This window comes from Enterococcus sp. AZ091, assembly GCF_051714805.1.
Lineage (GTDB): Bacteria > Bacillota > Bacilli > Lactobacillales > Enterococcaceae > Enterococcus_D > Enterococcus_D gallinarum.
In genome coordinates, this window is sequence record NZ_JBIOSO010000001.1 from 2172672 (window position 1) to 2230342 (window position 57671).

Here is a 57671-nt window from a genome sequence, read left to right on the forward strand (position 1 = left end):
CCACTAGCGATTCGTTTGACGTCTAAAAAATTCAATTTGCGCAGTGAGTCATCTTCCCGTTTCGAAAAAGGCATCAATCAGGCTGCGATCGCGGAGGCTTGTGATGCAGCCGCTGCTATGATTGCGGAGCTAGCTGGCGGTACAGTTCTACAAGGTGCTGTCAAAGGCGCTGAAGTGACCCCTAAGGATGTTCAAGTCACGATCACATTAGATCGGATCAATCGCTACTTAGGAACACAAATCACGATTGGCGAAGCCAATGAGATTTTTGACGCCTTAGGTTTTGGCTACCAAGAAAATGAAGGTACCTATCAAGTTGTGGTCCCACCTAGACGTTGGGATATTCAGATCGAAGCTGACATCATTGAAGAAGTCGCCCGTATCTATGGCTATGACCGTCTGCCATCGACACTTCCAAGTGGTGAGACAGTTGCGGGGAGCTTAACCAAAGAACAACGCTTGACTCGCAAAGTACGAACACTCCTAGAAGGAAATGGTGTGAGTGAAGCTATCAGCTATGCATTGACAACCGAAGAAAAAGCCCGTCAATTTTGTTGGTTAGAGAGTCAGGTTACCCGTCTGGATTGGCCAATGACAGAAGAGCGTGGTGTCTTAAGAATGAATCTACTTTCAGGACTGCTGGACGACATTGCCTATAACTTGGCCCGCAAAAATGCCAATGTTGCGTTGTACGAAGTGGGGCGCGTCTTTTACAAAACAAGTGATGACCCTCGGGAGCTACCAACAGAAAATAATCATCTAGGACTAGCCATCACTGGCGCCATCACCGAAAAAGATTGGCAAGAAGCTGAACAAAAAGTCGATTTCTATCATATTAAAGGGATCTTGGAAAACTTGTTTGCAAGTCTTTCTCTTACGGATCAGATTACTTATGAAAAGACAACAGCAATCAAAGAACTTCATCCAGGCAGAGCCGCTGCTATCCTCTTACAGGATGAAGTGATCGGTTACCTAGGGCAAGTCCATCCAAGTACAGCAAAAGCTTATGATCTGACTGAGACATATGTTGCTGAATTGGACTTGGATCGTTTGTTAGCAACTGAAAATGCAGCGCTCATTTATCAAGCAGTTTCGAAATTCCCATCAGTTAACCGGGATATTGCACTGTTGGTGGATGAGAAGACGTCGAACCAAACAATCCTGCAAACCATTGAACAAGCAGCAGGCCGTTTCTTGACGGACATTCATCTATTTGATGTGTACCAAGGAAAGAACATCGATAGCAATAAAAAATCAATGGCCTATCGATTGACTTTTGCTAATCCTGAAGCGACATTGACAGATGAAGAAATCAATCAAGCAATGTCGAAGATCACACGTGTGCTAGAAGAATCACTACAAGTAGAAATTCGTTAGTCCCATTGCTGTGATAGGAAACAGTGACATAAAAAAAGAGTGATCTTGAGGAATCAGCAAGATTGTAGCATTTGCAGGGGAAGGTGTTCTCCCTTGCTATGCTACAATTTTTTTTATAATGGATAGAGTAAATATTCTCATGGATAACCACAGCTCGAAGAGTTGCTTTTCCAGTTTTATTTTATGGAAGAAAGGATCGATTGATGGAACAACTGACGGTTTACGATGCACAAAAGCAGCCAACAGCTGCGACGATGTTGCGGGATACGCCAGTCCCTAATGACGGCTACCGAGTTGTGGTGTCTGTTTTATTGTTTAATGAAGCCGGAGAATTACTGATTCAAAAACGACAATCCACAAAAAAAGGCTGGCCTAGTTATTGGAATTATCCTGCTGGCGGGACCGTCAAAGCTGGTGAAAGCTGTTATCAAGCGGCAGAAAGGGAACTATTAGAAGAGTTAGGGATGACACTTTCTTCAGAGAAAATCCCTAGTCGTTTAACAGTGAAATTTGAAGAAGGCTGGAATGAACTCTATTTTGTTCAATGGACCGGCGCTAACCCTGAACTTTGTTTGCAGTAAGAAGAAGTTGCTGCAGCAAAGTGGGTCAATGAAAAAGAGTATCGCGCATTGATCAATGGGTATAAATTTATTCCTTACTTATATGCACCGATCGTTTTCTCGCTTCAAAGTCATCCTGGGGAATATTTTCCGCTCTAAGTTCTTACTCGTGATGGTAGCTTCTTTTTGATAGAAAGCGATTCTGTCGTGATTGAGAAAAATGTTCTCGAATGGTGTTTGCTCACATGTCAATGGTAGTTGAGCAGTTCGCTTTTTTATTTAGGGATCTTTAAATAAAAGATAGTAATTAAAAACAAACCCACCAAGCATACTGGTGGGTTTGTTGGTTGTTCATATTTATGCAAAGTAGTTGATCCCCATTGCTTCTTTCACTTCTGCCAAGGTTTGTGCTGCGACTTGTTCTGCTTTTTCGCTGCCTTTTTTTAAGAGGTTCATGACTTCAGCCGGGTCCTTAGCAAATTCTTCTCGTCGCTGACGGATCGGAGCAAATTCTTCTTCTAAGACATCGATCAGATAGCGTTTGATTTTTACATCGCCTAGACCGCCTTGACGATAGTGCTCTTTCAATGAGGCAATTTTTTCTAAATCTTTGCCAAAGACATCTAAATAAGTAAAGACCATATTGCCTTCGACTTGGCCAGGATCTGCTACATGGATATGATTTGGATCAGTGTACATGCTCATGACTTTCTTTTGAACGATATCCGCATTGTCTGCCAAATAGATTCCGTTGTTCAATGATTTGCTCATTTTACCATTTCCATCGATACCAGGTAAACGTCCCATTCCTTTAGGCGGAAGAACTGCTTTAGGTTCCACCAATACGTCACTATAGATGGAATTAAAGCTATGAACGATTTCTTGTGTTTGTTCTAGCATTGGTTTTTGATCTTCACCGACAGGAACTAAGTTGGCTTTGAAAGCAGTGATATCTGCTGCTTGTGAGACAGGGTAGATGAAGAATCCAGTTGGGACACCTTCCCCAAATTTCTTTTGTTCGATCTCGGCTTTGACGGTCGGATTGCGGCGAACCCGTGCCACACTGACTAAATTCAAGTAAAACATGGTTAGTTCCGATAACTGAGGGATTTGTGATTGAATAAATAAAGTCGAGCGGGTCGGATCGAGACCAATCGCTAAATAGTCAAGTGCCACTTGCAAGATATTTTCTGACACTTTCTGTGGATTTTTGGCATTGTCTGTCAATGCTTGCATATCAGCGATCATGATATAAAGTTGATTGTTAGGGTCGTCTTGCATCTCAACTCGTTTTTTTAATGAGCCGACATAATGCCCTAAATGAAGTTGCCCTGTAGGCCGGTCTCCGGTTAATATTGTGTTCACGTTTCATCCACCTCTAAATTCAATATATAGTTCATCTTACCTTGTTTTTCCAAAAGAAACAACTTGTTCTACTAAGGGTCGAAAAAAAAACGATGGACAAAAACCTAACATGAGGTTAAAATAATGAAGGTTTTTCTTTGGGGATGATGTGGAAATTAAAACTACCTTTACAAATAGAAAAATTTTGAGCTATAATATGAATCAAATCTTTTCAATTACTCATTTATTTTTAAATATAGACTTGGAGTGTGAATGAATGGCAATGATAGAATTTAAAGACGTGGAAAAGTACTACGGCAAATTCCATGCATTAAAAAACATAAATATTGAATTTGAAAAAGGTGAAGTCGTTGTTGTGATTGGTCCTTCAGGATCAGGAAAAAGCACGATGCTTCGCACAATCAATGGATTAGAAACGATTTCTTCTGGTCACTTACTGATCAATGGCAAAGATCTTTTCAGTAAAGATGTCAAATTGACAGAGATTAGAAAAAACATCGGAATGGTCTTCCAGCATTTCAATCTTTACCCCAATAAAACCGTGTTAGAAAACATCACTTTGGCTCCCATTAAAGTATTAAAACAAAATGAACAAGAAGCGATTGCCTTAGCCGAAAAACTGTTGAACCGTGTAGGCATGCTGGACAAAAAAGATTCTTATCCATCCATGTTGTCTGGCGGACAACAACAGCGGGTGGCTATTGCCCGAGGATTAGCCATGACACCAGAAATGTTGCTTTTCGATGAGCCAACTTCTGCACTGGATCCAGAAATGATCGGTGATGTTTTAGACGTGATGAAAAAAATCGCCAGTGAAGGCATGTCCATGATCGTGGTGACTCATGAGATGAGTTTTGCCCGTGAAGTAGCCGACCGGATCGTTTTCATGGCAGAAGGCCAAGTATTAGAAGATCGTCGCGACGTCGATGGCTTCTTTGAAAACCCAAGAGACGAACGGGCCAAACAATTCTTAAGCAAGGTAACCAATCATTAGGAGGAAAGTAGCTATGAGCAAAAAAATCAGTACAGTGCTGCTCCTTGTATTCGCGCTCATGACCTTTTCTGCTTGTAAAGGCCAAAGTGCTGCAGAACGTGATGTGTTAGCGAGCAGCAAAGAAAGCAACCAAATCATCTGGGGAGTCAAGAATGATACCCGATTATTTGGATTGATGGATATTGCGACAGCTGAAGTCCGCGGATTTGATATCGATATCGCTAAAGCAATCACTGAGCATATTTTAGGACGTGACGGAAGTGCTATTTTTGTCGAAGTCACATCAAAAACTCGAATTCCGCTATTAAAAAATGGCAATATCGATGCAATCATCGCTACGATGACCATCACGGATGAACGGAAGAAACAAGTAGATTTTTCTGATGTTTATTTCGATGCTGGACAATCTTTATTAGTAGCCAAAGATAGCCCGATTCAGGGAATCGAAGATTTAAATGCCAATACGACGGTTTTAGTCGTCAAAGGATCGACATCAGCGATCAATATCCGCAAGGCAGCGCCGGAAGCAAAAATCTTGGAGTTAGAAAATTATGCCGAAGCCTTTACTGCGTTACAGTCAGGACAAGGCGATGCGATGACGACAGATAATGCGATCTTATTGGGGATGGCCAGTGAAAATCCCAACTATCATTTAGTTGGCGGTACATTTACAAATGAACCTTACGGAATAGCTATCGATAAAGGACAAGAGCCTTTCTTGAAAGCCGTCAACCAGGCATTGAAAGAAATGCATGAAGACGGTACGTATGATGAAATTTATCAGAAATGGTTCCCTGATGATGCATCTGGGAAAGTTGATTAAAGGAGGAAATTTGCATGCTTGAATTGTTTCAAACTTACGGCGACCAGTTTTTTTCTGGTTTCAAATATACGATTTTCTCCAGTTTACTGGCTTTATTCTTTAGTTTAGTGATTGGTACATTGATGGCGATATTTCAGCTGTCTACCAATCGATGGGTCAAAGGGATCGCTAAAGCGTATGTCGAGTTTTTCCGAAATATTCCTTTGTTGATCATCGTGATGTTCTTTTATGTCGTGGTGCCGATGTATTGGGTGACTTTTGACGGATTTCAAGCGGGAACGATCGGCTTGACCATCTATACGTCTGCGTTTATTGCAGAAACGATTCGTTCTGGAATCCAGACAGTTCCTAAAGGGCAGATGGAGGCTTCTTTGTCCTCTGGATTCACGTACAGCCAGGCCATGCGCTACATTATTTTACCGCAGGCTTTTAAAATCGTTGTTCCGCCACTAGGAAATCAGTTTATCAACTTGGTCAAAAATTCATCGATTTTAGCAATGGTAGCTGGTCTTGACATTATGTATCAAGGTGACTTGATTGCCAGTGAAACCTTTAATACTTTCGACACCTATATTATTGTCGGAATCTTTTATTTGATTATCACATTACCATTATCCTATTTAATGGTTTATCTTGAAAGACGTTGGGCTGTACGCTCATAGAAAGGAGACACTAAATGGAATTTTTCGAAGCTTTTTCTGCCATCAATCTTCGGTTTTTGATCGACGGTCTCCGAGTAACGATCGAAGTCTCCGTCTTATCTATCATCTTTAGTTTTCTGATTGGCGGCCTTGCAGGAGTCTTGCGTTTCACTAACATTCCGTTCTTTTCAAAGATTTTAGGTGTAGTGATCGATGTGATTCGAAACCTGCCGTTGCTGCTGATTATTTTCTTCACGTACTTTGCATTGCCGCAGATCGGTATTCGTTTCAATATTTTCTGGTCTGCAGTTGTGGCATTGACGATTTTTGAATCTGCCATGCTCTCAGAGATTTTTCGAGCGGGGCTTAATGCCGTACCAAAAGGGCAAATGGATGCTGGTTTGTCTACCGGTTTGAGTTATGTCCAAGTGTTGCGAAACATTGTGATGCCGCAAGCTTTTAAAGCCATGCTGCCTGCGATCGTTAGTCAATTGATCTCATTGATCAAAGATACGTCTTTGGCAGTGATTATTTCACTTCCAGAACTGACTCACCATGCTCGAATTATTTATGGACAAAATACCAATTATGTATTGCCAATGTTTCTTGCGATGACTGTGCTGTACTTCATCGTCTGCTATGCCTTATCGCTGCTTTCTCGCTTCTTGGAAGCACGTCAGTATAATTACTGATTTCTTGAGGCTGCATAGAAACAGTGATTACTAGATCCGAATGACCTTTGATGTCATGCAGTTGCTTTCCTTGGACGAGAGTAGCCAGAGCATCGGAGGTTTTCGGATCTTTTTTTGACCGTAATAGGTTCATTGCTTTCTTGGATAAAGCAATACTTGAAAAATCAGTAAAAAAAGTCCAAAATGGAACTTAGACAAATTTCTTTCTTTCATTAAAAAGGATGGACAACTATGACAAATAAACGACCCATTGGCTTTATCGATTCTGGTGTTGGCGGATTGACCGTTGTTAAAGAAGCGATTAAGCAATTGCCCAATGAACATATTATTTATCTTGGTGATACTGCACGCTGTCCCTATGGGCCGCGTCCGGCAGAACAAGTCATCGAGTATACATGGCAGATGACCGAATTTTTATTGCAGCAAAACATCAAAATGTTGGTGATTGCTTGTAATACGGCTACGGCTGTCGCATTAGAAGAAATCAAAGAAAAATTATCGATTCCGGTAATCGGAGTCATACTGCCTGGCTCTCGAGCTGCTGTCAAAGCAACAAAAAACCAACAGATCGGTGTCATTGGAACTGCGGGTACTATTAAGAGCAATGCGTATGAAGAAGCAATCAAGCTTAAATCACCTCGTTCTGTGGTAGTTAGCTTGGCTTGTCCCAAATTCGCGCCTATCGTTGAAAGCAATCAAGCACAATCATCGGTTGCCAAAAAAATCGTTGCCGAAACACTGCGCCCCCTCAAAAATAAGAAATTAGATACGTTGATTTTGGGTTGTACTCATTATCCTTTGTTGCGGTCTTTGATCCAGAACGAGATGGGGAGCCAGATCCAGCTGATTGATTCCGGTGCAGAAACAGTGGGTGAAGTCAGCATGCTATTGGACTACTTTGCTATTGCCAATACAAGCCAAATAACCCAAGAACCGGAATATCTTTTTTATACGACAGGTTCAACAAAATTATTTGATGAAATTGCGAACGAATGGTTGAATGTACCGGTCCATTCGCAACATATCACATTAGGAGGAAATTAAATGCGCCATGATGGCAGAAAAGCGGGAAGTATCCGTCCAGTAGAAATCAAAACAAATGTATTCAAACATCCAGAAGGATCCGTCGTGATCTCATTTGGTGATACCACAGTTATTTGTTCCGCAACGATCGAAGACCGAGTGCCGCCTTTTTTACGGGACTCAGGGAAAGGCTGGGTGACGGCAGAATACAGCATGCTGCCGCGAGCAACGAATACCCGTAATCGTCGAGAAAGTGCAAAAGGAAAGCTGTCTGGTCGGACAATGGAGATCCAGCGACTGATCGCCCGTTCGTTACGGGCAGTGGTAGACTTGGAAAAGTTAGGTGAACGTAGCATTGTAGTCGATTGTGATGTCATCCAAGCGGATGGCGGCACTCGAACAGCTAGTATCACCGGTGCTTTTGTGGCTTTGCGATTGGCGATCGATCAATTATTGACCAACCATGAGCTAACGGAAGATCCTATTAAAGAACATCTTGCTGCCATCAGCGTAGGAATTTTACCTGATAACACTTGTGTCACTGATTTAGACTACGAAGAAGATTCTGCGGCTGCTGTAGATATGAATCTCGTAATGACAGAGTCAGGCCGTTTCATTGAGATTCAAGGAACTGGGGAAGAAGCGACATTTGATGGTCAGCAATTGAACGAAATGCTGATTTATGGCAAAACAGCCATTGAAGAGCTGATTGCCTATCAAAAAGAAGCATTGCTGATCCAAGAACAGCCCCAATACGTTATTCCTGAGAAGACGATCGTGATTGCCACTGGTAATCCTGGCAAAGCACGAGAATTCACCGCAGTTTTTGGTGCTGCTGGCTATGACGTTCGGACATTGAAAGATTATCCCGCATTACCTGATGTTGAGGAAACAGGAACGACTTTCGAAGAAAATGCTCGGCTGAAGGCAGAAACGATTGCAAAAATTCTTGGGCGACCTGTTCTAGCGGACGATTCGGGCTTAAAAGTGGATGCATTAGGTGGTAGACCCGGTGTTTACTCGGCACGTTTTGCGGGTGAACAAAAAAGCGATGCTGCAAATAATGCTAAATTGTTGTACGAATTAACTGATATCCCAGATGAACAACGAACAGCACAATTCCATTGTACATTGGTCTTTGCAGCTCCTGACAAAGAAAGTCTCGTAGTCGCTGCCGATTGGCCAGGCAGAATTGGCCGCATTCCTCGGGGAGAGAACGGTTTTGGCTACGATCCATTGTTTATCCCTGTTGGTTCAGATAAAACGGCTGCTGAAATGAGTGGAGAAGAAAAGAATCAAGTGAGTCATCGTGGTCAAGCCATCGCGAAACTACGCAATGTATGGCAAGAGTGGTTGGAAGGAGAACAAGCATGAAATATTTAATCGTTAGCGATAACCATGGCGATCGTCAAATTCTCGTTGATTTGCTAGCAGAATTTTCTGGGAAAGTGGATACCTTTATCCATTGTGGAGATTCGGAACTGCAACCAAGCGATCCCCTTTGGCAAACCTATCAAGTGGTTGGCGGAAATTGTGATTACAGTCCGGAATACGAGGATGCAAAGATTATCAAAACGCCTCTCGACACGATTTATGTGACCCATGGTCATTTGGCAGATGTTCGTTTTGGCGTGACAACACTCGGACTTCAAGCACAACAAGCTGATGCATCAATTGCTGTATTTGGTCACACTCACCAGATTGCTTGTGAGAAGGTGGGGCATCGCCTATTCTTGAATCCGGGCAGTATTTCTCAACCGCGGGGACCTATTCAAATCAAAAGTTTTGCCATCATAGAAAGTACTGAAAAGCAGTGGATCGTTCAATATTATGATCGTACGTTTAATGAAATCGCTGATTTGCATTTTATTTTTGAGCGCTAAAAAAGCGAAATCAAAAGTAAAAAATTCATTATAAATAAGCAGTTTTACGATATCTTTTTGATTTTTCTAGTAAAATAGAAAAGTAGCTGTGAAATGGAGGCATTCAGATTGATTGGTCAAACAGTAGAAAAAATATTATTAGAAAATCAAGAAAGTTTTTTAGTACCTGCAGAAAACGTTGCAACGGTTCTTTACAATCATCCATTAAACCATGCGTTACTCGTTTTATCGAAAGTCGGCTATTCCAAGATTCCAGTCCTAGATAGTGAGGATCATCTTGTTGGATTGATCAGTTTATCGAACGTGGTCGAAAGAATGATGGACCTGACTGGGTTTAGTATGGACAACTTAGAAGGCTTGACGGCCGCAGACGTGATGGAAGTCAATGTGGCTTGTATCAAAGAAGATGGCGAATTAGAAGACATGCTTCATCTTTTAGTGGATCAGGCATTTTTGCCCATCGTCAATGAGGAAAATGTCTTTGTAGGAATCATTACCCGAAAAGAAATCTTAAAATCTGTCAATCACCTAGCACATGAATTAGAGAAACGGTATATGCTGATCTCAAAAGAGGCCAGTCCTACAGACGAATTACAAGTCATCTAATAATGGATAAAAAAGCACCCCGAAAAAATCATCGGGGTGCTTTTAACGTTTAAGCGGTCAATTGACGCCAATGATTGGCGCACTAGGAATGGTGTAGCCTTTAGCAGTCAGTGCATCGATTGAAGCCGCTAAAAACTCTTCTTTTAGTTTCCACTGAGTTCCGTTGGTAACATACATCGTTGTCCGGATCGCAAAATTATTGTTGCCAAGGTCGACAACACCAAAAATTGCTGGTTTCGTTTGGATCTCTTCCTCGTGAGCAGCAGCCACTGTTTGATTGACTTCGTCAATGATCGACCGGATATCATCTAAGCCCTCTGATGGCAAGATACGCACATCTACAACGACTTGCATATTGGCTCGTGAAGTGTTGCTGATCGTAGTGATATTCCGATTCGGGATATAATGGACAGTCCCATCCACGGATTTTAACTGAACCGTTCGAATACCGACAGCTGTAACTGTTCCTTCTAATGACAAATTCGTCAAACGGATATAATCGCCGACATTGATTTGTTGCTCAGTAATGATAAAAAAACCAGTGATCAGATCATTCATAAAGCCTTGAGCACCTAGTCCCAGTGCCACCCCAGCAATCCCAGCCCCCGCTAAGAGTGAACCAACAGGCACGCCAATCGTTGACAATAACGCATATACAAAGAAGAAACCTAATGTATAGTGGACGATATTGCGGATCAGCGCATGGATCGTGTTGATTCGACTGGCATTATAGGTTCCTTTTTTCTCGTAGGAACGATAAATTCGTTCGATGACATAATTGCTGATTTTCAGCAAAATACCAAATAAAATAATCAAAAAAAGCAGCATCAGAACTTTTTGGATCAAGATACCAACAATAGCCTCCCAATCAATGTTTTGCCACCATTTCTGCAAGGCATTCAATTGTTTTGCGGCAGGCTCCGTCAAGCTGGATCCTGTCGAATCCGTTGTAGCATCTGTCAAAAGTCGTAACATAAAATCCCTCCATCTATCAATAGGTCTATTTTATAGGAGAAGAAACAGAAATGCAAAATTCACTTGTTAAATTTTTGTAAAAAGATGAACAAATAAGGGGATATCATTAGTTAGCAAAGAAACAGCAAAAACTCGTCTCTTGGCATAGACCAGTCAAGAGACGAGCACGAGTACATGTGATCATAGAATTACGATAAGTGAACACCTTTATCGACAAAAATCACTTCTCCGATGATACCGCTAGACAATGGACTAATCAGAAAGGCACATGTGTTGCCGACTTCTTCGATGGTCACACCAACATGATCAGGAGTGCGATCTTCAGATAATTGGATCAGCTTTTGATAATCTTTTACACCTGTCACAGCCAGTGTTTTGATTGCTCCTGCAGAGATGGCGTTGACCCGGATTTTTTGCGGGGATAATTCTGCAGCTAAATAGCGAACGCTTGATTCGAGAGCAGCCTTAGCAATCCCCATCATGTTATAGTTGGGTACAGCACGTTCTGAACCTAAATAGGTCAAGGTAACGATTCCGGCATTTTCTGCCAAGAGGGGTTTGGCATATTTAGTAACAGCGATCAATGAATAGCTGCTGATATCTTGTGCTAGTGCATAGCCATCTCTTGATATATTTAAAATATCACCTGAAAGATCATCTTTGTTGGCGTAAGCGACAGCATGGACGACGCCATGGATTTCGCCTGCATAGTCTTTGATGGTTTCAAAAGCTTTCGCGATACTCTCATCATTTGCAACATCACATTCAACCGTATACTCATTTTCCTCTAGTAGCCGTTCAAGAGGTTTTTTCATGCGTTCGTTTTGATACGTATAGATGACTTCAGCACCTTGTTCTTTTAGCGCTTGCGCACAGCCCCAAGCGATACTACGTTTGTTGGCTACGCCCATCACGACAACTTTTTTTCCAGTTAAGAAACTCATAATTCCACTCCTTAATAGTTTGCATAATAATCAATAATGACGATCGATAGTGGGTCCCACTATCATGATTTCTAATTATTATTCATAATTGTTTGATTGTCAAACTATTTTTTTCTTAATAAATATTTAGTTGCGAAAAAATCAGAACTGTGATACTTTGATAATCAAACTATAATATTTTTTTAAGCAAGGAAGGGAACCCCATGAAAAAACTATTGACAGAAACAGAAGTCATGGACTTGATTCCAAATCGCTATCCGATCATTTATATCGATTACGTTGATGAGATTGAATCAGGGAAGAAGATCATTGCCACGAAAAATGTGACGATCAATGAAGATTTTTTCCAAGGACATTTTCCAGGAAATCCAGTGATGCCAGGAGCGTTGATTTTAGAAACATTGGCACAAGCAGGTTCGATCTTGATTTTGAAATCGGATGAATTTCAGGGAAGAACTGCTTATATTGGCGGGATCAACAAAGCAAAATTCCGTCAAAAAGTTGTTCCTGGCGATACCTTGAAACTTGTTTTTGAGATTACAAAAATCAAAGGTTCTGTAGGGACAGCCAATGCTGTGGCAACTGTGGAAGGTAAAAAAGCAGCGGAGTGTGAATTTACCTTTATTGTTGGAGAACAAAAATAAAATAAAGACCAGTGCCTTTAAGGGAAATTTTCAAAGGCATTGGTCTTTTTTGCTTACTTAGCTTCTTGTAAAATCTTGATGGATTTGATTTTGACAGGATCTTTTGGCGTAGAGTCTTCTCCGTTGCTATTCGTCTCACCGGTCGTTTCGGCTTTGGCAATTTTGTCTACGACATCCATTCCTTCAATGACCTGACCAAAGACTGTGTACTTACCATCTAGTGTCGGAGCACCACCATCTTTGTAGGCGTCAATGATTTTTTGAGGATAAAATTGGATTGCTCGTCCATCAGAGACATCATCATGGTTTTGAACAATAAAGAATTGACTTCCTTGGCTGTTGGGAGCGCTGGATTTTGCCATCGATAACGCGCCGCGGATATGGTAAAGCTGTTTGGATATTTCCTCGCCAAACCCTTTGCCCCAAATGCTTTCTCCACCAGTTCCGTCACCGTTAGGGTCGCCGCCTTGGATCATAAAATCTTCGACGATTCGATGGAAAGTCAAGCCATCGTAGTAGCCATTTTTGGCATGAGTCATAAAGTTTTCGACAGCTTTTGGTGCAATTTCTGGGAATAATTTGATTTTGATCGTGCCTTCTGTGGTCTCAAGTGCAACAAGATCTTCATTTTCTTTTACTTCAGTAGACAACTGTGGCAGTTCCAGAGAATTTAAGTCTACAGATTCTGATGTGGTTGTTTTATCCGAAGAACTAGAAGTAGTTGTTGTATCATTGCAGGCAGTTAATAGAAAGAGGCTAGTTGCTGCCGCCAACGTTAGTATCATTTTTTTCATTTGAGTGAGATCCTTTCATTACTAGACTGTCTTTATCATATCAAAATTTATCTGGAGTGAAAAGCAGGTATCTATTAAAACCAATAGGAAAGGTGTAGACCACTTATCGGTTGTTTGCTATAATGAAAGAGGATTCATGAACAAAAAACGGATAGAATTTTTAGGAGGTTTGACGGATGGGAAAATTAGGTATTTCAGTTTATCCAGAACGATCAACGTTTGAGAAAGACAAGGCTTATCTTGATTTAGCACACAAATACGGCTTTAAGCGTGTGTTTACAAGTTTGCTGCAAATCGAAGATGATAAAGAAAAAGTATTGGCAGATTTCAAGCAGGTAGTGGATTATGCCAATCAATTAGGAATGGAAGTCATGGTGGACATCAATCCTGGTCTCTTTGATCAATTAGAGATCTCGTATGATGATCTTTCATTCTTTGATGAAATGGGTGCTTATGGTGTCCGTTTGGATATCGGTTTTACCGGTGCCGAAGAAGCGCGTATGACGCGTAATCCTTATGGCATCAAAATTGAGATCAATATGAGCAGTGGGACAAACTACGTAGACAATATCATGAGTTATTCGCCAAATACGAATAATTTATTAGGCTCTCACAATTTTTACCCTCATCGATATTCAGGTTTGGGTTATGACCATTTTGTGTATTGCTCAGAAAAATTCCGTCGTTACAACTTGAACACAATGGCTTTTGTGAATTCTCACGAGGCAACATTTGGTCCTTGGCCAACACAAGATGGGCTTTGTTCGTTGGAAGATCATCGTGATCTGCCAATCGCTACTCAAGTCAAACATTTGGTTTTGACAGGATTAATCGATGATATTTCAGTGGGAAATGCCTATGCATCAGAAAAAGAGTTAGCTGCAATGGCAGAAGCCTTCAATGCGGACTATCCTACCTTAAAAGTAGATGTTGCTGAAGGAATCACGGAAGATGAACGCATCTGTTTGTTTGATAATCTTCATGGTTATCGCGGGGATCGCTCAGAATATATTTTGCGGTCGACGATGACTCGAATTTACTACAAAGATAAGCCATTCCCAGCACATGATACCCATGATATGACTCGCGGTGATATTTTGATCGATAACGTCGGTTATGGGCAATACAAAGGTGAAACTCAGATCGCATTGAAAGAAATGAAGAATGATGGCCGTGTCAATGTCGTAGGAAAAATTGCTGCAGATGAACTGTTTCTACTGGATTTCTTGAAACCATGGTCAAGCTTTAAACTAAAAGACAGCAAAGACGAATAAGACGCTTTGTTTTTCTAAAGAACTGCTCTTTTTGAGCGGTTCTTTTTGTTTAATAGCTTTCGTCCGTGCAGTGTGGGGAAAAAAGGCGCGTTTCTACATGTGGATGAGATTGATGGTAAGAAGGTGAGGACTGTTGAAAGGAGCCGCCTGCTAGCAAAAATTTCTTTACTCTTTACTTCTCTGCTCTTTACATAGCAGCACTTGGTAGCGCTTGTTGAAGTGTTAGTTTGACTGTTTTTCGTTTTGGTCCTATTGACAAATCAAAAGTAAAAGGGGTATTTTGTACTAGAATGTTTTTTAGGAGGGAGCAACCAGAACGGTGTTTTTTATTATTGAAACGTTATTGTTATTTATCGTTACCATTCGTCTGGCTGGTTTTTTGTCGGTTTTCTTATTGATTGCTATTTTCCAGCAAAAGCGGAAACGACAACACATGACCAGTGAAGAATGGGAGACATATTTTACCAAATTAGGGACTGATGGCTTTCTTTGGCGCTTATATGGCTGTTTTTTTGCCGTTTTAGGGGTCTTTGCGGTCATCAATACATTTTATTTTTGGCATCAGATGTGGGTGTATGGGATCACGTTGATGTTGGCGGGCGGATTTCATCTTTATTTCAAATATCGCCTGAATAAGGAGCAGATTCAAGCGCGCTTCTTGAAATAAACAACCAATAATTATATTATGTAAACTAGTTGCCGAGGAGGAACACAATGAAACTACGCTGGAAGATCGCCATTTTAGTAGGGGTGCTTTTGATAGTAGGCTTGGGCTATGCCGGAAATTATTTTTATAATTACGCAGTTGTCCCATCAGAAAAAGATTTTTTAAAAGGTGATACCTCTGGAACGGACAAAAGCAATGCGAATCCTGAAGCGGAGGAGTGGTTTACCGCTCCGGAAAATCGTCAAATGTGGCAACTTGAATCCTCAGATGGATTGATGTTGTCCGGAATTTACTTGCCTGCCCAAAAATCACAGCACAAAACAGTGATTGTCGCCCATGGTTATATGGGAAACGCAGAGACGATGGGAGTTTATGCGAAGATGTTCCATGATCTAGGATATAACGTATTGGTTCCTGATGCCCGCGGTCATGGAGAAAGCCAAGGCGATTATATAGGATTTGGATGGCCAGAACGGAAAGATTATGTCCAATGGATCGATCAAATCTTAAAAGAAAGCGGCAAGGAAGAATCCATTGTTTTATACGGTGTAAGTATGGGAGCTGCTACCGTGATGATGACCAGTGGCGAAAAGTTGCCTGCCAACGTAACAGCGATCATTGAGGACTGCGGTTATGCTTCTGTAAATGAGGAATTGAGCTATCAATTGGATCAGTTATTTGGTTTGCCAGCATTTCCTTTGATCAATGTCACTAGTCTGGTTACCAAGCTAAGAGCTGGTTACTTCTTTGGCGAAGCAGATGCCGTGAAACAGCTGCACAAGAACACTCGTCCAATGTTCTTCATCCATGGTGATTCGGATACTTTCGTTCCTTATTCAATGTTGGCAGAAGTTCATGCTGCTACAGATGCGCCAAAAGAAAAATGGGTAGTCAAAGGGGCGGAACATGCCCAAAGCTACACGAAAGATCCAAAACGTTACCAGGAAAAAATTGCGGCATTCCTTGAAAAGTATGATCACTTGCCAGAATAGCAAAAAAAGAGCGAAGATCTACGGATCTTCGCTCTTTTTGTAATGAGTAGCTTATAAATTAGCAAATTTTTCTAACAAACGAATCATTTGGCAAGTAAAACCATATTCATTGTCATACCATGCAACAGTTTTGACCAATTGGAAGTCTCCTGCAGTAGTTACTTCTGTTTGTGTCGGGTCAAAGATTGATCCTTGCGTCGTACCGATAACATCGCCAGAGACGATTTCACGGTCATCGTAGCCAAAAGAAGGATTGTCGATCGTGTGTTTCTTGATGGCTTCATTGACTTCTTCTGCGGTTACTTTTTGTTTCAGAATCGATACCAATTCTGTTAAAGATCCATCGACAACAGGTACCCGTTGTGCGTGTCCTTGAAGTTTGCCATTTAGTTCTGGAATGACCAAACCAATCGCTTTCGCTGCTCCTGTTGAATGAGGGATCGTATTATCAGCGGCTGAACGCGCAGCTCGCAGGTTGCCTCCCCGTACCGGGCCATCCAAAAGCATTTGAGTAGAAGTGTAGGCATGGACAGTCGTCATAGTTCCTACTTCGATCCCAAATTCTTCATTTAGGAAATAAGCCATTGGAGCTAAACAATTGGTTGTACAAGAACCAGCTGAAATGATTTTGTCCTCTGCAGTAAGTGTATCACTATTGACATTGTAAACGATCGTTTTCATTTTTCCTGCTGGTGCAGAGATAACGACATGTTTTACACCGGCATCTAAGTGTGCTTGTGCTTTTTCTTCAGATGTATAAAAGCCTGTACATTCTAAAACGATATCCACGCCATTTTCTTTCACCCAAGGAATTTTGCTGGCATTAGGTTCTGCGTAGACTTTTGTTTCTTCTCCATCAACGACGATCGCATCATCTGTGGCAGTGACTGTGCCTGGATAGGTACCATGAGTTGAATCAAACTGGAGTAACTGGGCTAGCATGACTGGGCTCGTCAAATCATTGATCGCCACGACTTCGATATCATCTGATACTTCTTTGATTCGACGGAAGGCCAAGCGACCGATACGTCCGAATCCATTTATTCCCACTTTTACTGTCATAATCTATTGTTCCTCCTCTTTTTTTGATCTTACAATTAAAATTCTGCTACGAAACCAAGATTCTGTCAAAGAAAAACCCTTAATTTTTTATCTAGTTCTTTGGGAAAAGAGGCAGAAAAGATAGACAAATGGCCTTGCGGTCGTTACAATTAAATAGACTTTCTTAAAGGTGAACTTTGGCCTGCAAATGGCATGAATTGTATTCAAATTGGTTTATTAGAAGGTAAGAAGAGAGAATGGAGGGCACATAACATGTCCATGTTTTTAGATCAGGTAACAATCGATGTCAAAGCTGGTAAAGGCGGAGACGGGATGGTTGCATTTAGAAGAGAAAAATACGTTCCCGATGGCGGACCAGCCGGTGGGGATGGCGGCCGCGGCGGTGATGTGATTTTAGTTGTCGACGAAGGCTTGCGTACGTTAATGGATTTCCGTTTCAATCGTCATTTTAAAGCACAACCAGGTGAAAACGGAATGAGTAAAGGGATGCATGGCCGCGGAGCAGAAGATACGTATATCAAAGTTCCCCAAGGAACCACTGTCCGCGATGCAGACACAGGTGCTTTGCTAGGAGATCTGTTGGAGCAAGGACAGACGTTGACGATTGCCAAAGGCGGCCGTGGCGGTCGCGGCAATATCCGTTTTGCTTCGCCAAAGAATCCAGCGCCAGAACTAGCTGAAAATGGCGAACCTGGCCAAGAAAGAAAAATTGAATTGGAATTGAAAGTACTAGCTGATGTCGGCTTGGTTGGTTTCCCATCCGTAGGAAAATCTACATTACTTTCTGTCATTTCTTCTGCAAGACCGAAGATTGGTGCCTATCACTTTACAACGCTAGTCCCTAATCTAGGGATGGTAACGACTTCAGATGGTCGTAGTTTTGCTGTGGCCGATCTTCCTGGATTGATTGAAGGGGCCTCGCAAGGTGTTGGATTAGGTACACAGTTTTTACGACACATTGAACGGACACGAGTGATTTTGCACGTGATCGATATGAGTGGGATGGAAGGGCGCGATCCGTATGAAGACTATCAAGCAATCAATCAAGAATTAGCAACCCATAACTTACGCTTGCTTGAACGTCCGCAAATTATCGTAGCGAATAAAATGGATATGCCAGAATCAGAAGAAAATCTGGTGAAATTCAAAGAGCAATTAGCAAAAGAACAAACCGATGAATTCGCAGATCCTTTGCCGATTTTCCCAATTTCAGGTGTCACTCGTAAGGGAATTGATGCTTTACTGAGTGCAACTGCAGACTTATTAGAAGTCACACCAGAATTCTTATTGTATGATGAGGAAATCGAAGAAGAAGTTGTTCAATATGGGTTCCATTCGGATGAACCAGAATTTACCATTGATCGTGATCCAGATGCTACTTGGATCTTGAGTGGTGAAAAGATTGAGAAACTCTTCCAAATGACTAACTTTGATCATGATGAAACAGTCATGCGTTTTGCCCGTCAATTACGCGGGTTAGGAGTAGACGAAGCGTTACGTGCGCGAGGAGCCAAAGATGGCGATATCGTGCGCATCGGTAATTTTGAGTTTGAATTTGTTGAATAAGATTAGTTGAGTAAGCTTAGTTGAGTAAGCTTAGTTGGTGCTTTAGATACAGTTAAAGCGTTAGCGCCTAATCCTATCAATAGGAACAACTCTTGATACAACTAGGGAATCTTTAAAAAAAGCGGAGTTATGAGATGACTTCTTTTTTTTATTTGTTTTCTTTTTCAAATAGACAAGATACTGGTAAAATAAAGAAAAGAAAGGAAGCGAAAATTATGGCAAAACGTGTGATTGTAATGAATTTCAACGCAAACTCGGAAGCATTCCAAGCATTTTCTGAAGTAAAACGCATGCATATGGAACGAAAAATCAAAGGAGAACAAATGGCTGTGATCACTCATACAGAATCCGGTGCGCACCAGTTCAAGATCGAAGATTTTCTAGACTTTACCGGTAATAACAAAGCATCGACTGGTGGAATGATTGGGATGCTAGTAGGAATTCTGGGAGGACCATTAGGAATCATGTTAGGCTGGTTCGGCGGTAGTATGATTGGCGCGACACGAGACGCCAAAGAGATCCAAAATGCACAATTGCTGTTTGAACATGTCAGCACCCAAATTGGGGTAGGCGACACTGGCTTATTGTTGATTGCAGATGAGGAAGACAATCGTCCACTAAATCAGTTGATCATGAATCAATTAGGTGGGGAAATTACTCGCTTTGACTATGATGAAGTAGAAGCAGAAATTGAAACGGCTAAAAAAGTCGAAGAAAAAACGAAAGCACAAGCGCAAGAAGATTGGAAAAAGTCTCATTCCCAATCTGAAGAAGAACAGGAATAAACTATAAATTGCATCTGACCTTCGTTTCCGCTAAAATTGGGGGAAGATGAAAGGAAAGAAGTATATGGAATTAGAATTTTTAGGTACCGGTGCAGGCGTACCAGCGAAACATCGGAATGTAACAAGCACAGCACTGCGGTTACTTGATGAACGCAATGCTGTTTGGTTGTTTGACTGTGGTGAAGGCACACAAATGCAGATTTTGCATTCTACGATTCGCCCACGGAAAATCGAAAAGATATTCATTACTCACTTACATGGAGATCATATTTATGGATTGCCTGGATTGATCAGCAGTCGCTCCTTTCAAGGGGGCGCTTCACCGTTAGAGATTTATGGGCCCATAGGTATTGAAGAATTTGTGCGGACCGTGTTAAGAATTTCTCAAACAAAATTGAGCTACCCGTTAGTTTTTCATGAGATCACAAAAGAAGGCATTCTCTTCAAGGACAAACAGTTTACCGTTTCTTGCCGTCGGTTGGATCACGGAATTGAAAGCTTTGGGTATCGAGTTGAAGAAGCGAGTCACCAAGGAGAGCTTCAGGTAGAAGCTTTGACTGCATTAGGAATCAAACCGGGTCCAGTTTTTGGTCGACTGAAAAAAGGCGAAATTGTCACGTTGGAAGATGGACGACAAATCAACGGAGGCGACTATGTAGGTGAAGCGAAAAAGGGACGTATCGTCACGATTTTAGGAGATACTCGCCTTTGTGCCAATTCGATCTTATTGGCTGAAAATGCAGATGTACTGGTTCACGAAAGTACCTTTAATAAAGATGAAGCTAAAATGGCTCGCGCCTATTTTCATTCTACAACAGTGCAGGCGGCTGAAGTAGCCAAACAAGCGCAGGTAAAACGATTGCTTTTGACGCACATTAGTGCACGCTATGTTGGGAAAGATATTACAAATCTGGCAAATGAAGCAAAAGCTGTATTTCCTAATACGGTGATCGTGAAAGACTTCGATGTCATCGATGTCCCATTTGCAGAAAAAGGAGATCAAGATGTTGTTAGAAAATAAAGTAATTGTCGTAACTGGCGGATCTGCTGGCTTAGGGGAACAAATCTGTTATGAAGCAGCGCGTCGCGGTGCGATCGTGGTGATTTGTGCCCGTAGAGGTCAGTTGATCAACAAAGTCAAAGAACATTGTATGACATTAAGTGGCAAACCAGCTTATGCCTTTCAATTGGATATTGCAGACCCTGAAAGTGTCGAAAATGTCATTGCTTCGATTCGTGAAAAGGTCGGAAAAGTGGACATTCTTGTCAACAATGCTGGTTTTGGTATTTTTCAAGAATTTACAGAAATGAAACCAGAAACGATCCGCAATATGTTTGAAGTGAACGTATTAGGGATGATGGTCTTAACACAGCAAATTGCTTTAGAAATGGTCGATCAGCGCTCTGGTCATATCATCAATGTGGCATCGATGGCTGGGAAAATTGCTACACCAAAAACTGCAGTGTATTCGGCAACCAAATTTGCTGTATTAGGTTTTTCAAATGCGTTGCGTTTGGAGTTGAAACCTTTCGGCATTCATGTGACAACTGTCAATCCGGGGCCTATCGAAACAGCCTTCTTTGACCAAGCAGATCCTAGTGGCAATTATTTAGCTTCTTTAGGGACATTTGTTCTTGAACCAACAAAACTGGCAAAGACCATCGTTAAAGCGATGATTCATCCAAAACGAGAGATCAATCGCCCACAAGTGATGGGAGTAGCTGCAAAATTCTACACACTATTCCCAGCTATTGGGGACTACTTGGCTGGAAGTCTATTCAATAAAAAATAGGAGTTGTTTTTGATGAAAAATCAATGGCGAGTAATCGTAGGTATTTTGTTGGTTTTAGTGATCGTCCTTTTTGCGGTCGCCAATAATATGACTGTTCCAATCAATTTTGGCTTTACTAGCATCAAAGCGCCTCTGATCTTGATTATCATTGGGGCGGCTTTGTTGGGGGCACTGATTATCTTACTAGTGTCAACTAGTACGATGTTCCAACAAAAGAAAGAATTAAAAAGATTACGGAAAGAATTGGCTGACTTTCAACAAAATAATGAAGAAAAATTGCAAGAACAGCGTGAGGTATTAGAACGGGAATATGCAAACAAGCAAGCAGACCTCGCCTTGAGGGAACAACAAATTGCTGAAGCAGAAGCAAAAACTGCGGCAGTTGTGCCTGGTGAACCACCAATTATAGAAAATCGTCAAGATACGTTTCCAGAGTAATGGTAAGCTTGCACTCTTGTTCTTCAAAAGAGGGTTTTGGGACTCCAACCAGAACGGTAAATCTCTGAAGTGAGGCGCAAGATTGGCTCACCACTCTTTTGCAACAAATGAGCGAAATAATAACGACATCCTTCGATGGTCTTTCGATAAACGACCGAAGGATGTCGTTTTTATTGTACTAGAAATAGGACAGAAAAAGGAGAGAAGCTGGTAGTGCTTTTTTGGTCAACGCTTTTCTTTTCTCCAAAATATTTGCTATAATTACCAAGTTAGGAGTGATTGTGTGAAACGCGCGAACTTTCATTGGCTGAGACCACAAAAAAGTGAATTATCAGCTGATTTCGAGGAAATGATCCAAGCAAGAGGTTTGTCACCATTAATAGGTCAATTATTATGGCAGCGGAATATTCGAACAGCAGCAGACTTGCAAAGTTTTTTAGAACCGGATTTGCAGGGACTTCATGATCCATTTTTGTTTTATGATATGGAAAAAGCCGTCGATAGAATTCAGACAGCGATCATGAATGAAGAGCGTATTCTGATTTATGGAGACTACGATGCTGATGGTATTACGAGCACGACTGTCTTAAAAGAAGCGCTGGAATTATTGGGTGCGGATGTTGAATTTTATCTGCCCAATCGCTTTACCGATGGCTACGGGCCCAATCTTTCCGTTTATCAAGATAAAATCGCAGCTGGTGTGCAATTGATTATAACTGTTGATAATGGTGTATCTGGTCATGAGGCATTGGCTTATGCCAAAGAAGCACAGGTAGATGTTATCGTTACAGATCACCATGAGTTGCCACCAGAATTACCCGATGCGTATGCCATCATTCATCCTCGTCATCCATTAGGAAATTATCCTTTTCCAGATTTGGCGGGGGTCGGAGTCGCATTCAAAGTCGCTACTGCGTTATTAGAAGAAGTGCCAGTCGAATTATTAGATCTCGTGGCAATTGGTACGATCGCCGACATGGTGTCGCTCACTGGTGAGAATCGCATTCTGGTCACTAACGGATTAAAAATGATCCAGCAAACCGAACGTGCGGGGCTCTCGGCACTGATCGAAGTGAGTGGTCTGAAGAAACGGGCAATCAATGAAACGGATATTGGTTTTGCCATCGGACCTCGTTTGAATGCGATTGGACGCTTGGAAGATGCTAATCCTGCGGTAACACTTATGTCGACATTTGATCCAGAAGAAGCCCAATCGTTAGCCAATCAATTAGATACGATCAATCTTCAAAGAAAGCAATATGTGGAAACGATTTTGAAAGAAGCTCAGAACATGCTCTCCGATTCAAATCAAGTCCATTTGATTGTGGGAGATGATTGGCATGAAGGTGTTTTAGGGATCGTTGCTGGACGATTGATGCAACAGACTGGCAGGCCGGTCCTTGTTTTAACCAAAAAAAGCAACGGTATTGCTAAAGGTTCTGGGCGCAGCGTTGCATCATTAAATCTATTTGACATGCTCTCTGGAATGCGTGAAATGTTTACCAGCTTTGGTGGACACCACGCGGCAGTAGGGCTCAGTGTGCCTATTGATCACCTTTCGATGCTCCAAGAACGTATGAATCAATACGTGGTCGATAATCGGATCGACCTTTCTAGCGGGATTCCGTTACCGATTGATGAAGAATTGTCTTTAGCAGAAATTACGACAAATTTTATCGAGTCGCTGAAAATTTTAGCTCCCTTTGGTACAGACAACCCAATCCCAAAGTTTTTGATTACGAATATTTCTGCTGATAATGGCCGACAAATTGGTACAGAGAATCAGCATTTAAAAGTCAGTCTTACAGATGGAGAAAATGGTCAATTAGACGTGATCGGTTTTGGTTTTGGATCACAGCTAGTAGAATTTGAGAGTGAAGGATTGGCCGTTGTGGGGCAATTATCTGTCAATGAATGGAACGGCAAGAAGAAACCACAGCTGATGTTGGAAGATTTTGAAGTCAACGGCATACAGCTGTTCGACTTGCGTTCAAAGAAAAATCGGCAAGGGCTGACCCTTGATGCCCAAACATTAGGGGTTGCTTTTTCGGATAAATTACCTTCAGAGATAGAACGATTTTGTCCGAACGTTCATGTTTATCAAACGTTAGACGATTTGACAGCTTTTTTTGGTTCAGGAAATTATACGCAACTTGCTTTTCTAGACTGTCCTAGCGAGAAAGAGCTTTTGAGAAAAATCATTCAAGAAATACCTGTCAATCGTATCTATTTGATTTTAGTATCCACAGAGGATGCTTATTTGGATGGTGTCGGGACTAGAGAACAATACGGCCGTTTGTTTCAACTGATCAATCAGCAGAATGGGATTGATATTCGCTATAAACTGCCAATGGTAGCTAACTACTTGCAGATTCCAGAAAAATTATTAATTTTTATGATTCAAGTGTTTTTTGATTTGAAATTTGTTACAATAAAAGATGGCGTTTTGAAAAAAGTCCCTGATCCAGAGAATAAGCCGCTTAATGAGAGTGTGTTGTATCAACAGCGACTTGCAAAAATCAAAACAGAAGAAGACTTACTAATGAGTGATTTATCAACGATTCGCAAATGGTTGATATCTTAGGAGGAAAAAACATGAATTTAAAAGACTATATTGCCAGCATTCCGGATTATCCGCAAGAAGGAATTGTCTTTCGCGACATCTCTCCATTGATGGCTGATGGAGAAGCTTATCGTTATGCAACACAGCAAATCGTCGAGTACGCTCAGGAAAAAGGGATCGACATGGTGGTTGGACCTGAAGCTCGTGGGTTTATTGTTGGTTGTCCCGTGGCGTATCAACTAGGTGTTGGTTTTGCGCCAGTACGTAAAAAAGGCAAGCTACCTCGAAAAACGATTGAAGCAACATACCAGAAAGAATATGGCGTGGATATTTTGACGTTACACGAAGATGCGATTAAACCTGGCCAACGGGTATTGATTTGTGATGATTTACTTGCAACCGGCGGCACGATTAAAGCAACGATCGAACTTGTGGAAAAATTAGGCGGCATCGTAGTTGGCTGTGCTTTTCTGATCGAGTTGATGGACTTGCAAGGCAGAGACAAAATCACTGGATACGAAATCAAAACATTGATGGAATATTAATCGAAAAAAGCCAGATCAATTTTGATCTGGCTTTTTTTTGTTTATTTGGCAGCAACACCGAAATAATCGACCTACTGTTCGTAATGATAAAAATCATGGTCGTGGTAATAAGTTTGGTTTCTCTTTCGTTCTGCTTGGCGGAATTTCTTTTCATCCCATAGCATGAACCACAGCATCATCAAAGGGCAAAAAATCAGAACTGCACTGAGTACGCCAAAATAACCAATAATGATCCCTGTTAACAACACCCACAAAATAAAACCAAATCGACGAACTGCTTTCATTATTTTCACTCCTTATAAAAATGCGAACTTATGTTTGTAAAACTATTATACGAATGTTTGTTCGGTTTGTAAAGAGGAAATAAAAAAAATCTTCGAAGGTTCGAAGATTTAAGGAATCGATTAAAGTAAGTGACGGTAGAGACCAACGACTAAGCCTAAAATCGTTACATCTGGCAAGATGATAGGTTCTAGGTAATCATTTTCCGGTTGCAAACGGATGTGATCCTGTTCTTTGAAAAATCTCTTACAGGTGGCTTCATCTTCATCCGTCATTGCAATGACAATGTCCCCGTTTTGAGCACTTTGCTGTTTGCGAACGATGACTTGATCACCGTCTAAGATTCCAGCGTTGATCATACTTTCACCGCGAATCGTCAACATGAACAAACTGCCGGTGCTATTTGCTAAATCAGGCGGTATCGGGAAAAAATCGGAGGCGTCTTCTACAGCTAAGATCGGTTCACCAGCCGTAACGACTCCTAGCATTGGGATCGAGTTTGGCTGCACATCGATTTTTTCTAATCCGGAGGAAGTCAATTCAATCGCTCTTGGTTTTGTTGGGTCGCGTAAAATCAAGCCTTTTTTTTCAAGCCTGGATAAATGTCCGTGGACGGTAGAAGTAGAGGATAGCTGAACGGCTTCGCCAATTTCGCGAACAGTCGGCGGATAGCCTTTTTCAGTGACTCGTGTATGAATAAACTTAAGAATCTCGATTTGTCGATTTTCTGTTCGTTTTGCCAAAACTGACACCTTCTTTCATTTGATAGTCTTAGTGTACCATAGGAGAAACGACAATTCAAACAAATGTTCGCTTTTTGTTGCTATTGTTTTTTTGTCAGGTTTTGTATAAGATAAAGTAGTGAAAAGGAGGTGTCGAAATGTTATCCAAAGAAAAATTAGCCCGCATTAATGAGCTAGCCAAAAAGAAAAAAGTGCAAGGTCTATCTGCTGATGAAACGATCGAACAGCAAAAGCTTCGCGAAGAATATTTACAAGCTTTTCGTGGAGGAATGCGACACCACATTGAAGGAATGAAAATCGTCGATCCTGAAGGACAAGATGTCACTCCAGACAAATTAAAAGAAATTCAAAAGAAAAAAGGATTGCATGGCAGATAAAGATGAATTCCTTTTCATTCCTATTGAAATCCTGAAAGAAATCCCGTATAATATGAGATGTAATAAAGGTAAAAAAAACCTAAATTAGGAGGAATTACCATTGTTTGATAAAATCGATCAATTAGGTGTCAACACCCTTCGTACATTGAGTATCGAAGCCGTACAAAAAGCAAATTCAGGTCATCCCGGTCTGCCAATGGGGGCAGCGCCAATGGCGTATGCCTTGTGGACCAAGCATTTGAAAGTTAATCCGACCACTTCTAGAAACTGGATCGACCGCGACCGGTTCGTCTTGTCTGCTGGACATGGTTCTGCTTTGCTTTACAGCTTACTGCATGTTTCAGGGTATCAAGTAACCACGGAAGACTTGAAAAATTTCCGTCAGTGGGGCAGCCGCACACCAGGACACCCAGAAGTTGGGCATACGGATGGTGTGGAAGCAACGACTGGTCCATTAGGACAAGGAATCGCAATGGCCGTCGGGATGGCGATGGCGGAAGAACATCTAGCGGCGACATACAACCGGGATGAATACAATGTAATCGACCACTATACGTATGCATTATGTGGCGACGGCGACTTGATGGAAGGTGTGTCTCAAGAGGCAGCTTCAATGGCTGGTCATATGAAGCTGGACAAATTGATCGTTTTATATGATTCCAATGATATCTCATTAGATGGCCCTACTTCAAAAGCATTCACAGAAAATGTTGGTGCCCGTTTTGAAGCTTACGGTTGGCAACATTTGTTGGTCAAAGACGGCAATGACTTAGAGGCAATCTCACAAGCCATTGAAGCAGCTAAAGCTGAAACAGAGAAACCGACATTGATCGAAATCAAAACAGTCATCGGTTACGGTGCCCCAAATCAAGGAACCTCTGCTGTCCATGGTGCTCCATTAGGTGCGGAAGGTATTTCAGCCGCTAAAGCAATCTATGGCTGGGAGTATCCTGAATTCACCGTGCCGGAAGAAGTAGCGGCTCGTTTCAAAGAAACGATGATCGATGAAGGCCAAAAAGCCGAAGCGGAGTGGAACGAGAAATTTGCTGCTTACAAAGCGGCTTATCCAGAATTAGCTGCGCAGTTCGAACAAGCAGTGGCTGGCGAATTACCAGCAGATTGGGATGCAGAATTGCCAACTTATGAAGTAGGCAGCTCACAAGCGAGTCGTGTTTCCAGTAAAGAAATGATCCAAGCCCTTTCAAAAGCTATCCCAAGCCTATGGGGAGGATCGGCCGATCTATCCGGATCCAATAATACGATGGTCGCAGCGGAAAAAGATTTTGAACCTGGTCAATATGAAGGCCGCAACATTTGGTTCGGTGTGCGGGAGTTTGCGATGGCCGCAGCCATGAACGGGATCCAACTTCATGGCGGTACACGCGTGTATGGCGGGACATTCTTCGTCTTTGTGGATTACTTGCGTCCAGCAGTTCGCTTGTCGGCTCTCCAACATGCGCCAGTCATCTATGTTCTGACCCATGATTCTGTGGCTGTTGGTGAAGACGGACCGACCCACGAACCAATCGAACAATTGGCGAGTGTACGCTGCATGCCAAACGTGCAAGTGATCCGACCAGCAGATGGCAACGAAACTCGGGCAGCTTGGAAGATCGCCTTGCAAACGACGAATAAACCAACGGTCTTAGTGTTGAGCCGTCAAAACCTGCCAGTGTTAGCAGGGACGCTAAGTGGTGTCGAAGAAAACGTGGCTAAAGGTGGCTATGTCCTTTCAAAACAAACCGGTGAGACACCAGAAGGCATCTTGATCGCTACTGGCTCAGAAGTGAATCTAGCGGTAGAAGCGCAAGCCAAACTAGCAGAAGCTGGGGTGGATGTGTCTGTCGTATCACTGCCAAGCTTTGATTTGTTTGAAGCACAGTCGGAAGAGTACAAGGAGAGTGTCTTGCCGAAAGCCGTGAAAAAACGGGTTGGCATCGAAGCAGCTTCCCCATTTGGTTGGGATCGTTACCTAGGCTGCAAAGGCAAAGTCATCGCCATTGATCATTTTGGCGCTTCTGCTCCAGGAAACAAAGTATTGGAAGAGTTCGGCTTTACAGTCGAAAATGTGGTTGCCACTTTCCAATCGATCAAATAAGCGTAAGAAACAAGCGAAATCGCAGCTGATTTCGCTTGTTTTTTTTAAAGTCTTTTCGTTTTTAGGTAGAACAAGATGTTTTTGCGAAAAGACTTTTAAAAAAATATTGAGTTGCTTAAGTTGCACAGAAAAAATTTTTTCCGTATAATGTCTATATTGTTGAATAGTATTGGGACGATGGAGGAAAAGAATGAAAAATTATCAAACCCGCAGTGAAAGACATATCCGCCAACAAAAAGCAGTGATGCCACGACCAAGTAAACGAGCAGTGGTTTCTTTTATTGGGGCTGGATTAGCATTGTCACCAGCGGTGGTCACGCTACTTCCGGAACAGGTCCAAGCAAGTGAATATCAGGCCACTAGTCAAGGAATCGCTAGTTTTATCGAACAGATTGGTTGGTCAGCACAAGACGTTGCGGCCAATAATGATCTTTATGCATCGGTGATGATCGCGCAAGCCATTTTGGAAAGTGGCTATGGCTCATCTACATTATCCAATGCGCCTTACTACAATCTTTTTGGGGTCAAAGGATCATATAACGGGCAATCTGTCTATTTGCCTACAGATGAGTATATCAATGGACAATGGGTCGTAATGAATGAACCATTCCGCCAATATAATTCCTACTGGGAGTCTTTTCAAGATCACGCCAACGTTTTAAGAAGTACAAGCTTCACTTTAGGTAAAGCACATTATAGTGGGGTCTGGAAAAGTCAAACGACTTCTTTTTACGATGCGACCAGCTATCTGACAGGACGCTATGCCACTGATCCAGGTTACGCACAAAAATTAAACTGGCTGATTGAAACGTATCAACTAACTCGTTTTGATACACCAAGTACTGGTGCCACAACGACTTCTGTAACGACAACGACAACGCAATCCACATCGACGACAACAACGACACAAAGTACGGGACAAAGTTATGTCGTAGCATCTGGCGACAGTCTTTGGGATATTGCTTCACGTTTTGGAACAACGGTGGATCAAATCATGGCTGCCAATGGATTAAGCAGTGACTTGATCGTCGTTGGACAGGAATTGATCGTTTGATTTTCGCTATTTATTAGCTAAACGCCAAATGAAATTTCACAAAAACTTTTGTTTTTGTTCTCTTTTAGTAACTAAAAGAAGCAAAGCAAAAGTTTTTTTCTTTGTGAAAAAAACATAAATATTTGGAAAACGCTAACTTTTTGTTCGCAAGTCTGCCGTTTTTTGGGTAGAATAGGAATATGAACTGGAGGGATTGCAAATGACAAAGATTTATCAATCTGTTACCGAGCTAGTTGGGCATACACCCATCGTCAAATTAAACAAGGTGGTGGGAGAGGATTCCGCTGATGTCTACGTTAAACTTGAGTTTTATAATCCAGGGAGCAGCGTGAAGGACCGGATCGCTTTGGCCATGATCGAAAAAGCCGAAAAAGACGGCTCTTTGAAAGCAGGCAATACGATCGTGGAACCAACTTCCGGTAATACTGGGATCGGCTTGGCGATGATCGGTGCAGCGAAAGGGTACCGAGTGGTCATCGTGATGCCTGAGACCATGAGTATCGAACGGCGCAAGCTGATGCAAGCCTATGGTGCTGAATTGATTTTGACACCAGGCTCAGAAGGAATCACAGGTTCAATCAATAAAGCCAAAGAATTGGCTGAACAAGAGGGCTATTTTATGCCGCTGCAATTTGAAAATCCGGCAAATCCCGAGATTCACGAGAAAACAACTGGGAAAGAAATAGAGAATGCCTTTGAATCAAAAGGATTAGATGCCTTTGTCGCTGGTATCGGTACAGGCGGCACGATCACTGGTGCGGGTCGAGAATTAAAACGAGTGTATCCAGACTTAAAAATCTATGGCGTTGAACCGGCAGAATCGGCTATCTTAGAAGGCGGACAACCTGGTCCTCACAAAATCCAAGGAATTGGAACCGGATTTGTACCTAAAGTTCTTGATACAGAGATCTTTGATCAAGCAATTGCCGTATCAAGTGAAGATGCGATGGCAACAGCGAGAGAAGTCGGCCGTAAAGAGGGCTTGCTCGTAGGTATTTCTTCTGGAGCAGCGATCCATGCAGCACTCAAAGTTGCCAAAGAACTGGGAAAAGGCAAAAAAGTCTTAGCGATCGTCCCGGACAATGGAGAACGCTATCTATCGACTGCTTTATATCAAGTGGAAGAATAACAAGGAAAGCGGGCATTGGCAGAATGCCTGCTTTTTCTCCCCTTTTCTTAAGGACTGTGGAATTTTTCGTGTTTGTTTTGTGGTTGATTAAGAATTTTTAGAGAAAGCTGTTTGAATTTTTACCATCTACATAGTATGATATTACAGATAAGAGAATTGGAGGAACTCCTGTGAACACGATATATGATGAGGCAATCAAACAATTAAAACAAGAAAATATCCGTATCACTCCACAAAGGGTTGCGATACTTGAGTTTTTGGCTAGCCACGCATCACATCCTACCGCAGAAGAAATTTACCGAGCGATCGAAGTCCACTTTCCCGGTATTAGTGTAGCGACAGTCTACAATAATCTGCGACTGTTTACGGAGATCGGTTTTGTGAAAGAAATGAACTACGGCGATGCATCCAGTCGCTTTGACTTTACGACAGAGCCGCATTATCATGCAATTTGTCAACGTTGCGGCAAGATTTCTGATTTTTACTATCCTGGATTGGAAGATGTCGAAATGGCCGCTTCCCAACTGACCGGATATAAAATCCAAAGCCATCGCTTAGAAGTATATGGATTGTGTCCAGAGTGTAAAGGAGAAGAGGAATGAAAATTATTTCAACGGATAAAGCACCGCAAGCAATTGGTCCTTATGTACAAGCACGGATTGCTAATGGTTTCTTGTTTGCTTCCGGACAAGTGCCGTTAGATCCTGTTACAGGAGAAGTTGTGGGAGCAACTATCGAAGTTCAGACACAGCAAGTTCTCAAAAATATCGAGGCAATTTTAACTGCCGCCGGTATTACACCAGATGAAATCGTCAAAACAACATGTTTCTTAAAAAACATGGATGATTTTGTTCCATTCAATAATACATACAGCACACTTTTTCATGAACATTTGCCTGCACGTTCAGCAGTTGAAGTGGCCCGTTTACCAAAGGATGTATTGGTGGAAGTAGAGATCATTGCTGTGGTGGCACAATAAAGGAGTCAATGGGACGGTCGTATATATGCGCAGTCCCATTTTTGTTGAGAATGGATTTTATTCTTGATGATGCCAAAATAAAATTGAAAATGGTTTTTATGTAACGATGGGAAAAGAGGACAATAAGATGATTTCTTTACAAGAATATTTAGCCCAGGGGCAAACAACTGTCTCCAATCTGCTTTTGGAAAACTATCATAGCCTTGGTTTAACCAATGATGAATTTGTATTATGGCTTCAGTTGTATCGTTACCACGAACAAGGCAATGATTTTCCTGATCTAGCGATGATTGCTAAGGGGATGGGAAGTGAGCAAAAAGAAATCTATAAATGGTTGAATGAGCTATTGAATAAACAGATCATCGCCATCGAATCCAAGAAAGATTCAGCAGGGAAGATGGTGGATTACTATGAGTTTTCTGGAATCTATGAACGACTGGAAGTTTGTTTGCGGCAAAAAAATCAGCAGGAGGAAAAGCAGAGCTATGATTCAAAAGTACGTTCGCTTTATCAAATGTTTGAGTCCGAATTTGGCCGTCCGCTTTCAGCAATCGAATACCAGCGAATATCACAATGGCTGGAAGAAGATAAATACCAGCCGGATTTGATTCAATTTGCGTTACGTGAGGCGGTTTTGAATCAAGCCTACAGTTTGAATTATATTGATCGCATTTTACTTTCTTGGGAACGAAAAAATATTACCTCGAAAGAACAAGTAGAAGAAGAACAAAAACGCCGTAAAAAACAGTTTATGCAGAAAGAAAATTTGGAACAAACGAATGGACCGGTTCCTAAGATTCCTATGCATAATTGGTTAGAAGGGGAATAAAGGAGAGTTGTCATGATCAGTAAAGCAAAAACTATGATCGCATTGGAACAAATGTACCAAATGTTCCCCGACGCTCACGGAGAACTGATTTCCAAAAATCCGTTTGAACTGTTGATTGCTGTGATTTTAAGTGCTCAGGCTACGGATGTGTCAGTCAATAAAGTGACCCCCACACTATTTGCTGCCTATCCGACACCTGAGGCCTTGGCAGCAGCCCCTGTTGAGGAAATCATTGAGAAAATACGGACGATCGGTCTTTATCGCAACAAAGCAAAAAATATCAAGGCTTGTGCGTCCCAGCTTATCGAACGATTCAATGGCCAAGTACCTAGAACCCGCGAGGAATTAGTGTCATTACCGGGGGTCGGAAGAAAAACAGCCAACGTTGTTTTAGGTGATGCGTTTGGTATTCCGGCAATCGCTGTGGATACCCACGTCGAACGAGTAACCAAGCGCTTACGGATTTGCCGATTAGATGCGAATGTCTTAGAAGTAGAACAAACATTGATGAAAAAAGTGCCAGAAGATCTTTGGGTCAAAACACATCACACACTGATTTTCTTTGGACGATACCATTGCACAGCTAGAGCGCCAAAATGTGAAGTTTGCCCATTATTGACAATGTGCCAAGAAGGACAACTGCGGATGCGCGCAAAAAAAGTTCAGCCACCTCAATGAGAGGCGGCTGAACTTTTTTTTATTCAGGATTTGTTTCATTTGTCCCTGGAGTAGTCGACGAAGATGATGGCGTCGAACTTGACTCCGAAGAAGACGATGGTGTGCTTTCACTTTCTGACGGTGGCGGTGTAGATTGTGAGCTTTCAGAAGAAGATTCAACTGGTGGAATCGATTCTTCCGTTGAACTGCTAGATTCAACGATTTCAGAACTGCTTTCTGGTGTTGATTCAGGAAGCGAAGAAGAGCTGATCGTTGATCTTGTGCTAGAACTTGGTTGCTGGTAAGTCCCTTTGATGTAAAGCTCATTGCCGATCCGGGTCAAATCTGCGGGCATTTTCCAGTCGCGGTTCTCAACAGAGGCTGAGACAAATTGCATCAATTCCCGATAAACATCTGAGGCAACATGAGTACTGCTGTCTGTGATCGGCGTCATTTTATCATTATATCCTGTCCAAACAGCTAAAGAAAAGGATGGGGTATAACCTGCAAACGTGATATCCGGGTAAGCACCGTTTGACGTATCCAATTGGGCCAATTGATTGTCATCATAGTTGGAAGTCCCGGTTTTCCCAGCTTGGTATAGTCCATCGATTTGGGCGTTGGTTCCTGTTCCGACAGAAATCACGTCTTTCAGAATATCGGTGACCATATAGGCTGTCGTATCATCCATCGCTTTTTGACCTTCCACTTTGAAGGAGTCTTCATCAACTGTTCCATCTTGCGAAACGATCTTATTGACATATTGCGGTTCGTAATAGGTTCCGCCATTTGAAAAGGCAGCATAAGCAGCAGCCATTTTCAAGCTAGAGATCCCATACTTGGTGCCATCGATTTCTGACGTGTTGCTGGAAATTGCATTGGACTGTTCAATGTTTTTGTATTCAATACCTAGGCCTTTCAAGAAGGAAGAAATATTGTCAGCACCTACTTCTTCAAAAAGCTTTGCTGCTGGAACATTTCTCGATTGAGCCAGTGCTGTCCGCAAAGTGATATTTCCCATATATTGTCGATCCCAGTTGTAGATTGGTGTGTTCGTCCCCACATAATTATAGGGTTCGTCCAAAATCATGCGGCCTGTTGAATTTTGTAAAAATTGGAAGGCTGGACCATAGTCTGTCAGTGGTTTAACGGTTGAGCCAAAGTCACGAGTGACGTTGACTGCTAAATTATTACCTAAGACAACATCGTCTTCCACATGACGAGCACCGATTTGCGCGACAACTTTACCACTATTAACATCTACCAGAGTAGCGGCTACTTGCATTTTATCATCTGGGAAATTGATGTATTCGTCACTATTAACGATGTCATACAATCGTTTTTGGGTATTGACATCAAGATTCGTATAGATGTCCAATCCATCCGTATAGACATCTTTGCCGGTTTTTGCTTTTACTTCATCAATCACTTCTTTAAAGTAATTGTCATAATATTTCCATTCGTTATTTCGTTGCGGATTTTTTTGCAATCCTTCTGAAATATCTTCGGCTTTGGCTGCTTCATATTCGTCTTTAGTGATTTTTTCATTCTCATACATGGTTAACAGAACAAGATCTCGTCGCTGTTTAGCTTTGTCTGGGTGAGCATATGGATCATAAGCAGAAGGGGCGTTTGGTAATCCAGCGATTAATGCTGTTTGAGCCAAATCTAGTTGATCCAATGTCTTGTTATAGAACTTCATGGCAGCTGTCTGCATCCCATAGACACCGTTAGACATGTACACTTTATTGATATAGTAGGTCAAGATTTCTTGTTTGGATTTTGTTTGTTCCAGTCTGACGGCCATCCAAGCTTCTTGCGCTTTTCTTCGCAACGTCTGATCTTCTGCACTAGTAGAGAAGAAGGATAATTTGATCAATTGCTGTGTTAGGGTACTCCCACCTTGCATGCCACCAGTCGTCACGTTCGACAATGCCGATCCAATGATACGGATAGGGTCTACTCCAATATGTTGATAGAAACGACGATCCTCTACAGATACAATCGCATCTTCCAATTGCTGCGGAATTTCATTCGCAGTGATTTTTTCACGGGTCTCGCTACCAAAATCGAGGATCAGATCTCCATTGGAGGCGTAGAACCTGGAGGAAGCAGCAGAATCGAGCTGTTTCTCATCTAATGGTGGTGCATCTTTAGCGTACCACCAAAAAAGTCCCATCCCTGATAAGAGACCGAGACATCCTAAAAAGAAGAGCCCCATAAAGGTACGAAGTAAAATACTGCTAATCGTTCGTTTTCCTTTCGGCTTTTTTTGTTTGGGGCCTTTATATGCAGCCGCCGCTTTCTTAGAATCATGTCGAGAAGCTCTCGATTGCGATTCTTTCGCCATACTAATCATTCTCCTTCATTGACAAAAATTGATCTACTGCTTTTAAATAAGGAATACGCGGAGCGATTCCTGGGATGATCTCAATGCCGTTTTTCTCTATATAGGCAAGAGGCAGCGATTTTTTACCTGTTGTTTTTTGTTGATGCCACTCTGTGATCAAGTTGCTGCTCGTCAAAAAAAAGCAGCGTTGCAAGCTTGAGAACCATAACAAGACAAAGCAGACTCCTTGCTGCGTCAGACAGTTTTCCATATGCTGAATCTGATGCTCATGAAAATTTTTGAAGGGGAAAGAGGTTTTGTTCTGTGTCTCTTTGGCTTCAAAATCCAAGTAATATCCGCGATAAACACCATTATAGTCCGTGGTAGAGGCTTCTCGGAAGTAAGCTTCTTTAATCACAGCTGCACTGCGGCGGGGATAATCCACCTTAACGATCTGAACAGGTGTAGGTTTTTTATGAATGACTGCTGCTTGACGATTCAAATAATAGGCATTGCTTTGATTGATTGCTTCTTCAAAACGCATTCCGCGGTTCGCGAAAGTTTTTGGCCGAGCTATTTTTTCTTGCAATTTTTGTTTTTTACCGCCATCATAAGCAGAAGACTGACCGTTAGGGTATCGAATGACCATGTTATTCACACTCCTAGGCATCATTATACCAAAAAGACGTTTGGAAAGAAAAGAGATGACTGCTTAAACAATGAAAACCTTATATTTTACCGGCTACCGCAGCTTTGAACTTGGTGTATTTCAAGAAAAAGATCCCAAAATCAAAATTATTAAGAAAGTAATAAAAATGTCTTTGCTTTCTTACATTGAACAAGGACTGGAATGGGTGCTGATCAGTGGCAATCTAGGAGCAGAAATGTGGTGTGCAGAAGTGGTGGAGCTTTTGCAAAAAGACTATCCAGAAATCAAACTAGGGATCATTTATCCGTTTCAAGGATTTGGTGAAAACTGGAATGAAGCGAACCAGCAAATGTTGCAACGAGTGCAAATGAGCGCTGATTATGTGAATGCCACTAGCCATCAACCCTACAAAGAACCAAGCCAATTAAGAAATCATACCCAGTTTCTATTGGAACACACAGATGGTGCGTTGCTGCTTTATGATGAAGAATTCCCTGGAAAAACCAGCTTTTTTTTGAAAGATGCGAAGAAATATCGGGAGGATCATCCTTACGAGATCGATCAAATTACAATGGATGATCTGCAAAACGCAACATTTGATAGTAATTTACTTTGATTTCTGAGAGTTTTTTGATAGAATGGTCTAGAAAGTGAAAATCATTTGGAAAAATCAATGAGGTGTAAATAATGGCAAATCTAATTTTTAGTCCCAAGGATATTCTTCAACAAGAATTTAAAACAAAAATGCGCGGCTATGATCCAGTGGAAGTCGATGAATTTTTAGACAATATCATCAAAGACTACGAGAGCTACAACAAAGAGATTTTAGCATTGCAAGAAGAAAACGATCGTTTGAATGCAAAAATCGATCAACTTTCTAAGAATCAAGCGATTGCATCACGGGTCCAACAAGAAGCGCCAAAAAGTCAAACAGTAACAAATTTTGATATTTTGAAACGTTTGTCTAATTTGGAAAAAGAAGTTTTTGGCAAAAAATTGGATCAAGAAGAACCAGTTACACGTTCCTCTTCATACAACAGCAACTACACAAATGCTGATTTTGAAGACGATAACGAAAAAACACGTCAATTCTAATCAATTTGATTGCTGTGATTTTCGGGTAATTGCGGCATAACTTTGATTATGCTGAGGAAAGTCCATGCTCGCACAAGCTGAGATGCTTGTAGTGATCGTGCCTAGCGAAACAATAAGCTAGGGTACTTGAAAGAGTAACGGCAGGAAAAATGGCTAAGGCGCGAGCTATGCCAAAGTATCCTTGAAAGTGCCACAGTGACGAAGCAAGACGGGAAACCGTCTTGGTGGAACGCGGTAAACCCCTCGAGCGAGCAACCCAAACAATGGTAGGGGCGCTTTTTGCACGGAAATGAACGGAGCAAAAAGGCAAGTAATTGCAGATAGATAATTACCCAACGTTTTCTTCTCCCTGAGGAAGACGTGGACAGAACATGGCTTATAGAAAATCACAGCAGATCAGGGAATCCTTCCAGCAACGGAAGGTTTTTTTATATCAAGAAGGAGAAATCTATGACAGAAAAAGTATTTGATTGTGTCGCAACCGCTGCTAGTGGGTTAGAAGCGCTAGTTGGTAAGGAGTTGCGAGATTTAGGCATTGAATGCCAAGTAGAAAATGGACGGGCTCGATTCAAAGGAACGTTGGAGACCATTGCAACCGCCAATCTCTGGTTACGCACAGCTGACCGCATTAAGATTGTGGTGGGGGAATTTGATGTATACACCTTTGATGAATTATTTGAGCAAGTCAAAGCATTACCTTGGGAAGACTTTCTGCCGCTAGACGCAGAGTTTCCTGTGGCAGGTAAATCGATCAAATCGAAGTTATTCAGTGTGCCTGATTGTCAGGCAATCACAAAAAAAGCGATCGTTAATCGATTACGGGAAGTTTATCATCGCCCTGCAAGTGTTCCTTTAACTGAAAGTGGTGCTTTCTTTCAGTTGGAAGTTGCTTTGTTGAAAGATCATGCCATGATCACACTCGATACGACAGGACCGAGTTTGTTCAAACGTGGCTATCGACTAGAAAAAGGGGGTGCACCCTTAAAAGAAAATATGGCTGCAGCATTAGTCATGTTGACCAGCTGGCGCAAAGACCGACCGTTTGTTGATCCTGTATGCGGTTCCGGTACACTGTGCATCGAAGCAGCACTGATCGGACATAATATTGCCCCTGGATTCAATCGCTCCTTTGTCTGTGAGACATGGGATTGGGTTCCAGCTGAAGTATTTGAGACTGTAAGAGCTCAGGCAGACGAAGCAGCCGATTACGATAGCCAACTGGACATTATGGGCTCAGATATCAATGGACGGATGATCGAAATCGCCAAAGCAAACGCGGAAGAGATTGGTCTAGGTGATTCCATCACCTTCAAACAACAAGCAGTCAAAGATTTTAAAACAGACAAAGAATACGGCGTGATCGTTGCCAACCCACCATATGGGGAACGTTTAGGAGAAGAAGAGACGGTACAGCGCTTGTACCGTGAAATGGGCGAAGTCTTTCGGCCATTAAAAACTTGGAGCAAATACATTTTGACCAGTGACCTTACATTTGAGACCCACTATGGTGAAAAAGCAACCAAGAAACGCAAACTATATAATGGTGCGTTGCGTACGGATTTCTTCCAGTATTGGGGCAGTCGCCCACCGCGTAAAAAGGAGACGGTTGAATGAAAGAACAAGAATTTCTAAAAGAATTAAAAGAGCTCGATTTGCTGTCACAAGCAATGGGAATCCTTGGTTGGGATACTCAGACGGGAATGCCTGAAAAGGCCAGCGAATATCGCAGTGAAGTTGACAGCTACTTGTATGGCTTGTATTTCGAAAAGAAAGTCGGACCAACGATCCAAGAAGCCATTACTTATTTTGGTCAGCGCCCTGATGAATTATCTGAAGTTGGTCAAGCAGCTTATCAGCTGGTGAAAGAAGAATATGAGCTGCAAAAAAATGTTCCTAATGAATTAGCGATCGCAGCTTCTGCTGCTACTTCTAGAGCTCATACTGCTTGGACGCAAGCCCGCAAAGCGAAAGATTTCTCTTTATTCAAGGAAGCATTAGCTGAGAATATCCGTTTGACAAAAGAGCTGATCCCTTATTGGAAAAAAGAGGAACGGACAAATTATGATGTTCTTTTGAATCAATATGAACCGAACATGACCGTTGAAATCTTGGATAATGTGTTTTCACAAGTTCGTGATGGAATCATGGATATTCGTCGCCAGTTAGAAAAAGGTACTCCACCAGATACAACGATCTTATCTCGTAAAATGACAGAGGCGCAACAGCGGAAATTCATCTCGAAAGTCATCACAGACTTAGGGTATGATTTTTCTCGCGGGCGGTTGGACAATACGGTGCATCCTTTTGCGACCGGCATTAACCACAATGATGTTCGCTTGACGACTCGTTGGAATGAAGAAGATTTTTCGATGGGAATATTCGGCGTGATTCATGAAGCAGGCCACGGCATGTATGAACAAAACATTGATGAAAAATTTGAAGGAACGCCGGTCCACGAAGGAGCATCCATGGGAATCCATGAATCGCAATCCTTATTCAATGAGATCATTATCGGTAGCAATCGTAATTTTTGGGAGAAACAATACCCTTATTTTCAAGAGTGTGCAGAAGGAACTTTCGATGATGTTTCCTTTGAGACTTTCTACAATGCATTAAAATTTACCCAAGCAAGTTTGATTCGGATCGAAGCAGATAGCCTGACGTATGTTTTGCATATCATTATCCGTTACGAGATTGAGAAGATGATTTTCAATGAAGAAGTGAATGTGGAAGATCTGCCAACTATTTGGAATGATAAATATGAAGAATACTTAGGCGTACGTCCGCAAAATGATTTAGAAGGTATCTTGCAAGACGTTCATTGGTCAGGGTCAAGTTTTGGCTATTTCCCATCATACGCGTTAGGATACATGTATGCGGCACAGCTTTTTCATGCAATGGAAAAAGAGATCGATGTCGATGCTGTATTGGCTTCTGATGATTATTCAGAGATCCGCCAATGGTTGACCACGCACATTCATCAATACGGGGCTTCTAAAAAACCAAATCAATTGATTCTGGATGCGACAGGAGAACTGTTAAATCCGCAATATTTATTGGACTATCTGCGGAAGGTTTATTTTTCTGTTTATCAAATCCGCTAATGAGCAAGCCTTTCGTTCACTCGAAAGGCTTCTTCTCATCTTTAAAAAAACGCACGGCAAACTAGGTAGCTAGACGATAGTCTTCATTGACTTTGGGTTCTGATACTTTGATGGAATCGGACGATTGAATCAGAATGCTAGCAATAGAAACAAGATAAAAAAGACAGGAGTTTCAAAAAATGGCTGATATAGCACCAATTTATGAATATGCCAAATTGATTTTGGGAACTGATCACACAGGGCATGGCTTTGATCATGTCAAGAGAGTAGCCGCAATGTCTAAACAGATCATTGCCGAAGATCAACTGCAAGTAGATGATTACGTTGTGGAAGCAGCGGCATTTTTGCACGATACCATTGATGATAAGGTGGTGAAAGATGTGGTGAAAGCCAAAGAAGAAGTGCAGCAATGCCTTCTCGCTGCTGGAGCCACAGCAGAACAAATCAGTCATATATTTACAATCATTGAGAATCTCTCTTTCTCAAAAGAGTTACTGGCAGGGGCACAAGTCTCCTCTTTAGAAGGACAAATCGTGAAAGATGCGGATCGCTTAGATGCATTGGGCGCAATTGGTATTTTGCGTACTAGTTACTTTGGCGGTGCACATCAGCATCCGATCCATGAATCAGAGCGAGCTCCGAAAACGTTCACAAACCACGCTGACTACCGAAAAGGGACCACCGTGATCAATCATTTCTATGAAAAGTTGTTTTTATTGCCTGAAAAAATGCACACGCACTTTGGTAAACAAGAAGCGCTGCGGCGTAAAGACTTTATGACAACCTTTTTAACTGAGTTTTATAGAGAATGGGATGTTTAGTAATTTTTAATCTTCGGTTCGATTCCTTTGTGTTTCCTCTGTATTTATCTATAATTATAAATAAGGGGAGGGATGGATATGTATTACAAACAAGCGCTGAAACCGAATGAATTATTACCTGCACTTTCTGATTCTGGGGAATGTTTTTTTATCATTCGAGCAGCATTACCCATCCGGAATTATCAAGTTGCCATTTACCGGTACGATGATGAGTATTTTTTATTGCAAGATGAACGTTTATTTAATCAGATCTCTAGTATTTCCAGGGAACGGCAAGGAGATGAAGAACAGATTCTGCCATTCATCGAAGAAGCATTAGAAGACAATCACTATTTTCTAGTGGAAAAAGAGTTTATCCGCTTGGATTTATTGACGCTACAAAAAATGACAACCATTCAATCGTTTGAAATATTGTTTTACGAATTCTTTGATTTTTGAGGTGATGGGTGATGAAAAAAACGGAATACCTAACCATTGAGGATGCAGCACTTGCTGATTTATTTCTTGATCTGGGTGATAAGTACAGCAACCTCGAATTGATTGACGAAGAAAAAGATTTGGATGTGGTCGTTTTGTCAAATAGCGACTGGCAATATCTTTTGGAACAACTGGATGATGAAGTCAAGGAGCAATTTCTTGCACAGGCCGAGACTGATTTTCTAGACGAGGAGTAAGAATAGAGGGGCAAATGCCCAATGAATGTATGTAGGTTAAAGAAAAACAGAAGAACACAAAACAAAAAAATATCCGAACGATAGTCGATGAAGAATGCGATGCGCTTAACTTAAGTCCGCATGCATGTAAGTACGCTTAATCATTCAGCTATCGTTCGGATAATTGTTTTGTTTGACGGATTCATTTGTTTTTCAGAGCGCCTGTCAGTCAACATTTGAATAAAGTGAAACTGTATCTTTTTCATTTGGATTGGAGACGTACTTTTTTGATTTTAGCATAACCCCGAAAAATATTGCGGATCACTAACAAGAGACCGATCAGCAACGGAATAGCTAATAAGTAGAGGGAATAGCCATGGACCTGCTCTACCGCAGCAGCATTGGTTTTATTTACTTCTGTCAGCGCCTGTTGGATCACTTGGAAACTGAATACACTCATAAATCCAGCAATGATAAAGAGTACAAACCCTAAATAAGGAATATGAGAAGAACGGCGAAAAAGCGCAAAGCCGATATAGAGCAATAAAAGAAAAAATGGCACACCAAAAGCAAAATAAGGATTCAACATGTTTTTTAACCTCCTTTTATTTATCATACTCCAAAATTTACGTTTTGGGAATTACAGTGTAAGATTAAAAGGAAATAGATTTTTAGGAGGATGTTATGTCAGCTTATCTTATGCCAATCAAGGTTGCATTACTGTTATTTCCATTCTTGGCACTTGCAATCTCGTCGATATTTTTTGTGCGCCAATACCGTAAATTTGGCCGATTTATTTTTTCACGAGCAATTGTACTTTATTCATTTGTTTTTTATCTGCTTTGTGCCTATTTCTTGGTCATTTTGCCGTTGCCGAGTATTGAAGAAGTCGCTCAAATGACCGGTCCCAAAATGGAGTGGCAGTTAGGTGCTTCCTGGCAGCATTTTTTGCAGCAAACGGTGTTACAAATCAATGATCCCACTACGTATCTTTCGGCTTTGAAGCAAAACGTAGTCTTAGAGCCATTATTCAATCTTTTTTTGACACTGCCTTTTGGTGTCTATATGCGCTACTACTTTAAATTGTCTTTTCCGAAGACGATTGTGGCAACCTTTGGCTTATCACTGTTCTTTGAATTGACTCAGTTAACTGGATTATACTTTATTTATCCGCGCCCTTATCGGTTGTTTGACGTCAATGATTTATTTGTCAATACCCTTGGCGGGACCATTGGCTTTTTGGTGACGCCATTGTTCACCTTCCTGTTGCCTACCCGTGAAGAGATGGATGCCGAATCTTATGCCAAAGATAATCGAGTGACGTTTACTCGCCGATTTGTTGCTTGGCTGATCGATTGGGGAATATTGAATTTATTCGCTTGGATGCTTATGATTCTGTTAAGAGTGACTGTGAATAAAGAAATCGATGACTTTACGAATGATTATTGGTATTTTTTACTAGAAGTAGCTCTTTACTTTATTCTTTTGAATTATATTCTCAATGGACAAACGCTAGGAAAAAAACTTGTTCGCATTCGAGTCATGGAGGAAAATCATTCCCGTGTCAGTTTCAGAGCAATTTTTAAGCGTTATGGATTGCTCTATCTGATCTATGTTAGTGCGACACGCATCAATGTGTTGTTTACGCCTTTTATTCAATCTACTAATCAAATGCTCGTCCTAGTGAGTTTGTTGGTTGTGTTGATTTTTGGTTTGATCCAACTTGGATTTTATTGCAACATCCTTTGGGCAGCATTCAAAAAACAACCGCGATTCTTTTACGAAAAAAGAACGGCTACTTATGTAGTAAGCACGATCCAGCGAAACAAGGTTAGGAATTGAGCTGGAAATATGCTATAATCCAAAAGATGTCAATAGAAAGAAGGTGTTTGAATGTCTTTTGAGTCATTTAAATTTCAACCATTTATTTACGAAGCGTTAGCGGAGAAGAAATTTACTTCACCAACAGAAGTTCAAGAAAAATTAATCCCTGTGATCCAAAAAGGTCGCAGTGTCGTGGGACAATCCCAAACTGGAAGTGGGAAGACGCATACATTTTTGCTTCCTTTGATGGATCAAATCGATCCGCAAAAAGATGAAGTGCAAGTAGTTATCACTGCACCGAGTCGTGAATTAGCCACGCAGATTTATCAAGCGGCAAAACAACTAGCAGAATTTCAGCAACCAGAGATTCGTGTGACCAACTTTGTAGGCGGCACGGACAAACAACGACAAATGGACCGTTTGCAAAACCAGCAGCCGCAGCTTGTTATCGGGACACCGGGACGAATTCTAGATATGATCAATGAACAAGCACTGGCTGTGCATACGGCACAAGCCTTTGTCATTGATGAAGCAGATATGACATTAGATATGGGCTTTTTGGAAGAAGTGGACCAAATTGCTAGTCGATTGCCGGAAAAACTGCAAATGTTAGTTTTCTCTGCAACGATTCCAGAAAAGCTGCGTCCATTTTTGAAAAAATATCTCGAAAATCCATTGATCGAAGAAATTCGTCCGAAAGCAGTCATCTCTGAATCCATTGAAAATTGGTTGATCTCAACTAAAGGAAAAGATAAGAATCAATTGGTTTATCAACTACTAACGACGGGACATCCTTATTTGGCGATTGTTTTTGCCAATACCAAATCCCGAGTGGATGAATTAACCGGCTATCTGAAAGAAAAAGGGCTGAAAGTAGCCAAGATCCATGGCGATATCACACCGCGAGAACGCAAACGTGTGATGCGTCAGGTTCAAAATTTAGAGTATCAATATGTAGTCGCAACTGATTTAGCTGCTCGCGGGATTGACATCGAGGGGGTTTCGCATGTAATCAATGCTGAGATTCCGGCGGATTTGGATTTCTTTATTCATCGTGTGGGACGTACTGGACGTAATCAGTTAGCTGGAACAGCGATCACTTTGTATGATCCTAGTGACGAACAAGCCATTCAAGCAATCGAAGATTTAGGTGTAAAATTCCAACCAAAAGAAATCAAAAATGGGGAGATCGTTGCAACATATGATCGGAATCGTCGACAAAAACGTGAAAAATCAAGAGACGAATTAGACCCAACATTGATTGGGTTGGTCAAGAAGAAAAAGAAAAAAATCAAGCCTGGCTACAAGAAGAAAATTCAGTGGGCTGTTGATAAGAAAAACAAAGAGAAACGAAAGATCGAACGTCGTCAGTCGAATCGCTCTGCTCGCAAGAATAAAAAAAATTCCAGTATCTAATTTAAGGAACACCCATCGGCCAGGCAATGGCTATTGGGTGTTCCTTCGTTTTAGCAAAGATTTTTTCCCATTTTTACACAGAGGATTCCATCTTCTTCAAAAGGAGGAGAGAGGATCTCATAGCCGCATTTTTGATAAAAGCCGACTGCTGCAATTTCAGAAGACAAAACCGACCAGCAAAAGCCATCGGTGATCGCTTTTTTCTCATAGGCCGCTAACAACTGCCGTCCTATCCCTTGCTTTCGATAGTTTTTAGCCACGCAAAAGCGATCGGGCTGGATCGTTTGCGAATCCAACGATTGATAGCGAATAGTGGCAATTGGTACTTGGCCTTCTGCCAGTAGAAAATAATGGCAGAACTGATCTTTTTGATCAAATTCTAATTCAGGAGCGATTCCTTGTTCGTCGACAAAGACAGATCTTCTAAGTGCAAAAACAGCCTGCTGAATCCAGTCCTCCCGCCCAAAATAAAGCTGCATCATTTTTCCTCCCAATCCATGGTATACTCAATCTATATTGATTGTAGCAGATGAAAGGGGAAAGCTCGTGGATTTTTTCGAAGCATTGCAATGGACGAATTGGAAAAATTTGACTGCTGAAGTCAAAAGCCAAGTGTTTCAGCAAGTAGTCATGTACTTTGTCAGCCCATTGAAAGAAATTACAGATGTTCATTTTATTAAAACAAGCTATGCAGGAATCAAGTGTGAGACCTTTGAATTAACGATTGATGAGGAACCCTTCGTCTTTGTGCCTGGAAATTCTGAAACAATTCTAGGCTGGGACTTGGGCATTCAGGGATTGCCGATAACCTGCTGGTCCAAAATGTGGCAAGAACCTCTCAGCCCTTCGCTGAGCCGCTTGATCGAAGGCTATGGATTGTCAAACGCTGAGGAGTGGGGAGATTTTGTAAATGAATCAATGAGCCCATTACGCAAAGCGACCATCCCACCCATGTTGGTGCGGAAAATGGCATTGCCAGCAGGTACTCGTTTGATTGGAGAACTAGATACAGTCACGGGAGAATTCCATGGTCATGTTGATCAATTTGAAACTTTTGGTTCCGAGATACGGCAGGCATTTCAGCAGCCGCGAAGTTTTGAAGAAAGTTTGCAGTGGGAAATGCCAAGAACAATCAGTGCCGAAAATCAGTACTTTGCGGAACTGCATCCAGTGTCTGGCAATTATCATGTATACACTCACCAACGAATGACCCAAAATGAATTGCAGCACTGGCTGGGACAGCAGGGATATGATTTGATGAATGAAGAACAGTGGGAATATGCAGTGGGCGCCGGGACCCGTCGTTTATTTCGTTGGGGCAATGAAAAACCCTGTGAGGATGGTGTCAAATTGACCAAAAAAGCATTGGCTGAGCCGAACATGTTTGGCTTGATTTATCCGTATGCCAATGGATGGGAGCTAACTGACAGTTCATTTCTAAAGATGGAAGATTGGCCAGAGTGCGGCAATCCATTACTGGATACATTGCCCTATGCTAGTTATTATCGGTCACGCAAAATGTTGCAAGCAAACCAGCAGTTGGACCCTGAAAAATACCGCTACCGAAAAGCAGTTATTATTGATCGAGAACGGATTTGAGGATTGACTTTTTGTGAACATTTCCTTATACTTTTAAAGACGAAGGACATGGTTGATTTGTTCATTCTTTACAGAAAGTTTTTCAAAGCTGAGAGAAAAACAAGAATCCTAATTGATCGCTCCCTTTGGTATCTGATTCAGTAGAAATGCTGACGCCTGCTCTGCGTTATCGAGTCTGAGAGGTAATGATCAACATCATTGCAAGTAAGGTGGTACCGCGTAGCTACGTCCTTGCTCTGCAGTGGTGTTTTTTTGTTTGACTGCCCAGAAGCGAGTTCGTCGAATGAACAGATATCAGAGAGAAAGGTCACCAAAGAACAAAAGCATTCCTTGCTCCCAAGCGATTTTATCATTAGAAAGTAGGAAAACTATATGAAACACTTATCAAGTGCCGAAGTTCGTCAAATGTTTCTCGATTTCTTTCAATCAAAAGGACATTCGATCGAGCCTAGTGCATCACTCGTCCCTGTAAATGACCCAACATTGTTGTGGATCAACTCAGGTGTAGCAACATTGAAAAAATATTTTGACGGTACCGTTGTTCCAGAAAATCCGCGAATCACCAATGCACAAAAATCGATTCGGACCAACGATATCGAAAATGTTGGTAAGACAGCACGTCACCACACCATGTTTGAAATGTTAGGAAATTTTTCGATTGGTGATTACTTCAAAAATGAAGCAATCCATTGGGCGTGGGAGTTTTTGACTTCTCCAGAATGGATGGCCTTTGATCCAGAAAAGCTTTATGTCACAGTGTATCCAAAAGACACAGAAGCAAAACGAATTTGGCGCGAAGAAATCGGGTTGACTCCAGAACACATCGTAGAGATCGAAGACAACTTCTGGGATATCGGTGCTGGACCTTGTGGACCAGATTCAGAGATTTTTTATGACCGGGGACCTGAGTTCAACGATGTCGCAGAAGATGATCCGGAGAATTATCCTGGCGGTGAAAATGAACGCTATTTGGAAATTTGGAATTTGGTCTTTTCAGAGTTCAATCATCAAGCAGATGGCACGTATGAACCATTACCACACAAAAACATTGATACGGGGATGGGGCTTGAACGGATGGTGTCGATCATCCAAAATGCACCAACCAACTTTGAAACAGATCTCTTTATGCCGATCATCGAAGCGGTTCAAGAATTGAGCGGCAATTTTGCATATGGCGAAAGCAAAGCAACAGATATTTCCTTCAAAGTGATCGCCGACCACATTCGCGCGCTTTCTTTTGCTATAGGCGATGGTGCACTACCGTCAAACGAAGGACGCGGATACGTGTTGCGCCGTTTGCTACGCCGCGCCGTCATGCATGGCAAGAAATTAGGTATCGATTCAGCCTTTTTATATAAACTTGTTCCGATCGTAGGAAAAATCATGGAGAGTTATTATCCGGAAGTATTGGCTCAACAAGCGTTTATCGAAAAAGTAATCCGTAATGAAGAAGAACGGTTCCATGAAACGATCAATGAAGGATTAGAGATCTTGAACCAAGTCATTGCTAAAGTGAAGGCAGATGGGCAAGAGACATTAGCAGGTGCCGATATCTTTAAGTTGTATGATACTTACGGATTCCCTGTTGAATTGACTGAAGAAGTCGCTCAAGATGAAGGGTTGAAAGTTGATCATGCCGGTTTTGAAAAAGAAATGGATGCACAGCGGGCACGGGCTCGTTCTGCTCGATCGACTGAGCTTTCTATGGGTGTTCAATCCGCTCTTTTGACTGATATCAAAGTCGAAAGCCGTTTTGTTGGCTACGAAAGCCTTGAAGTCAACAGCGAATTGTTAGTGATCATTCAAGAGGAACAATTGCTTGATACAGTAACCACTGGTGAAGCCAAACTGATCTTCAAAGAAACACCATTCTATGCAGAAATGGGTGGTCAAGTAGCGGACACTGGTACTGTTGTTGACCAATCTGGTGTTATCGTTGCGGAGATCACTGATGTAAAAAAAGCACCAAATGGCCAGTTTCTGCATACTGCGAAGGTAACTGGCAACTTGACGGAAGGGGCTTCTTATTTCTTGCAAGTTGATCAGCACCGTCGGAACAAAATCATCAAAAACCACACAGCCACTCATTTATTGCACAAAGCGTTGAAAGAAGTGCTAGGTAGCCATGCAAATCAAGCAGGTTCATTAGTTGCACCTGGACACTTGCGTTTTGACTTTAGTCATTTTGGCCAAGTGACTGCAGACGAATTAAGTCAGATGGAACAAATCGTCAATCAGAAAATTTGGGAAGCTTTGCCAGTCGTAACTATCGAAACCGACATCGATACAGCGAAGGGCATGGGGGCGATGGCTCTCTTTGGCGAAAAATACGGCCACGATGTGCGTGTAGTCAATGTCGCAGATTGGTCTATCGAGCTTTGCGGTGGCACACATGTCGCCAATACAGAAGATATCGGTATTTTCAAAATTGTTTCTGAATCCGGGATTGGTGCTGGCGTTCGTCGGATTGAAGCAGTGACGAGTCAAGAAGCTTACGCATTGCTGCATGAAGGAGAAGCACAGCTAAAAGCCATTGCAGGGATCGTCAAATCGGCACAAATCAAAGATGTAGTCAGCAAAACAGAACAATTACAGCAACAACTGCGGGATCTGCAAAAAGAAAATCAAGCACTGGCGAGCAAACTAGCCAATCAACAAGCTGGCGATGTTTTCAAAGATGTCAAAGAAGTGAATGGGATTCGTTTTATTGCTGCAAAAGTAACTGTCAAAGATATGAATCAGTTACGCCAATTGGCAGACCAATGGAAACAAAAAGAATTATCGGATGTTTTAGTTCTTGCTACAGCCAACGATGGCAAAGTTAATCTGTTGGCTGCAATGACGCCACAGGCAAATGAGAAAGGCTTGAAAGCTGGAGATTTGATCAAGCACATCGCACCGAAAGTCGGCGGCGGTGGCGGCGGACGTCCAGATATGGCACAAGCCGGTGGGAAGCAACCAGAAGGAATCGACGCTGCATTGACTGAAGTAGCCAATTGGTTAACCGCAAACTGATTCTTTAACAGCAAATCATAAAAAAATGTATAACATCAAGAAATATCCGAACTGGAATTGTGTGTCAGAGAGCTGCCGCGTCTTTTTATAAGACGTTCGGTAGAGGATCGAAACGCGATTCCTTCGGGTATTTTTTCTGTTTTTGCAGAAATTGGATTTTATTAAAGAGAAATTTTGGAATAGCTGAAGCATTCATTTTTAGAAAAATACGTTTTTTACATGCTTTTAGTTGTTTTACTGATTTCATTCGGGGTAAAATAAGAAAGACGAATTTACGCTTGGAGGGAATGTTATGCTGCGCTTCTTTTTAAAGCGAATGAAAGGAAACGCAACTGATCGCACCATGATCGGTAAACTTGCGGGCTATCTGGGATTGCTCTCAAATGCACTTCTTTTTGTCGCAAAGTTTCTGATTGGACTGTCGGCACAATCGGTCTCGATCATGGCAGATGCTATCAATAGTCTGTCTGACACCGCCTCCTCCTTTTTGACATTGATCGGTTTTCGGATTGCTGCCAAGCCGGCGGATAGGGAGCATCCCTACGGCCATGAACGGTTTGAATACATTAGCGGTTTTGTGGTTTCTTTACTGATCACATTTGTTGGTTTTCAGTTTCTAAAAAATGCCTTTGAAAAAATCATTGCTCCTGAACCGATCCGTTTATCACCATGGTTGTTTATTGTGCTGATCTTGTCAATCGGATTAAAGCTTTGGCAAGGTCTCATGTACCGTCAATTGGCGAAGAAAATTGACTCTGCAACCTTACAAGCTAGCGGACAAGATAGTTTTAATGATGTACTCACAACAGTTGCGGTCTTGCTCTCTGCATTGATTGAATGGGGAACCGGTTGGCGGGTGGATGGGTATATTGGCTTGCTGATCGCGCTATACATTTTATTTAGTGGTATCATGATGATCCGTACCTTTATCAATGAACTGCTAGGTGCACGTCCGACTGAAGCTGAAATCCGTGAGATGGAGGATCGACTAGATCGTTATCCAACAATATTGGGGTACCATGATCTGCTCGTTCATAACTATGGTCCCAAGAATCGTTTTGCTAGTGTTCATATTGAAATCAATGAAAGCTGGAGTTTGTCACAAGCCCATGAAGTAATTGATGCGATCGAACATGATTTTCAAAGGAACCTTCAAGTTGAATTGGTTTGTCATCTTGATCCTGTCCCTATCCAAAATAAACAGTACCGGCAGTTGCGGGAAAAAGTCAGACAAATCGTTGAGACGATTGATCCAGAGTTAAGGATGCACGACTTTCGGATTCACGAAAAACAGTTTGCTTTTGATTTGGTGATCCCAAAGCAAAGAAATTACACAGATCGTGAACTGCAAGATAAAATTTATCAAAAGATTACGCATGAAATCGGCACGTATGAGGTGGCGATCACGTTTGATCATACTTATTTGTTGTAGGAGGAAAATATGATAAAAATGGATATGGGTGTGGTTTCGACCGTCTTTTTGGCGTTGCTGTTTGTCAATACAGTTGCGGCATTTATTACTGTCTTTCGTAAACCGCGATCAATTGCAAGTGTTTTTGCCTGGATGATGACATTAGTCTTTATCCCGGGTTTTGGGTTTTTGTTGTATTTATTTTGTGGTCGAGGAATCGACGGAGAAATCATTTATAAATTCAGTGAGCACCATCAAAGCAGAATCAATGAATTAAATCAAATCATCAAAGTCCACAATTATTCCTTTCCAGAGCATCCATACTCAGATGACAACCATCTATTGGAACGGTATTTTAAAAATTTAGATGAATCCCCTTTGACAAAAGGCAATCAGGTACAATTTTATACGGACGGCAAGGAAAAATTTGCTGCCTTATTTTCAGATATGCAAAATGCTGAAGACAATATTCATGTGGAATACTATTCTTTTTTTAATGATGAAATTGGTGGGCAGTTTCTTGATGTCCTAATTGAAAAAGCCAAGCAAGGAGTAGAAGTTCGACTGATATTCGATCCATGGGGTTCTCCCAAAGCAAATCGTAAATTCTTTCAGCCATTAATGGACGCTGGCGGAAAGGTCGTGCCCTTTATTACTTCAAAAAATTTGATTCGCAATACACGTTTGAATTACCATTTGCATCGCAAAATCGTGGTGATTGATGGCCAAATTGGCTGGACCGGCGGGTTTAATGTAGGGGATCAATATTTAGGTAAAAAAGCAAAATTTGGTTATTGGCGGGATACACATGCGCGAATCGTTGGAACTGCTAGTTTTACCTTACAGGAAATCTTTATCCGCGATTGGAATGCCTCGATTCGAAATGAAGCAGATCAACTGGAATATGAAGATCGCTATTTCATTTTACCGCCTAAAGAAGAGGCAGGTCATGTCGATATGCAAATCGTGGCCGACGGACCTGAGACGGAAACGCAGATTCTAAAAGGCGGCTTCGTCAAGATGATTTTGGCGGCTGAAAAATCGATTTGGATCCAAACCCCTTATCTGATTCCTGACGACAGTATGATGAATGCCTTGGAGATCGCCATCCACTCAGGTGTAGATGTTCGAATCATGATTCCCTGCATGCCGGATCATCCATTTATCTATCGAGCGACCCAACACTATGCCAACTATTTACATCGCCGGGGAGCGAAAATCTATATCTATGAGAATGGATTTTTACATGCCAAAACTGTTATGATGGATGATACCATCTGCTCGTTTGGCACGACAAATCAGGACATTCGCAGTTATGCGTTGAATTTTGAAGTCAATGCATTCGTTTATGATCAAGAAGTCACGGCGCAATTAAAAACGATTTTTGAAGAGGATATGCTGCAGTCCACTTTATTGACAGATGAAATGCTGGCTAAACAATCTTACTGGTTGCGTTTTAAGCAAAACTTTTCTCGTTTGTTATCGCCGATCCTGTAATTTTAAAGCCTTAGCTAACCCTTGACGGGCCAGATGGTCGGCACCTTTGTTTTGAGATTCGGGAATCCATTGGACAATCAGTAAAGTGAAATAGGGCAGCAACTCTTGGATTTCCTCTAAATACTTCCGAAAATCGGGGTTGTTCGTATAATTTTTGTCGATTGTTTGAGCGACGACTTTACTGTCTGTATAAAGCATGATCGTCTGGTCTTGCCATTCTTTCGTTAAGAGAAATTCAAGAGCATGATGCATCGCAGCAAATTCTGCTTGGTGATTTGTGAGCGTGGGTAGTACAAAGGCATGCTGTTCATGCAGGTCTTCCCCTACAATCAACAGACCGCCGCCACTAGGTCCAGGGTTTCCTTTGGTTGAAGCATCGAGATACACTTTTAGCATGAGTTGACTCCTTCTGTTATGATGGATATAAGTATACTAGAAATTGATCGCGTGAGGAAATTATTTATGAAACGTAACTATTTTTGGCAACCAGAACCAGCCACCGCAATTATCTATTGGTCCAGTTCACTGATCGTTTTGTTTTACAGCTTGATTTTGGCACTGGAAAATACTCGCCCTTATTGGAAAAGCAATCTTGTGTTGGGGATTTTTCTATTTCTTGTCTGGTTAGGATTGCAGCGCCGCCTTTATTTGACGGAGAAGACCATCAAAATCACCTATGCCCGCTTTTGGAAACGAGTAGTTATTCCTCTCGAGAAAATCCAAGCCATTGGGGTAGAGAATCATCATTTGAGAATCGTGACCAATGAAAGAAGCTATACGTTTGTAATGCGTAAAAAAGATCTTGAAGTATTACAGACACACTTTGTTAATCTAGTGCCTATTCTTGAAAGACAAGAGTCAGAAAAATAATTCTGGCTCTTTTTTTATTCCGGTGAAAAACAGGGTTTCAATCTTCATGAAAAACGGTATAATAGAAATAGGACAAACAAATATGAATGAATAAGGAATAATAGTTCGGGAATAGAGGGTTACTGATGAAAAAAGATATCGAAATTGCACAAGAAGCAACAATTAAACCGATTATTGATATTGCAGCAACTATCGGATTACAAGCAGAAGATCTAGAACAATATGGGAAGTATAAAGCAAAAATCGATTGGCCAGCAATCAAGGAAATCGCGAAACGTCCCACCGGCAAGTTGATCTTAGTCACAGCGATTAACCCAACCCCTGCGGGAGAAGGAAAGTCGACAGTCACGATTGGATTGGCAGATGGCTTAAACCGTATTGGAAAACAAACCGTGATTGCTTTACGAGAACCATCATTAGGTCCAGTCATGGGGATCAAGGGTGGTGCGACTGGCGGAGGCAGAGCGCAAGTCTTGCCGATGGAAGACATCAATCTTCATTTTACCGGGGACATGCACGCAATCACTGCTGCGAATAATGCATTATCTGCGTTGGTGGACAATCATATCCAACAAGGAAATGAATTAGGGATCGACCCGCGACGGATCATTTGGAAACGTGTCGTGGATTTGAATGATCGCGCATTAAGACAAGTGATCGTCGGACTGGGCGGACCACTGCAAGGAGTACCTAGAGAAGATGGCTTTGATATCACCGTTGCTAGTGAGATTATGGCTATTTTGTGTCTAGCAACGAATTTGGATAATTTGAAAGAGCGCTTGAGCAATATTTTGATTGGTTATACGTATGATAAACAACCTATCTACGTCAAGGATTTGCAGGTTCAGGGGGCATTAGCTTTATTGTTGAAAGATGCCTTGAAACCAAATTTGGTTCAAACCATCGAAGGAACGCCTGCGTTGATTCATGGGGGACCTTTTGCCAACATCGCCCATGGCTGTAATAGTGTCATTGCAACTGAAACAGCTCTCCATTTAGGAGAATACACGGTTACTGAAGCGGGGTTCGGCGCAGATCTCGGGGCAGAGAAGTTTTTGGATATTAAAACACCCAATCTCTCTAAAGCACCAGACGCTGTCGTAGTGGTCGCAACGATTCGCGCCTTAAAAATGCACGGCGGGATAGATAAAGAACACTTAAAAGAAGAAAATGTAGCGGCTTTAGTCGCAGGTTTTGCCAACTTGAAACGTCACGTGAGAAACATGCAAAATTATCAATTGCCAGTTGTTGTTGCAATCAATGAATTTGTCACTGATACCGAAGCTGAGATCCAAATGTTGGAGCAATGCTGCAAGGAAATTGGTGTACCAATCGCTCGGACGCAAGTTTGGGAGAAAGGTGGCGCAGGGGGGGAACTTTTGGCGCAGCAAGTCGTCACTGCCATTGATGAACAACCCGGCAATTATCGTAGGCTTTACCAAAATGAAGAGAGCCTTCCTGATAAAGCTGCCAAGATCGTCAAAGAGATTTATGGCGGATCAAATGTGGTCTTCTCAAGTGTGGCACAGCGCCAATTGAACGTCTTCAAAAAAAATGGCTGGGATCAATTGCCGATTTGTATGGCAAAAACACAGTACTCTTTTAGTGATGATCCGCAGCTTTTAGGCGCACCGGCTGATTTTTCGATTACGATCCGTGAATTTGTACCAAAACTAGGCGCTGGTTTTATTGTTGCCTTGACCGGTACTGTTATGACAATGCCTGGACTGCCTAAGAAACCAGCAGCATTGAATATGGATGTCGATGCAGACGGCAATGTATCTGGCCTTTTTTAATCTTATTTTCTCTCCGCATCTGCGAATACTGGATGAAGAAATAGATTCTCGAAGGCTCCAGTAATAGTTCAGTCAATTTCTTATAACACACCACACTTACAGATCACTATTGATTCTGTAAGTGTGGTGTGTTGTTTGCGAGCGATTCGTCGTCTTTCAGTAGGTTTTGTTTGGTTCGTTTTTTGTTGACGCTGTACATAGGCTGCGAGATTCGGAAGAGAATAAAACCTCCCTTTTTCTTCTGACTTTCAAAAATTGGAAGAAATAATTGAAGAGACTGCGAGGATATTTGATTTTTTGCGAAGTTTTCTAAAAGTCTCCCATAGTTATCTCCAGCATTCCTATTTATCCGTTGCTCTTAGAAACATTAGAAACATTAGAAACGAAAGTAGGAAACGGGAAGGGGAAATTGTTATCAAGCTCTTTTAAACGAGAGACTATAAAAAGAATGGTTTTAAAAAGAGGGCTATAAAAGGCGCTAGTTTTCATCTTATGATTTGCCGCTTTTGGATTTTCAATCTATTAAAAGACTGAAAGTTAAATATTAGCAAGAGGCAAGAGATGTGTCTTTTGTTATAATATAATCAGTAGTGCATTTAAAAGACTGTTTTCTTTCTAAGAAAATTAAAGTATACTGATAAAATTGGAGCGTATAAAACGATGAAACGTAAAATCATACGAAATACCGGCTTTTACGCGATGGGGAGTCCGCTGGATTTGCTAGTGGATGGTCAGAAAGTCGCCAGAATCAATCATCAAGAGACCGTCGAGCTGAATCTCAATTCTGACAACCGATTGTCTGTCCGATTTTCCATCCTAAAAAGCAAAGAAATTGCGTTGGCTGATTTACACGCAGAAACTCCATTAGAAATAAAAATGAATCCGCGACTGATTTCTTTTTATGTGCTGTTTTATATTGGTCTGTTTCTAATGATCGCGTTTTTAACTCGCAGCGGACAGTTGTCCATTATCCTTTCGGGTATCTTTCTTTATTTAGCAGGTTATCTATGTTTAGGTCTTTATTATAGCAAACAAGCGTATGTAATTGAGGAGGTAACAAATGGCTAGCGGAGCAGATATTTTTTTGAGTAGTTTCAATCGAATCGAAAAACAATTGAGAGACGATTTGGGTAATCCTCGTAACATGGGTTTTTCAGAGATGGTTCGCCGTCTTTCAAAACAGAAGCAAGGAGACATCAAAAAATACGAAGAAGATTTATTGCAGATGGCCCAATTGCGGAACGCCATCGTTCATGAAAAAATCGGTGAAAATTTTGTGATTGCCGAGCCAAATCAATGGGTAGTGACACGAATCCAACAAATCGAACAGGCCTTGTTGCAGCCTGAAACGGTCTTACCTAAGTTTGGTAAAAAAGTGACCGGTTTTGAAAAAACGTTGGCGCTGAAAGAAATCTTGAAGATCGTCGCTCAAAAGCGGTTTTCACAATTTCCACTCTATGACAAAGGACGTTTTGTTGGGTTGATCACTTTACGTATGTTAGGATACTGGTTTGCTCAAGAAAGTCTAAAAGGAGAGATCCGATTAGAAGGGCGTAAAGCAGAAGACTTGTTGATCAAAGACGGTAAAGAGTCCAATTATCAGTTTGTACCCGCGACAACAACGGTCACTGAAGTAGAAGACCTGTTCCATAAAAATGCTTTACTTGAAGCGGTATTAATCACAAAAAATGGCGATCCTAATGGAAATTTATTAGGCATCGTTCGTCCGCGGGATATTTTTAACGAAGAAAGTGTGGAAAAAAGATGATAGCTTTGTTTTTTTTACTAAGTGCCATAATTGTTGGACTTGATCAGTGGTTGAAGTTTTGGATCGTCAGCAATTTTGAATTAGGTGATGTTCAAACGTTGATCGACCATGTCTTTTCACTAACTTATATTCGGAATACCGGTGCCGCATGGAGTATCTTAGAAGGGAAGATGACCTTCTTTACGATCATCACGGTTGCCGCTGTTATTGTTGTAACTTATTTGTTGATCCGTCATCGTAAAAGCAGTATATGGTTTCGATTGGGACTATCCTTTATCTTAGCCGGAGCGATCGGAAATTTTATCGATCGCTTGCGTTTGGGGTACGTCGTGGATATGTTTCAGCTAGATTTTATCAATTTTCCGATTTTTAATATTGCAGACATGTCGTTAGTGATCGGCGTGTTATTGATTTTTATCTATGCGTTAGTTGATGATGAAGTGAAGGGAAAATAAATGAATAATCAAATTGAAGTAGTAATCCATGAAGAAAAAGGGCGTGTCGATAAAGTATTGGCAGATCGTCTAGAAGCGAGCCGTTCGCAAATTCAACAATGGTTGAAAGAAGGTGCGGTCACCTGTCAAGGGGATCCAATTCGTGCAAATTACAAAGTAAAAGCTGGTGACCAGTTAGTGATTCAAGTACCAGAACCGGAGTCCCTAGATCTGGA

General features: G+C 41.6%; 60 protein-coding genes and 1 other RNA gene (2 of these 61 cut by a window edge). 49 read left to right on the forward strand and 12 right to left on the reverse strand.

Translation table 11 applies throughout. The features are described 5' to 3' along the window. Nucleotides 1-1377, forward strand: the 3' portion of a protein-coding gene (gene pheT, locus IGJ28_RS10750; RefSeq protein ID WP_252712012.1) for a phenylalanine--tRNA ligase subunit beta. 1044 nt of this gene lie to the left of the window's left edge; 1377 of the gene's 2421 nt are visible here — the last part of the coding sequence; its start codon lies beyond the left edge, outside the window; it ends in the stop codon at nt 1375-1377. A gap of 203 nt (nt 1378-1580) precedes the next feature. Continuing rightward, entirely contained in the window at nt 1581-1958 is a 378-nt protein-coding gene (locus IGJ28_RS10755) for an NUDIX domain-containing protein (protein ID WP_252712011.1), read from the forward strand. Nucleotides 1959-2294: 336 nt separating this feature from the next. Here IGJ28_RS10755 and trpS read toward each other — a convergent pair whose 3' ends face one another. Next, complete coding sequence (gene trpS / locus IGJ28_RS10760) at nt 2295-3302, reverse strand: tryptophan--tRNA ligase (protein ID WP_252712010.1); 1008 nt, start codon at nt 3300-3302, stop codon at nt 2295-2297. A 256-nt stretch (nt 3303-3558) separates the two neighbouring features. Here trpS and IGJ28_RS10765 point away from each other — a divergent pair, with 256 nt between their 5' ends. The 8 genes from IGJ28_RS10765 (at nt 3559) to cbpB (ending at nt 9964) form a co-directional block, all read left to right on the forward strand. Beyond that, entirely contained in the window at nt 3559-4296 is a 738-nt protein-coding gene (locus IGJ28_RS10765; protein ID WP_003126679.1) for an amino acid ABC transporter ATP-binding protein, read from the forward strand. 13 nt (nt 4297-4309) lie between these two features. Beyond that, nucleotides 4310-5119 carry a transporter substrate-binding domain-containing protein gene (locus tag IGJ28_RS10770; protein WP_003126678.1) on the forward strand — a complete coding sequence of 270 codons (810 nt, stop codon included), beginning with the start codon at nt 4310-4312 and terminating at the stop codon, nt 5117-5119. A 14-nt stretch (nt 5120-5133) separates the two neighbouring features. Further along, nucleotides 5134-5781, forward strand: coding sequence for an amino acid ABC transporter permease (locus tag IGJ28_RS10775; protein ID WP_003126676.1), 648 nt, complete (start codon nt 5134-5136; stop codon nt 5779-5781). 14 nt (nt 5782-5795) lie between these two features. Continuing rightward, nucleotides 5796-6452: an amino acid ABC transporter permease gene (locus tag IGJ28_RS10780; protein ID WP_438845391.1), complete on the forward strand. Its 657-nt coding sequence runs from the start codon at nt 5796-5798 to the stop codon at nt 6450-6452. Between the two features lie 231 nt (nt 6453-6683). Further along, entirely contained in the window at nt 6684-7496 is an 813-nt protein-coding gene (gene racE, locus IGJ28_RS10785) for a glutamate racemase (RefSeq protein WP_252712008.1), read from the forward strand. Then, the gene (gene rph, locus IGJ28_RS10790) at nt 7497-8849 is read left to right on the forward strand and encodes a ribonuclease PH (RefSeq protein WP_003126673.1); all 1353 of its coding nucleotides are present in this window, start codon (nt 7497-7499) and stop codon (nt 8847-8849) included. Then, a complete protein-coding gene (locus tag IGJ28_RS10795; RefSeq protein WP_060814328.1) occupies nt 8846-9358 on the forward strand; it encodes a metallophosphoesterase in 513 nt (170 codons plus the stop codon). The genes rph and IGJ28_RS10795 overlap by 4 nt, the downstream gene beginning before the upstream one ends. A 108-nt stretch (nt 9359-9466) precedes the next feature. Further along, complete coding sequence (gene cbpB / locus IGJ28_RS10800) at nt 9467-9964, forward strand: cyclic-di-AMP-binding protein CbpB (protein WP_005473224.1); 498 nt, start codon at nt 9467-9469, stop codon at nt 9962-9964. A gap of 57 nt (nt 9965-10021) precedes the next feature. On the opposite strand, the gene IGJ28_RS10805 is transcribed toward cbpB, so the two are convergent. Together IGJ28_RS10805 and fabI are read right to left on the reverse strand one after the other, a co-directional pair. Beyond that, nucleotides 10022-10939 (reverse strand): mechanosensitive ion channel family protein, encoded by a 918-nt coding sequence (locus IGJ28_RS10805; protein WP_003126669.1) that lies wholly within the window; start codon nt 10937-10939, stop codon nt 10022-10024. 188 nt (nt 10940-11127) lie between these two features. Next, complete coding sequence (fabI, locus tag IGJ28_RS10810; RefSeq protein WP_003126668.1) at nt 11128-11883, reverse strand: enoyl-ACP reductase FabI; 756 nt, start codon at nt 11881-11883, stop codon at nt 11128-11130. A gap of 203 nt (nt 11884-12086) precedes the next feature. Between fabI and fabZ the strand changes: the two genes are divergently transcribed. Next, nucleotides 12087-12527: a 3-hydroxyacyl-ACP dehydratase FabZ gene (gene fabZ / locus IGJ28_RS10815; protein ID WP_003126667.1), complete on the forward strand. Its 441-nt coding sequence runs from the start codon at nt 12087-12089 to the stop codon at nt 12525-12527. A gap of 53 nt (nt 12528-12580) precedes the next feature. On the opposite strand, the gene IGJ28_RS10820 is transcribed toward fabZ, so the two are convergent. Then, nucleotides 12581-13321: a peptidylprolyl isomerase gene (locus IGJ28_RS10820; protein ID WP_252712003.1), complete on the reverse strand. Its 741-nt coding sequence runs from the start codon at nt 13319-13321 to the stop codon at nt 12581-12583. Nucleotides 13322-13497: 176 nt separating this feature from the next. Between IGJ28_RS10820 and IGJ28_RS10825 the strand changes: the two genes are divergently transcribed. The 3 genes from IGJ28_RS10825 (at nt 13498) to IGJ28_RS10835 (ending at nt 16254) form a co-directional block, all read left to right on the forward strand. Beyond that, nucleotides 13498-14595: a DUF871 domain-containing protein gene (locus tag IGJ28_RS10825; RefSeq protein WP_029486837.1), complete on the forward strand. Its 1098-nt coding sequence runs from the start codon at nt 13498-13500 to the stop codon at nt 14593-14595. A 319-nt stretch (nt 14596-14914) separates the two neighbouring features. Continuing rightward, nucleotides 14915-15262 carry a hypothetical protein gene (locus IGJ28_RS10830; protein ID WP_103301116.1) on the forward strand — a complete coding sequence of 116 codons (348 nt, stop codon included), beginning with the start codon at nt 14915-14917 and terminating at the stop codon, nt 15260-15262. A gap of 47 nt (nt 15263-15309) precedes the next feature. Then, nucleotides 15310-16254 carry an alpha/beta hydrolase gene (locus IGJ28_RS10835; protein ID WP_438845392.1) on the forward strand — a complete coding sequence of 315 codons (945 nt, stop codon included), beginning with the start codon at nt 15310-15312 and terminating at the stop codon, nt 16252-16254. Nucleotides 16255-16305: 51 nt separating this feature from the next. On the opposite strand, the gene gap is transcribed toward IGJ28_RS10835, so the two are convergent. Then, the gene (gene gap, locus IGJ28_RS10840; protein WP_438845393.1) at nt 16306-17316 is read right to left on the reverse strand and encodes a type I glyceraldehyde-3-phosphate dehydrogenase; all 1011 of its coding nucleotides are present in this window, start codon (nt 17314-17316) and stop codon (nt 16306-16308) included. Between the two features lie 252 nt (nt 17317-17568). On the opposite strand from gap, the gene obgE reads away from it, so the two are divergent. From obgE to IGJ28_RS10875, 7 genes are all read left to right on the forward strand, one after another. Further along, a complete protein-coding gene (gene obgE, locus IGJ28_RS10845) occupies nt 17569-18882 on the forward strand; it encodes a GTPase ObgE (protein WP_003126661.1) in 1314 nt (437 codons plus the stop codon). 215 nt (nt 18883-19097) lie between these two features. Beyond that, nucleotides 19098-19667 (forward strand): DUF456 domain-containing protein, encoded by a 570-nt coding sequence (locus IGJ28_RS10850; RefSeq protein WP_003126659.1) that lies wholly within the window; start codon nt 19098-19100, stop codon nt 19665-19667. 64 nt (nt 19668-19731) lie between these two features. Next, nucleotides 19732-20688 (forward strand): ribonuclease Z, encoded by a 957-nt coding sequence (gene rnz, locus IGJ28_RS10855; RefSeq protein WP_195957917.1) that lies wholly within the window; start codon nt 19732-19734, stop codon nt 20686-20688. Continuing rightward, a complete protein-coding gene (locus IGJ28_RS10860; RefSeq protein WP_156248292.1) occupies nt 20672-21460 on the forward strand; it encodes an SDR family NAD(P)-dependent oxidoreductase in 789 nt (262 codons plus the stop codon). The genes rnz and IGJ28_RS10860 overlap by 17 nt, the downstream gene beginning before the upstream one ends. Before the next feature lie 12 nt (nt 21461-21472). Continuing rightward, a complete protein-coding gene (locus IGJ28_RS10865; RefSeq protein WP_060814322.1) occupies nt 21473-21898 on the forward strand; it encodes a LapA family protein in 426 nt (141 codons plus the stop codon). Between the two features lie 283 nt (nt 21899-22181). Then, nucleotides 22182-24482, forward strand: a complete 2301-nt coding sequence (gene recJ, locus IGJ28_RS10870) for a single-stranded-DNA-specific exonuclease RecJ (protein ID WP_438845394.1) — start codon at nt 22182-22184, stop codon at nt 24480-24482. Between the two features lie 11 nt (nt 24483-24493). After that, nucleotides 24494-25006, forward strand: a complete 513-nt coding sequence (locus IGJ28_RS10875) for an adenine phosphoribosyltransferase (RefSeq protein ID WP_003126654.1) — start codon at nt 24494-24496, stop codon at nt 25004-25006. Nucleotides 25007-25077: 71 nt separating this feature from the next. Here IGJ28_RS10875 and IGJ28_RS10880 read toward each other — a convergent pair whose 3' ends face one another. Next, the gene (locus tag IGJ28_RS10880; protein WP_003126653.1) at nt 25078-25290 is read right to left on the reverse strand and encodes a hypothetical protein; all 213 of its coding nucleotides are present in this window, start codon (nt 25288-25290) and stop codon (nt 25078-25080) included. A 120-nt stretch (nt 25291-25410) separates the two neighbouring features. Then, entirely contained in the window at nt 25411-26040 is a 630-nt protein-coding gene (lexA, locus tag IGJ28_RS10885) for a transcriptional repressor LexA (RefSeq protein WP_086269194.1), read from the reverse strand. Nucleotides 26041-26168: 128 nt separating this feature from the next. Between lexA and IGJ28_RS10890 the strand changes: the two genes are divergently transcribed. The 8 genes from IGJ28_RS10890 (at nt 26169) to nth (ending at nt 33175) form a co-directional block, all read left to right on the forward strand. Continuing rightward, nucleotides 26169-26408 (forward strand): DUF896 family protein, encoded by a 240-nt coding sequence (locus IGJ28_RS10890; RefSeq protein WP_003126651.1) that lies wholly within the window; start codon nt 26169-26171, stop codon nt 26406-26408. A gap of 100 nt (nt 26409-26508) precedes the next feature. Next, nucleotides 26509-28506 carry a transketolase gene (tkt, locus tag IGJ28_RS10895; protein WP_252711996.1) on the forward strand — a complete coding sequence of 666 codons (1998 nt, stop codon included), beginning with the start codon at nt 26509-26511 and terminating at the stop codon, nt 28504-28506. 190 nt (nt 28507-28696) lie between these two features. Next, entirely contained in the window at nt 28697-29560 is an 864-nt protein-coding gene (locus tag IGJ28_RS10900) for a glucosaminidase domain-containing protein (RefSeq protein ID WP_438845395.1), read from the forward strand. Between the two features lie 199 nt (nt 29561-29759). Then, nucleotides 29760-30689 carry a cysteine synthase A gene (gene cysK, locus IGJ28_RS10905; RefSeq protein ID WP_003126647.1) on the forward strand — a complete coding sequence of 310 codons (930 nt, stop codon included), beginning with the start codon at nt 29760-29762 and terminating at the stop codon, nt 30687-30689. A gap of 170 nt (nt 30690-30859) precedes the next feature. Beyond that, complete coding sequence (locus IGJ28_RS10910) at nt 30860-31291, forward strand: Fur family transcriptional regulator (protein WP_060814318.1); 432 nt, start codon at nt 30860-30862, stop codon at nt 31289-31291. After that, complete coding sequence (locus IGJ28_RS10915; RefSeq protein ID WP_003126645.1) at nt 31288-31668, forward strand: RidA family protein; 381 nt, start codon at nt 31288-31290, stop codon at nt 31666-31668. The genes IGJ28_RS10910 and IGJ28_RS10915 overlap by 4 nt, the downstream gene beginning before the upstream one ends. A 127-nt stretch (nt 31669-31795) precedes the next feature. Then, the gene (locus tag IGJ28_RS10920) at nt 31796-32497 is read left to right on the forward strand and encodes a DnaD domain protein (protein ID WP_003126644.1); all 702 of its coding nucleotides are present in this window, start codon (nt 31796-31798) and stop codon (nt 32495-32497) included. A gap of 12 nt (nt 32498-32509) precedes the next feature. Beyond that, a complete protein-coding gene (gene nth, locus IGJ28_RS10925; protein WP_003126643.1) occupies nt 32510-33175 on the forward strand; it encodes an endonuclease III in 666 nt (221 codons plus the stop codon). A gap of 19 nt (nt 33176-33194) precedes the next feature. Here nth and IGJ28_RS10930 read toward each other — a convergent pair whose 3' ends face one another. Next, a complete protein-coding gene (locus IGJ28_RS10930) occupies nt 33195-35504 on the reverse strand; it encodes a PBP1A family penicillin-binding protein (protein ID WP_252711995.1) in 2310 nt (769 codons plus the stop codon). Nucleotide 35505: 1 nt separating this feature from the next. After that, a complete protein-coding gene (gene recU / locus IGJ28_RS10935; RefSeq protein ID WP_005473207.1) occupies nt 35506-36132 on the reverse strand; it encodes a Holliday junction resolvase RecU in 627 nt (208 codons plus the stop codon). 70 nt (nt 36133-36202) lie between these two features. On the opposite strand from recU, the gene IGJ28_RS10940 reads away from it, so the two are divergent. From IGJ28_RS10940 to IGJ28_RS10975, 8 genes are all read left to right on the forward strand, one after another. After that, entirely contained in the window at nt 36203-36748 is a 546-nt protein-coding gene (locus IGJ28_RS10940; protein WP_060814316.1) for a DUF1273 domain-containing protein, read from the forward strand. Nucleotides 36749-36819: 71 nt separating this feature from the next. Then, complete coding sequence (gene gpsB, locus IGJ28_RS10945; protein ID WP_029486829.1) at nt 36820-37227, forward strand: cell division regulator GpsB; 408 nt, start codon at nt 36820-36822, stop codon at nt 37225-37227. 17 nt (nt 37228-37244) lie between these two features. Next, nucleotides 37245-37611, forward strand: an RNA gene (gene rnpB, locus IGJ28_RS10950) — RNase P RNA component class B. A gap of 66 nt (nt 37612-37677) precedes the next feature. Beyond that, on the forward strand, nt 37678-38841 hold the full coding sequence (locus IGJ28_RS10955) for a THUMP domain-containing class I SAM-dependent RNA methyltransferase (protein WP_252711994.1): 1164 nt from the start codon (nt 37678-37680) through the stop codon (nt 38839-38841). After that, a complete protein-coding gene (locus IGJ28_RS10960; protein ID WP_252711993.1) occupies nt 38838-40331 on the forward strand; it encodes a carboxypeptidase M32 in 1494 nt (497 codons plus the stop codon). Before IGJ28_RS10955 ends, IGJ28_RS10960 begins: the two co-directional genes overlap by 4 nt. Before the next feature lie 179 nt (nt 40332-40510). After that, the gene (locus tag IGJ28_RS10965; protein ID WP_438845396.1) at nt 40511-41152 is read left to right on the forward strand and encodes an HD domain-containing protein; all 642 of its coding nucleotides are present in this window, start codon (nt 40511-40513) and stop codon (nt 41150-41152) included. A gap of 72 nt (nt 41153-41224) precedes the next feature. Then, nucleotides 41225-41590 (forward strand): hypothetical protein, encoded by a 366-nt coding sequence (locus IGJ28_RS10970; protein ID WP_050801524.1) that lies wholly within the window; start codon nt 41225-41227, stop codon nt 41588-41590. Nucleotides 41591-41601: 11 nt separating this feature from the next. After that, nucleotides 41602-41826: a hypothetical protein gene (locus IGJ28_RS10975; RefSeq protein WP_060814313.1), complete on the forward strand. Its 225-nt coding sequence runs from the start codon at nt 41602-41604 to the stop codon at nt 41824-41826. A 241-nt stretch (nt 41827-42067) separates the two neighbouring features. Here the strand turns inward: IGJ28_RS10975 and IGJ28_RS10980 are convergent, their stop codons facing one another. After that, nucleotides 42068-42394, reverse strand: a complete 327-nt coding sequence (locus IGJ28_RS10980; protein WP_003126632.1) for a hypothetical protein — start codon at nt 42392-42394, stop codon at nt 42068-42070. Nucleotides 42395-42489: 95 nt separating this feature from the next. Here IGJ28_RS10980 and IGJ28_RS10985 point away from each other — a divergent pair, with 95 nt between their 5' ends. Both IGJ28_RS10985 and IGJ28_RS10990 read left to right on the forward strand, forming a co-directional pair. Beyond that, nucleotides 42490-43647 (forward strand): VanZ family protein, encoded by a 1158-nt coding sequence (locus IGJ28_RS10985; RefSeq protein WP_438845397.1) that lies wholly within the window; start codon nt 42490-42492, stop codon nt 43645-43647. Between the two features lie 51 nt (nt 43648-43698). Further along, entirely contained in the window at nt 43699-45045 is a 1347-nt protein-coding gene (locus IGJ28_RS10990) for a DEAD/DEAH box helicase (RefSeq protein WP_138371864.1), read from the forward strand. Nucleotides 45046-45095: 50 nt separating this feature from the next. Here the strand turns inward: IGJ28_RS10990 and IGJ28_RS10995 are convergent, their stop codons facing one another. Beyond that, nucleotides 45096-45524, reverse strand: a complete 429-nt coding sequence (locus tag IGJ28_RS10995) for a GNAT family N-acetyltransferase (RefSeq protein ID WP_175413548.1) — start codon at nt 45522-45524, stop codon at nt 45096-45098. Between the two features lie 67 nt (nt 45525-45591). Between IGJ28_RS10995 and IGJ28_RS11000 the strand changes: the two genes are divergently transcribed. The 4 genes from IGJ28_RS11000 to cls all read left to right on the forward strand — a co-directional run bounded on the left by IGJ28_RS11000 (nt 45592) and on the right by cls (nt 52567). Beyond that, on the forward strand, nt 45592-46644 hold the full coding sequence (locus IGJ28_RS11000; protein WP_438845398.1) for a DUF7278 family profilin-like fold-containing protein: 1053 nt from the start codon (nt 45592-45594) through the stop codon (nt 46642-46644). A gap of 372 nt (nt 46645-47016) precedes the next feature. After that, nucleotides 47017-49659: an alanine--tRNA ligase gene (alaS, locus tag IGJ28_RS11005; RefSeq protein ID WP_113849712.1), complete on the forward strand. Its 2643-nt coding sequence runs from the start codon at nt 47017-47019 to the stop codon at nt 49657-49659. A gap of 292 nt (nt 49660-49951) precedes the next feature. Next, nucleotides 49952-51091 (forward strand): cation diffusion facilitator family transporter, encoded by a 1140-nt coding sequence (locus IGJ28_RS11010; protein ID WP_252711988.1) that lies wholly within the window; start codon nt 49952-49954, stop codon nt 51089-51091. A gap of 9 nt (nt 51092-51100) precedes the next feature. Continuing rightward, entirely contained in the window at nt 51101-52567 is a 1467-nt protein-coding gene (cls, locus tag IGJ28_RS11015; protein ID WP_438845399.1) for a cardiolipin synthase, read from the forward strand. Here cls and IGJ28_RS11020 read toward each other — a convergent pair. Then, nucleotides 52550-52963: a ribonuclease HI family protein gene (locus tag IGJ28_RS11020; RefSeq protein WP_060814306.1), complete on the reverse strand. Its 414-nt coding sequence runs from the start codon at nt 52961-52963 to the stop codon at nt 52550-52552. The two genes, cls and IGJ28_RS11020, sit on opposite strands and share 18 nt — an antisense overlap. Nucleotides 52964-53029: 66 nt before the next feature. Here IGJ28_RS11020 and IGJ28_RS11025 point away from each other — a divergent pair, with 66 nt between their 5' ends. The 6 genes from IGJ28_RS11025 to IGJ28_RS11050 all read left to right on the forward strand — a co-directional run. After that, on the forward strand, nt 53030-53437 hold the full coding sequence (locus IGJ28_RS11025) for an EbsA family protein (RefSeq protein WP_060814305.1): 408 nt from the start codon (nt 53030-53032) through the stop codon (nt 53435-53437). Nucleotides 53438-53562: 125 nt separating this feature from the next. Beyond that, on the forward strand, nt 53563-55233 hold the full coding sequence (locus IGJ28_RS11030) for a formate--tetrahydrofolate ligase (protein WP_041120090.1): 1671 nt from the start codon (nt 53563-53565) through the stop codon (nt 55231-55233). A gap of 660 nt (nt 55234-55893) precedes the next feature. After that, nucleotides 55894-56301 carry a hypothetical protein gene (locus tag IGJ28_RS11035; RefSeq protein ID WP_096710990.1) on the forward strand — a complete coding sequence of 136 codons (408 nt, stop codon included), beginning with the start codon at nt 55894-55896 and terminating at the stop codon, nt 56299-56301. After that, complete coding sequence (locus IGJ28_RS11040) at nt 56294-57001, forward strand: CBS domain-containing protein (protein ID WP_003126617.1); 708 nt, start codon at nt 56294-56296, stop codon at nt 56999-57001. Before IGJ28_RS11035 ends, IGJ28_RS11040 begins: the two co-directional genes overlap by 8 nt. Further along, nucleotides 56998-57456, forward strand: coding sequence for a signal peptidase II (gene lspA / locus IGJ28_RS11045; protein WP_003126616.1), 459 nt, complete (start codon nt 56998-57000; stop codon nt 57454-57456). The genes IGJ28_RS11040 and lspA overlap by 4 nt, the downstream gene beginning before the upstream one ends. Then, nucleotides 57457-57671, forward strand: partial view of an RluA family pseudouridine synthase gene (locus IGJ28_RS11050; protein ID WP_003126615.1) — the beginning only. 691 nt of this gene lie beyond the right edge of the window; 215 of the gene's 906 nt are visible here — the first part of the coding sequence; the start codon lies at nt 57457-57459; its stop codon lies off the right edge, out of view. It abuts the gene before it with no gap.

Coding starts and splice junctions, on each gene's coding strand:
- IGJ28_RS10755 (WP_252712011.1), top strand. CDS start 1,581: ATGGAACAACTGACGGTTTACGATGCACAAAAGCAGCCAACAGCTGCG.
- IGJ28_RS10765 (WP_003126679.1), top strand. CDS start 3,559: ATGGCAATGATAGAATTTAAAGACGTGGAAAAGTACTACGGCAAATTC.
- IGJ28_RS10770 (WP_003126678.1), top strand. CDS start 4,310: ATGAGCAAAAAAATCAGTACAGTGCTGCTCCTTGTATTCGCGCTCATG.
- IGJ28_RS10775 (WP_003126676.1), top strand. CDS start 5,134: ATGCTTGAATTGTTTCAAACTTACGGCGACCAGTTTTTTTCTGGTTTC.
- IGJ28_RS10780 (WP_438845391.1), top strand. CDS start 5,796: ATGGAATTTTTCGAAGCTTTTTCTGCCATCAATCTTCGGTTTTTGATC.
- racE (WP_252712008.1), top strand. CDS start 6,684: ATGACAAATAAACGACCCATTGGCTTTATCGATTCTGGTGTTGGCGGA.
- rph (WP_003126673.1), top strand. CDS start 7,497: ATGCGCCATGATGGCAGAAAAGCGGGAAGTATCCGTCCAGTAGAAATC.
- IGJ28_RS10795 (WP_060814328.1), top strand. CDS start 8,846: ATGAAATATTTAATCGTTAGCGATAACCATGGCGATCGTCAAATTCTC.
- IGJ28_RS10805 (WP_003126669.1), bottom strand. CDS start 10,939: ATGTTACGACTTTTGACAGATGCTACAACGGATTCGACAGGATCCAGC.
- fabI (WP_003126668.1), bottom strand. CDS start 11,883: ATGAGTTTCTTAACTGGAAAAAAAGTTGTCGTGATGGGCGTAGCCAAC.
- fabZ (WP_003126667.1), top strand. CDS start 12,087: ATGAAAAAACTATTGACAGAAACAGAAGTCATGGACTTGATTCCAAAT.
- IGJ28_RS10820 (WP_252712003.1), bottom strand. CDS start 13,321: ATGAAAAAAATGATACTAACGTTGGCGGCAGCAACTAGCCTCTTTCTA.
- IGJ28_RS10825 (WP_029486837.1), top strand. CDS start 13,498: ATGGGAAAATTAGGTATTTCAGTTTATCCAGAACGATCAACGTTTGAG.
- IGJ28_RS10835 (WP_438845392.1), top strand. CDS start 15,310: ATGAAACTACGCTGGAAGATCGCCATTTTAGTAGGGGTGCTTTTGATA.
- gap (WP_438845393.1), bottom strand. CDS start 17,316: ATGACAGTAAAAGTGGGAATAAATGGATTCGGACGTATCGGTCGCTTG.
- obgE (WP_003126661.1), top strand. CDS start 17,569: ATGTCCATGTTTTTAGATCAGGTAACAATCGATGTCAAAGCTGGTAAA.
- IGJ28_RS10850 (WP_003126659.1), top strand. CDS start 19,098: ATGGCAAAACGTGTGATTGTAATGAATTTCAACGCAAACTCGGAAGCA.
- rnz (WP_195957917.1), top strand. CDS start 19,732: ATGGAATTAGAATTTTTAGGTACCGGTGCAGGCGTACCAGCGAAACAT.
- IGJ28_RS10860 (WP_156248292.1), top strand. CDS start 20,672: ATGTTGTTAGAAAATAAAGTAATTGTCGTAACTGGCGGATCTGCTGGC.
- IGJ28_RS10865 (WP_060814322.1), top strand. CDS start 21,473: ATGAAAAATCAATGGCGAGTAATCGTAGGTATTTTGTTGGTTTTAGTG.
- IGJ28_RS10875 (WP_003126654.1), top strand. CDS start 24,494: ATGAATTTAAAAGACTATATTGCCAGCATTCCGGATTATCCGCAAGAA.
- IGJ28_RS10880 (WP_003126653.1), bottom strand. CDS start 25,290: ATGAAAGCAGTTCGTCGATTTGGTTTTATTTTGTGGGTGTTGTTAACA.
- IGJ28_RS10890 (WP_003126651.1), top strand. CDS start 26,169: ATGTTATCCAAAGAAAAATTAGCCCGCATTAATGAGCTAGCCAAAAAG.
- IGJ28_RS10900 (WP_438845395.1), top strand. CDS start 28,697: ATGAAAAATTATCAAACCCGCAGTGAAAGACATATCCGCCAACAAAAA.
- cysK (WP_003126647.1), top strand. CDS start 29,760: ATGACAAAGATTTATCAATCTGTTACCGAGCTAGTTGGGCATACACCC.
- IGJ28_RS10915 (WP_003126645.1), top strand. CDS start 31,288: ATGAAAATTATTTCAACGGATAAAGCACCGCAAGCAATTGGTCCTTAT.
- IGJ28_RS10920 (WP_003126644.1), top strand. CDS start 31,796: ATGATTTCTTTACAAGAATATTTAGCCCAGGGGCAAACAACTGTCTCC.
- nth (WP_003126643.1), top strand. CDS start 32,510: ATGATCAGTAAAGCAAAAACTATGATCGCATTGGAACAAATGTACCAA.
- IGJ28_RS10930 (WP_252711995.1), bottom strand. CDS start 35,504: ATGGCGAAAGAATCGCAATCGAGAGCTTCTCGACATGATTCTAAGAAA.
- recU (WP_005473207.1), bottom strand. CDS start 36,132: ATGGTCATTCGATACCCTAACGGTCAGTCTTCTGCTTATGATGGCGGT.
- IGJ28_RS10940 (WP_060814316.1), top strand. CDS start 36,203: ATGAAAACCTTATATTTTACCGGCTACCGCAGCTTTGAACTTGGTGTA.
- gpsB (WP_029486829.1), top strand. CDS start 36,820: ATGGCAAATCTAATTTTTAGTCCCAAGGATATTCTTCAACAAGAATTT.
- IGJ28_RS10955 (WP_252711994.1), top strand. CDS start 37,678: ATGACAGAAAAAGTATTTGATTGTGTCGCAACCGCTGCTAGTGGGTTA.
- IGJ28_RS10960 (WP_252711993.1), top strand. CDS start 38,838: ATGAAAGAACAAGAATTTCTAAAAGAATTAAAAGAGCTCGATTTGCTG.
- IGJ28_RS10965 (WP_438845396.1), top strand. CDS start 40,511: ATGGCTGATATAGCACCAATTTATGAATATGCCAAATTGATTTTGGGA.
- IGJ28_RS10970 (WP_050801524.1), top strand. CDS start 41,225: ATGGATATGTATTACAAACAAGCGCTGAAACCGAATGAATTATTACCT.
- IGJ28_RS10975 (WP_060814313.1), top strand. CDS start 41,602: ATGAAAAAAACGGAATACCTAACCATTGAGGATGCAGCACTTGCTGAT.
- IGJ28_RS10980 (WP_003126632.1), bottom strand. CDS start 42,394: ATGTTGAATCCTTATTTTGCTTTTGGTGTGCCATTTTTTCTTTTATTG.
- IGJ28_RS10985 (WP_438845397.1), top strand. CDS start 42,490: ATGTCAGCTTATCTTATGCCAATCAAGGTTGCATTACTGTTATTTCCA.
- IGJ28_RS10990 (WP_138371864.1), top strand. CDS start 43,699: ATGTCTTTTGAGTCATTTAAATTTCAACCATTTATTTACGAAGCGTTA.
- IGJ28_RS10995 (WP_175413548.1), bottom strand. CDS start 45,524: ATGCAGCTTTATTTTGGGCGGGAGGACTGGATTCAGCAGGCTGTTTTT.
- alaS (WP_113849712.1), top strand. CDS start 47,017: ATGAAACACTTATCAAGTGCCGAAGTTCGTCAAATGTTTCTCGATTTC.
- IGJ28_RS11010 (WP_252711988.1), top strand. CDS start 49,952: ATGCTGCGCTTCTTTTTAAAGCGAATGAAAGGAAACGCAACTGATCGC.
- cls (WP_438845399.1), top strand. CDS start 51,101: ATGATAAAAATGGATATGGGTGTGGTTTCGACCGTCTTTTTGGCGTTG.
- IGJ28_RS11020 (WP_060814306.1), bottom strand. CDS start 52,963: ATGCTAAAAGTGTATCTCGATGCTTCAACCAAAGGAAACCCTGGACCT.
- IGJ28_RS11025 (WP_060814305.1), top strand. CDS start 53,030: ATGAAACGTAACTATTTTTGGCAACCAGAACCAGCCACCGCAATTATC.
- IGJ28_RS11030 (WP_041120090.1), top strand. CDS start 53,563: ATGAAAAAAGATATCGAAATTGCACAAGAAGCAACAATTAAACCGATT.
- IGJ28_RS11035 (WP_096710990.1), top strand. CDS start 55,894: ATGAAACGTAAAATCATACGAAATACCGGCTTTTACGCGATGGGGAGT.
- IGJ28_RS11040 (WP_003126617.1), top strand. CDS start 56,294: ATGGCTAGCGGAGCAGATATTTTTTTGAGTAGTTTCAATCGAATCGAA.
- lspA (WP_003126616.1), top strand. CDS start 56,998: ATGATAGCTTTGTTTTTTTTACTAAGTGCCATAATTGTTGGACTTGAT.